Origin of the sequence: Alteromonas sp. C1M14 (genome assembly GCF_018860965.1) — a bacterium.
Taxonomy (GTDB): domain Bacteria; phylum Pseudomonadota; class Gammaproteobacteria; order Enterobacterales; family Alteromonadaceae; genus Alteromonas.
In genome coordinates, this window is sequence record NZ_JAHKQF010000005.1 from 1 (window position 1) to 57,671 (window position 57,671).

At 45.1% G+C, this 57,671-nt stretch carries 43 protein-coding genes (1 of these 43 running past the window's edge); 18 read left to right on the top strand and 25 right to left on the bottom strand.

Annotated features, from left to right (window positions below; all coding sequences use genetic code 11):
* Window positions 1–1,126: 1,126 nt before the first annotated feature.
* The 3 genes from KO501_RS03760 to KO501_RS03770 all read left to right on the top strand — a co-directional run bounded on the left by KO501_RS03760 (window position 1,127) and on the right by KO501_RS03770 (window position 5,538).
* A complete protein-coding gene (locus KO501_RS03760; protein WP_216028470.1) occupies window positions 1,127–2,428 on the top strand; it encodes an MATE family efflux transporter in 1,302 nt (433 codons plus the stop codon).
* A complete protein-coding gene (gene uvrB / locus KO501_RS03765; RefSeq protein ID WP_216028323.1) occupies window positions 2,421–4,436 on the top strand; it encodes an excinuclease ABC subunit UvrB in 2,016 nt (671 codons plus the stop codon). Before KO501_RS03760 ends, uvrB begins: the two co-directional genes overlap by 8 nt.
* Window positions 4,437–4,608: 172 nt before the next feature.
* Window positions 4,609–5,538, top strand: coding sequence for a LysR family transcriptional regulator (locus KO501_RS03770; RefSeq protein WP_216028324.1), 930 nt, complete (start codon window positions 4,609–4,611; stop codon window positions 5,536–5,538).
* Between the two features lie 72 nt (window positions 5,539–5,610).
* Here KO501_RS03770 and queC read toward each other — a convergent pair whose 3' ends face one another.
* On the bottom strand, window positions 5,611–6,282 hold the full coding sequence (queC, locus tag KO501_RS03775) for a 7-cyano-7-deazaguanine synthase QueC (RefSeq protein ID WP_216028325.1): 672 nt from the start codon (window positions 6,280–6,282) through the stop codon (window positions 5,611–5,613).
* Between the two features lie 116 nt (window positions 6,283–6,398).
* On the opposite strand from queC, the gene queE reads away from it, so the two are divergent.
* Both queE and KO501_RS03785 read left to right on the top strand, forming a co-directional pair.
* Window positions 6,399–7,049 (top strand): 7-carboxy-7-deazaguanine synthase QueE, encoded by a 651-nt coding sequence (gene queE, locus KO501_RS03780; protein ID WP_252728160.1) that lies wholly within the window; start codon window positions 6,399–6,401, stop codon window positions 7,047–7,049.
* Between the two features lie 23 nt (window positions 7,050–7,072).
* The gene (locus KO501_RS03785; RefSeq protein ID WP_216028327.1) at window positions 7,073–7,933 is read left to right on the top strand and encodes a transporter substrate-binding domain-containing protein; all 861 of its coding nucleotides are present in this window, start codon (window positions 7,073–7,075) and stop codon (window positions 7,931–7,933) included.
* 72 nt (window positions 7,934–8,005) lie between these two features.
* Here the strand turns inward: KO501_RS03785 and asnB are convergent, their stop codons facing one another.
* Window positions 8,006–9,679 carry an asparagine synthase B gene (gene asnB, locus KO501_RS03790; protein WP_216028328.1) on the bottom strand — a complete coding sequence of 558 codons (1,674 nt, stop codon included), beginning with the start codon at window positions 9,677–9,679 and terminating at the stop codon, window positions 8,006–8,008.
* Window positions 9,680–9,984: 305 nt separating this feature from the next.
* Window positions 9,985–11,652, bottom strand: a complete 1,668-nt coding sequence (locus KO501_RS03795) for a M28 family metallopeptidase (RefSeq protein WP_216028329.1) — start codon at window positions 11,650–11,652, stop codon at window positions 9,985–9,987.
* 72 nt (window positions 11,653–11,724) lie between these two features.
* Between KO501_RS03795 and KO501_RS03800 the strand changes: the two genes are divergently transcribed.
* Window positions 11,725–12,585 (top strand): DUF3025 domain-containing protein, encoded by an 861-nt coding sequence (locus tag KO501_RS03800; protein ID WP_216028330.1) that lies wholly within the window; start codon window positions 11,725–11,727, stop codon window positions 12,583–12,585.
* On the opposite strand, the gene KO501_RS03805 is transcribed toward KO501_RS03800, so the two are convergent.
* Complete coding sequence (locus KO501_RS03805; protein ID WP_216028331.1) at window positions 12,582–13,286, bottom strand: YIP1 family protein; 705 nt, start codon at window positions 13,284–13,286, stop codon at window positions 12,582–12,584. The genes KO501_RS03800 and KO501_RS03805 overlap by 4 nt on opposite strands.
* Before the next feature lie 317 nt (window positions 13,287–13,603).
* Between KO501_RS03805 and KO501_RS03810 the strand changes: the two genes are divergently transcribed.
* Together KO501_RS03810 and KO501_RS03815 are read left to right on the top strand one after the other, a co-directional pair.
* Entirely contained in the window at window positions 13,604–14,386 is a 783-nt protein-coding gene (locus KO501_RS03810; RefSeq protein ID WP_216028332.1) for an ATP-binding cassette domain-containing protein, read from the top strand.
* Window positions 14,386–15,579, top strand: a complete 1,194-nt coding sequence (locus KO501_RS03815; RefSeq protein WP_216028333.1) for an ABC transporter permease — start codon at window positions 14,386–14,388, stop codon at window positions 15,577–15,579. Before KO501_RS03810 ends, KO501_RS03815 begins: the two co-directional genes overlap by 1 nt.
* A 35-nt stretch (window positions 15,580–15,614) precedes the next feature.
* Here KO501_RS03815 and KO501_RS03820 read toward each other — a convergent pair whose 3' ends face one another.
* From KO501_RS03820 to KO501_RS03890, 15 genes are all read right to left on the bottom strand, one after another.
* On the bottom strand, window positions 15,615–17,339 hold the full coding sequence (locus KO501_RS03820) for an SLC13 family permease (RefSeq protein ID WP_216028334.1): 1,725 nt from the start codon (window positions 17,337–17,339) through the stop codon (window positions 15,615–15,617).
* Window positions 17,340–17,355: 16 nt separating this feature from the next.
* Window positions 17,356–18,771, bottom strand: a complete 1,416-nt coding sequence (gene cysN / locus KO501_RS03825; protein WP_216028335.1) for a sulfate adenylyltransferase subunit CysN — start codon at window positions 18,769–18,771, stop codon at window positions 17,356–17,358.
* Between the two features lie 3 nt (window positions 18,772–18,774).
* Window positions 18,775–19,563 (bottom strand): 3'(2'),5'-bisphosphate nucleotidase CysQ, encoded by a 789-nt coding sequence (gene cysQ / locus KO501_RS03830; RefSeq protein ID WP_216028336.1) that lies wholly within the window; start codon window positions 19,561–19,563, stop codon window positions 18,775–18,777.
* On the bottom strand, window positions 19,563–20,156 hold the full coding sequence (gene cysC, locus KO501_RS03835) for an adenylyl-sulfate kinase (protein WP_216028337.1): 594 nt from the start codon (window positions 20,154–20,156) through the stop codon (window positions 19,563–19,565). Before cysC ends, cysQ begins: the two co-directional genes overlap by 1 nt.
* Window positions 20,156–21,070 carry a sulfate adenylyltransferase subunit CysD gene (cysD, locus tag KO501_RS03840; RefSeq protein WP_216028338.1) on the bottom strand — a complete coding sequence of 305 codons (915 nt, stop codon included), beginning with the start codon at window positions 21,068–21,070 and terminating at the stop codon, window positions 20,156–20,158. Before cysD ends, cysC begins: the two co-directional genes overlap by 1 nt.
* A gap of 236 nt (window positions 21,071–21,306) precedes the next feature.
* Window positions 21,307–22,824: a sodium/proline symporter PutP gene (putP, locus tag KO501_RS03845; protein ID WP_216028339.1), complete on the bottom strand. Its 1,518-nt coding sequence runs from the start codon at window positions 22,822–22,824 to the stop codon at window positions 21,307–21,309.
* 149 nt (window positions 22,825–22,973) lie between these two features.
* On the bottom strand, window positions 22,974–23,681 hold the full coding sequence (locus KO501_RS03850; RefSeq protein WP_216028340.1) for a DUF3379 family protein: 708 nt from the start codon (window positions 23,679–23,681) through the stop codon (window positions 22,974–22,976).
* A complete protein-coding gene (locus KO501_RS03855) occupies window positions 23,674–24,213 on the bottom strand; it encodes a sigma-70 family RNA polymerase sigma factor (protein ID WP_354667807.1) in 540 nt (179 codons plus the stop codon). Before KO501_RS03855 ends, KO501_RS03850 begins: the two co-directional genes overlap by 8 nt.
* Window positions 24,214–24,336: 123 nt before the next feature.
* Window positions 24,337–26,196 carry a DUF885 domain-containing protein gene (locus tag KO501_RS03860; RefSeq protein ID WP_216028342.1) on the bottom strand — a complete coding sequence of 620 codons (1,860 nt, stop codon included), beginning with the start codon at window positions 26,194–26,196 and terminating at the stop codon, window positions 24,337–24,339.
* 47 nt (window positions 26,197–26,243) lie between these two features.
* Entirely contained in the window at window positions 26,244–27,959 is a 1,716-nt protein-coding gene (locus KO501_RS03865; protein ID WP_252728147.1) for a BatD family protein, read from the bottom strand.
* The gene (locus KO501_RS03870) at window positions 27,959–29,959 is read right to left on the bottom strand and encodes a VWA domain-containing protein (RefSeq protein WP_354667808.1); all 2,001 of its coding nucleotides are present in this window, start codon (window positions 29,957–29,959) and stop codon (window positions 27,959–27,961) included. The genes KO501_RS03865 and KO501_RS03870 overlap by 1 nt, the downstream gene beginning before the upstream one ends.
* The gene (locus KO501_RS03875) at window positions 29,956–30,972 is read right to left on the bottom strand and encodes a VWA domain-containing protein (RefSeq protein ID WP_216028344.1); all 1,017 of its coding nucleotides are present in this window, start codon (window positions 30,970–30,972) and stop codon (window positions 29,956–29,958) included. The genes KO501_RS03870 and KO501_RS03875 overlap by 4 nt, the downstream gene beginning before the upstream one ends.
* Window positions 30,965–31,492: a DUF4381 domain-containing protein gene (locus tag KO501_RS03880; protein ID WP_216028345.1), complete on the bottom strand. Its 528-nt coding sequence runs from the start codon at window positions 31,490–31,492 to the stop codon at window positions 30,965–30,967. The genes KO501_RS03875 and KO501_RS03880 overlap by 8 nt, the downstream gene beginning before the upstream one ends.
* Complete coding sequence (locus KO501_RS03885) at window positions 31,492–32,436, bottom strand: DUF58 domain-containing protein (RefSeq protein ID WP_216028346.1); 945 nt, start codon at window positions 32,434–32,436, stop codon at window positions 31,492–31,494. The genes KO501_RS03880 and KO501_RS03885 overlap by 1 nt, the downstream gene beginning before the upstream one ends.
* 4 nt (window positions 32,437–32,440) lie before the next feature.
* On the bottom strand, window positions 32,441–33,397 hold the full coding sequence (locus KO501_RS03890) for a MoxR family ATPase (protein WP_216028347.1): 957 nt from the start codon (window positions 33,395–33,397) through the stop codon (window positions 32,441–32,443).
* Between the two features lie 444 nt (window positions 33,398–33,841).
* Between KO501_RS03890 and fadI the strand changes: the two genes are divergently transcribed.
* The 3 genes from fadI (at window position 33,842) to KO501_RS03905 (ending at window position 37,667) form a co-directional block, all read left to right on the top strand.
* A complete protein-coding gene (gene fadI, locus KO501_RS03895) occupies window positions 33,842–35,152 on the top strand; it encodes an acetyl-CoA C-acyltransferase FadI (protein WP_216028348.1) in 1,311 nt (436 codons plus the stop codon).
* The gene (gene fadJ, locus KO501_RS03900; protein ID WP_252728149.1) at window positions 35,152–37,311 is read left to right on the top strand and encodes a fatty acid oxidation complex subunit alpha FadJ; all 2,160 of its coding nucleotides are present in this window, start codon (window positions 35,152–35,154) and stop codon (window positions 37,309–37,311) included. The genes fadI and fadJ overlap by 1 nt, the downstream gene beginning before the upstream one ends.
* Window positions 37,312–37,391: 80 nt before the next feature.
* Window positions 37,392–37,667 (top strand): hypothetical protein, encoded by a 276-nt coding sequence (locus tag KO501_RS03905; RefSeq protein ID WP_252728151.1) that lies wholly within the window; start codon window positions 37,392–37,394, stop codon window positions 37,665–37,667.
* Window positions 37,668–37,743: 76 nt separating this feature from the next.
* Here the strand turns inward: KO501_RS03905 and KO501_RS03910 are convergent, their stop codons facing one another.
* The 3 genes from KO501_RS03910 to KO501_RS03920 all read right to left on the bottom strand — a co-directional run bounded on the left by KO501_RS03910 (window position 37,744) and on the right by KO501_RS03920 (window position 45,580).
* Complete coding sequence (locus tag KO501_RS03910) at window positions 37,744–37,911, bottom strand: hypothetical protein (protein WP_216028349.1); 168 nt, start codon at window positions 37,909–37,911, stop codon at window positions 37,744–37,746.
* Between the two features lie 224 nt (window positions 37,912–38,135).
* The gene (locus KO501_RS03915) at window positions 38,136–42,650 is read right to left on the bottom strand and encodes an EAL domain-containing protein (RefSeq protein WP_216028350.1); all 4,515 of its coding nucleotides are present in this window, start codon (window positions 42,648–42,650) and stop codon (window positions 38,136–38,138) included.
* Window positions 42,651–42,823: 173 nt separating this feature from the next.
* The gene (locus tag KO501_RS03920; RefSeq protein WP_216028351.1) at window positions 42,824–45,580 is read right to left on the bottom strand and encodes an insulinase family protein; all 2,757 of its coding nucleotides are present in this window, start codon (window positions 45,578–45,580) and stop codon (window positions 42,824–42,826) included.
* A gap of 206 nt (window positions 45,581–45,786) precedes the next feature.
* Here KO501_RS03920 and KO501_RS03925 point away from each other — a divergent pair, with 206 nt between their 5' ends.
* Both KO501_RS03925 and KO501_RS03930 read left to right on the top strand, forming a co-directional pair.
* Window positions 45,787–46,272 carry a histidine phosphatase family protein gene (locus KO501_RS03925; RefSeq protein ID WP_252728153.1) on the top strand — a complete coding sequence of 162 codons (486 nt, stop codon included), beginning with the start codon at window positions 45,787–45,789 and terminating at the stop codon, window positions 46,270–46,272.
* A 111-nt stretch (window positions 46,273–46,383) separates the two neighbouring features.
* Window positions 46,384–46,566: a hypothetical protein gene (locus tag KO501_RS03930; protein WP_216028353.1), complete on the top strand. Its 183-nt coding sequence runs from the start codon at window positions 46,384–46,386 to the stop codon at window positions 46,564–46,566.
* Here KO501_RS03930 and KO501_RS03935 read toward each other — a convergent pair.
* Together KO501_RS03935 and ccsA are read right to left on the bottom strand one after the other, a co-directional pair.
* A complete protein-coding gene (locus KO501_RS03935; protein ID WP_216028354.1) occupies window positions 46,563–47,858 on the bottom strand; it encodes an HlyC/CorC family transporter in 1,296 nt (431 codons plus the stop codon). The genes KO501_RS03930 and KO501_RS03935 overlap by 4 nt on opposite strands.
* A 124-nt stretch (window positions 47,859–47,982) precedes the next feature.
* Window positions 47,983–48,774 carry a cytochrome c biogenesis protein CcsA gene (ccsA, locus tag KO501_RS03940; RefSeq protein ID WP_216028355.1) on the bottom strand — a complete coding sequence of 264 codons (792 nt, stop codon included), beginning with the start codon at window positions 48,772–48,774 and terminating at the stop codon, window positions 47,983–47,985.
* Between the two features lie 309 nt (window positions 48,775–49,083).
* On the opposite strand from ccsA, the gene ffh reads away from it, so the two are divergent.
* The 5 genes from ffh to KO501_RS03965 all read left to right on the top strand — a co-directional run bounded on the left by ffh (window position 49,084) and on the right by KO501_RS03965 (window position 56,918).
* Entirely contained in the window at window positions 49,084–50,472 is a 1,389-nt protein-coding gene (ffh, locus tag KO501_RS03945) for a signal recognition particle protein (RefSeq protein ID WP_216028356.1), read from the top strand.
* A 284-nt stretch (window positions 50,473–50,756) separates the two neighbouring features.
* A complete protein-coding gene (locus tag KO501_RS03950; protein WP_216028357.1) occupies window positions 50,757–54,437 on the top strand; it encodes an ATP-binding protein in 3,681 nt (1,226 codons plus the stop codon).
* Complete coding sequence (locus tag KO501_RS03955) at window positions 54,434–55,069, top strand: hypothetical protein (RefSeq protein ID WP_216028358.1); 636 nt, start codon at window positions 54,434–54,436, stop codon at window positions 55,067–55,069. Before KO501_RS03950 ends, KO501_RS03955 begins: the two co-directional genes overlap by 4 nt.
* Entirely contained in the window at window positions 55,066–56,286 is a 1,221-nt protein-coding gene (locus KO501_RS03960; protein WP_216028359.1) for a phosphoenolpyruvate carboxylase, read from the top strand. The genes KO501_RS03955 and KO501_RS03960 overlap by 4 nt, the downstream gene beginning before the upstream one ends.
* A 224-nt stretch (window positions 56,287–56,510) precedes the next feature.
* Window positions 56,511–56,918: a TerB family tellurite resistance protein gene (locus KO501_RS03965; protein ID WP_216028360.1), complete on the top strand. Its 408-nt coding sequence runs from the start codon at window positions 56,511–56,513 to the stop codon at window positions 56,916–56,918.
* Window positions 56,919–56,980: 62 nt separating this feature from the next.
* On the opposite strand, the gene KO501_RS03970 is transcribed toward KO501_RS03965, so the two are convergent.
* A protein-coding gene (locus tag KO501_RS03970) for an efflux RND transporter permease subunit (protein WP_216028361.1) crosses the window boundary here: on the bottom strand, window positions 56,981–57,671 show its 3' portion. 2,423 nt of this gene lie beyond the right edge of the window; only the last 691 of its 3,114 coding nucleotides appear in the window; its start codon lies off the right edge, out of view; it ends in the stop codon at window positions 56,981–56,983.

The window sequence follows — 57,671 nt, forward strand, 5'->3', positions numbered from 1 at the left end:
CCAACTGAGCTAAGGGGGACCTGCCTTTCAACGGTGGCGAATATTAATGAGGTAAGTTGCCACTGTCAACAAGCGTTTTCAGTTTTTTCATTTAATCGCTCAAAAAATAGCTCTTTTTTGGAATAGCTATCAAAAAACAAGCGAAAAGCGCAAAAAATGAACTTCATTTTACTTTTTATAGATAAGCTTTTGAATTCAAAGTACGAATAGGAAGTAAACAGAGGCTTCATTTTTCAGTTATTATTCTTATAACTAAAAATAAATTTATAAGCCGAATTAGGTATTAAAAACACGTTGACTACTGTACCTTAATACAGGTATTCATAAAGCTGTCACGTTTACCGTGGAACTAGACGGTTAGTCATTACTTACCAAAAATGTAGCCAGATCCCTAAAATTACACGCCAATACTGGCCTTTGGACAGTTATCCACTAAATCTGTGGATAACTATGTTGATAGATAAGCTTAAGGGGGTTAGGTTGCACACATTTGCTAAGTGATCCGCAGGCACTTAACGACTGTATTTCTACATAAATACCTAATAATCATTAGGTTAAGATTTATTGATCTGTTTTATGTGAGAAAATGATCCGGATTGGTTAGACATTAACAACCTTGTGTGTTATTTCGCAGGTTTTGTTGAATTAGCCCGCAAAAATTATCCAAAGCAATATGGTGTTAACATTTTATTAATAATTCACCTCCATTGCCGTTTAGGGGCTAGCTGGGCGCTGAATGGATATAAGATGACAGCGCTTGTCAAATAGTTGTCATAGAGCTGTAACCTTGGTATCGGCTAAATCAGCGTTGTTCGTATAAAAACTAAACTCGGTTTTTTGTTGGTCAGTGGGGACATTTAGTACATTGCTTATTGCATGACAAAATACCTCGTTATATGAATGATGGTTTCGCGACGTTACTGTGTCTACTTACAACTTGGATAGATAATCGTGCAACCCTGATGCCACTCACGTAAACTACAAAGATAGTTCGCCACTACCTCCAATACCTAAATTTAGGTCACCAACTAACGGAACGCCAGTGAGTAATAACAAACAAAATGCCCGTGCTAACAACCTCATCGAAGGCGATATCTCTTCCACATTGCGAAGAATGACGGTGCCCATGGTGGTGGGCATGATCATGATGATGAGTTTTGGGCTTATCGACACGTTTTTTGTCAGTTTACTTGGCACCCAACCCCTTGCCGCTATCAGCTTTACCTTCCCAGTCACCTTTACGGTGATCAGTCTTAATATAGGACTTGGTATTGGTACATCCGCCATCATCGGGAAACTACAAGGCAGCGGAAAGCTTGATGAGTCGAGACAATATGCTTCTAGTGCCATGGTGTTATCGTTTGTGCTTGTGGGTACCTTGGCCTTTGTAGGGTATTTGAGCATTGATGCGATATTCCATGTATTAAACGCCAGTGATGTATTAATGCCCTATATTCACGATTATATGAATATTTGGTATTTATCCAGTGTGTTTCTTGCCTTGCCCATGGTGGGAAACAGCGTATTGCGTGCATGTGGGGATACCCGTACTCCGAGTATCATTATGGCAACCGGAGGGGCCATCAATGCAGCTTTGGATCCGGTGTTTATATTCGGCTTCGGGCCCATTCCCGCGATGGGAATACAAGGTGCTGCGCTGGCAACGCTTATCGCCTGGATTGCCGGCGCAAGTTGGGTGGTGTGGTTACTAGCGGTTAAGCGTAAGATGATGCTGCCACGGCTACTGACATTGTCTGAATTAAAAAAGACCAGTTTTCCTATTTTGAAAATAGCCATGCCAGCAGCAGGAGCCAATATGCTGACTCCCATCGCCGGTGGCGTAATGACAGCAGTAGTGGCTAATTACGGTACAACCGCTGTGGCTGCTTGGGGGGTGGGAAATCGTCTTGAATCCATCGCCAGTATCGTGGTTTTGGCGTTATCGATGAGTCTACCGCCTATTATCAGTCAGAACGTGGGTGCCAATCGTTACATTCGTGTTGAGCAGGCCTACCGGCTAACGCTAAAGTTTGTCATGCTTTGGCAGTTGATGATCTTTGTCTTGCTGTGGTTGTTGTCTGACTGGATTGGGCAACTGTTTGCCGAAGAGGCAGAGGTGGGAACACTTATCACGTTATTTTTGATGATTGTACCACTTGGTTATGGGTTGCAAGGGGTGGTAATTTTGACTAACTCGTCCCTTAATGCCATGCATCGCCCTGTCTCTGCCTTGGCACTGAGTATCATCCGTCTGTTCGTTTTTTACGTACCAGTTTCTTATGTGGCCAGTCTTTTTTACGGCCTGCCCGGCTTATTTGCCGGTGTGGTCGGTGCAAATTTGTGTATGGCACTGGTGTCCTATATCTATTTTAATCGGGTGTTGTCGTCACACATCACAAGCTTGGAGAGCAACAACAGTAATGAGTAAAGGTTTTGAGCTTGAATCCAAATACCAGCCGGCAGGCGATCAGCCAAAGGCCATCGATGCATTAGTGGATGGCCTTGAAAACGGCTTGGCCAGTCAAACCCTACTTGGGGTTACGGGCTCTGGTAAAACATTTACCATGGCAAACATTATCAGTGAGGTACAGCGCCCTACGTTGATCTTGGCGCACAATAAAACCTTAGCAGCCCAATTGTACGGAGAAATGAAAGAGTTTTTCCCCCACAATGCGGTAGAGTATTTTGTGTCTTATTACGACTATTATCAGCCTGAGGCCTATGTGCCCAGTACCGATACCTTTATCGAAAAAGATGCATCGATTAACGACCATATTGAACAAATGCGTTTGTCGGCCACAAAGGCACTTATGGAGCGCAGAGACGTAGTCATTGTTGCCAGTGTATCGGCGATCTATGGTCTGGGTGATCCTGAATCTTATATGAAAATGCTATTGCATTTGCGTCAGGGCGACATCATGGATCAGCGTGATATTTTACGTCGCTTAGCCGAATTGCAATATAAAAGAAATGATCTGGCGTTCGAGCGGGGCACCTTTCGGGTGCGTGGCGATGTTATTGATATCTTTCCAGCTGACTCCGAAAAACAAGCGGTAAGAGTAGAGCTATTTGATAGTGAAATTGAAAAAATTAGCTTGTTTGATCCCCTCACCGGGGCGGTGGATAAATCGGTAGTGAGAACCACCGTGTTCCCGAAAACCCATTACGTGACACCTCGAGAAAAAATTCTCGACGCCATCGAGTTTATTAAAACAGAGCTTAAAGACCGTAAAGCCCAACTGCAATCGACGGGCAAACTGCTTGAAGATCAGCGTATTACTCAGCGTACCCAATTTGATATCGAAATGATGCTGGAGCTAGGTTATTGTTCGGGCATAGAAAACTATTCCCGCTACCTATCTGGCCGCGCCCCCGGCGAGCCACCGCCTACATTGCTAGATTACTTTCCCGCCGATGGTCTTCTTTTTATTGATGAGTCTCATGTTACCGTGTCTCAAATTGGAGCTATGTATAAGGGCGACCGTTCACGTAAAGAAACTCTGGTGGAATATGGTTTTCGCTTGCCTTCTGCATTGGATAACCGACCACTTAAATTTGAAGAGTTTGAGCACATTTCACCACAAACTATTTATGTCTCGGCTACACCGGGCGAATATGAGTTGAAAAAATCTGACGGCGAAGTGGTGGAGCAAGTGGTGCGGCCCACAGGATTGCTTGATCCCATCATTGAAGTTAGGCCGGTGGCAACACAGGTTGATGATGTGTTGTCGGAAATACAGCTGCGGGTGGCGGTGGATGAACGGGTGTTGATCACTACACTCACCAAACGAATGGCTGAGGATCTAAGCGAATACTTGAACGAGCATGGGGTTAAGGTACGTTATTTACACTCTGACATCGACACGGTGGAGCGTATCGAAATCATTCGTGATTTGCGGCTGGGTAAATTTGATGTGTTGGTGGGGATTAATTTGCTTCGGGAAGGTTTGGATATGCCGGAAGTTTCATTGGTTGCCATCCTTGATGCTGACAAAGAAGGATTTTTACGTGCTGAGCGTTCGCTTATACAAACCATAGGTCGAGCGGCTAGACACATAAATGGTAGAGCCATTTTATACGGCGATGTGATCACCAAATCGATGAAAAAAGCCATCGACGAAACTGCCAGACGACGTGAGAAGCAAGAGGAACACAATCGCAAAAACGGCCTTACACCGCAAAGGCTAAATAAACCCATTACCGACATTATGGATTTAGGCGACAGTGCCCATCCTGCGTCTGGAAAAGTGCGCTTACGTAAAGTTGCAGATAAGAAGAAAGACCTTCAAGCGGCCAGTGCTACAGATCTGATGGCGCAAATTGCACAGTTAGAAAAGCAAATGTTTGAAAGTGCCCGTGAGTTGGAATTTGAAAAAGCCGCGTCTCTAAGGGACGATATTGAAACTCTGCGCAAGCAGGTGGTTGCGCTATCTTAATTGGGTTAGGGCGTGGGCTTGGCAGAACAGGTAATTGTCTGAAAAAATTGAAATGTAATTAGAAAGTGTAAACTTGCAAAATACCGTTGTAATTCAGCGAGGTCTTACCTATTATGGGTGTAAAGTATTCGTAACTATACCTAATTATACCTATAAATACACGGATTGCGTTATGTTAAATCGATTGCAAGAGTCAGATATAAAACTGTTAAGGGTGTTTTACGCGGTAGCAAGTTGTAACGGATTTACCGCAGCTGAACCTGTCCTTAGAATGCAGCGTCCGAATATCAGCGCTGCCATTAAAAAGTTAGAAGAGCGACTTGATCTGGTGCTGTGTCATCGAGGACGAGGTGGCTTTCAAATGACGAAAGAAGGGGAAGTGGTTTTCCAGGAAACCAAACGTATTTTCAACGCTTTCGACAATTTTGTATTTAACCTTAAATCCTTACATGATGATTACTCTGGCCACATTACTTTAGTAATGATGGCAGGTTTGCCACTGTCGATGCATTTAGCTGTAAGCAAAGCGGTGAAAAGTACTATGAAGAAATTTGACGATATTCATGTCAATATTCAAACCCGCTTGTATAACGAAGTAGAACACGTGGCATTGTCCGGAGAATGCCACCTTGTTATCTCCACCTACGATATGGTTAAACCCGAATCGGTAACCTTTCATCCGGTAGGAGTCACGTGCCATGGTCGCCTGTATTGTTCTCCTACCCATCCGTTAGCAAAATATCGTGATGTAGAAGCATTGCCGCAAGATGTGGATTTGAGTGAATATCCTGCCATTGGTATTTCAGGGTTGTCCTCGGCCAATTACATTGAAGATGACCAGCGGTTATCAGTGCAAACCTTCTCTGATTCCTTCGAAGCCGCTTTATCAGCCATTATGACCGGTGAATATATCGGCTTGCTGCCTGATTATATTGCCAAAGAGCAGGGCGCAAGCTTAGGTTTGGTGCCTATCGCAAATGGTAGCCTGTTTAAATTCGACCATGATTTATTCGTGATGAATGGCAAAAACACACGGTTAAACCCAGTGCTTCGTCATTGTATAAAAGAGCTCACGTATTTTATCTCAGAAAGTCAGAAGTAAAACCGGTAATAAAGACATGACCTCGCCCAACGCTATGTTGGGCAAGGGATGAACCTGAATTAATGAAATACCTTAATTGAATGCACCGTCTTCATAAGCGAGGGGGTCGGTTTTATGGTTTTCGCTAAAGGCTTCTAGTCTTTCTTGGCATGCACCGCATTTGCCGCAGGCCTTTTCTCTGCCGTTGTAACACGTCCAGGTTTTACCGTAGTCCAACCCCATGCGCAGGCCATCAGTAAGGATGGCAGTTTTACTGACCGTGAGGTAAGGGGTCACAATTTCCACGGCTTCATAGTTAGCAATGGCACATACATCATTCATTTTTTTTACGAATTCTGGGCGGCAATCGGGGTAAATGGCATGGTCACCAGAATGGGCGCCGTAATATACCTTGGTGGCGTTTTCACTTACCGCGTAGCCCACAGCCATAGACAATAAGATCATATTGCGATTAGGCACTACGGTTTGTTTCATAGAGGGTTCTTCGTAATGACCTTCAGGCACTGCAATATCATCAGTGAGGGCAGAGCCTCCCACTAAGCTATTGATGGCGGAAATGTCTACAATTTTGTGTGGTACGCCTAGTTCAGCACACACCCGCGCAGCATATTCCACCTCTTTTTTGTGTCGTTGACCGTAGTCAAATGATAGCGCCATAGGCGACTTGCCGTCTTCAATGGCTTTATGCAATACGGTGAAAGAATCCATACCGCCAGAATAGATAACAATTACTTTCTCAGACATAAGTTCGTTTTTTTCTCGAAAAGATGCAAGAATTCTATGTGATTATTGATAAAATCCCAACCCGATTTAACGACAGGAATAACACTTTGCCGGATACGACGCTAAAAATTAACGAAATGTTTGAAACCATTCAGGGTGAGGGAGTGCAAACCGGCGTGCCCTCCGTATTTATCAGACTGCAAGGTTGCCCTGTGGGATGTGCGTGGTGTGACACTAAGCATACGTGGGCATTGGATGATGCCTTTTTAACCACGGCAGATAAGGTACTCAATAAAACCGCTGAGAGCGAGCATCACTTTGCTGCGGATCCCGAGGCCTTGATAGCTCTTATTAGAAAACGGGGTTACACCGCTACTCATATCGTCATTACCGGTGGCGAGCCGTGTATGTATGATTTGTTTAAGTTAACCAATACCCTCCACGAAAATGGTTTTACAACGCAAATAGAAACCAGTGGTACGTTTCCTGTTCTTTGCGATGAACGAACGTGGGTAACCGTTTCGCCCAAGGTTGATATGAAAGGGGGCTATGAGGTTCTCAGCGAGGCGTTGGTTAGAGCAAATGAAATTAAGCACCCTGTTGCTATGGAAAAGCATATCGATGACCTAGATGGGCTGCTAGAGCGTATAGAGGGTAAAGCGCCGCCTTATATCTGTTTACAACCTATTAGTCAGCAGGCAAGGGCCACCGAACTTGCCATTAAAACGTGTATTGAGCGAAACTGGCGGTTGTCGTTACAAACCCATAAATACATCGGTATAGAGTAATGTTGGTCACAGGGGGGAAGGGAATGCGTAAATTTTTGATTTTGTGCTGTGGGTTATTAAGTGTAAGTGCACATGCTGCGTTATGGTCAATTACCTACCCACGGGGTTTGGACGATAAAGATTTGCGCACTGAGTACCCGTTAGCGATCCTCACCTTAGCATTGGAAAAAACAGGGGTAAAATACAAATTAAAACCTTCTGATCGCATTATGCTTAAAGGCAAAGCCTTACGACAGCTAAAAGAAAATCGAGAAGTGAATGTGGTGTGGAGTGTTACCGACGCCCAGCGTGAGAAAGATTTATTGCCGATCCGTATTCCATTAACCAAAGGCTTAATGGGGTGGCGCGTGTTTTTAATAAAAGAGTCGCAAAGGGCGCGTTTTGATCGCGCATTCAATAAAACCGAGATGCGAAACTTGATCCCTGTGTCAGGGGAAGAATGGCCGGATACAAAAATTCTACAAGCCAATGGTTTCAATGTATTTACTGTGCCGAGTTTTACCGATGCGTACAACATTCTAGAAACAAACCGGGCCGATTTCTTTCCTCGTTCAGTTGTTGAAGTGGAAAATGAAATTGAGGCTGGGTATTTTTCTTCGGATATCGTTCTTGACGAACACCATGCAATTTATTACCCCACCGCTATGTACTTCTTCGTTAATAAGGGCAATACCACCTTAGCCCGGTTAATCGAAACTGGCTTGCAAATGGCATTAGAAGATGGCTCCTTTGATGCGCTTTTCTTTTCAACCTATGAATCCACCCTAAAAGACCTCAAGATTAATGAACGGGATACCATTTTTATCGACAATCCGTTGTTACCTCCACAAACGCCGGTTGATGATCCAACTCTTTGGTACCGTCCGGTGAGCATTGCAAAGTAAAAGCTGCAGATAAAAAAAGGCGCTAACGTAATTAACGTTAGCGCCTTTTTTTGTTGTGCTTGTTAGCGCAAATTAATGGCTTTCACCTGCGTGAACATCTTTCATCGCACGACCAGAAGGATCGGCGTTATTCTTAAAGCTCTCATCCCATTCAAGGGCTTCTACGGTGCTGCAAGCAATAGATTTACCGCCAGGCACACATCGTGCTGCACTCTCTTGAGGGAAGTAGCCTTCAAAGATGGTGCGGTAATAATAGCCTTCTTTAGTATCAGGGGTGTTCACCGGGAAGCGGAACTCGGCAGTAGCCAGTTGCTTATCGGTAACTTCACCATCAACGAAATCACGAATGGAATCTATCCAAGAGTAACCGACACCGTCACCAAATTGTTCTTTTTGACGCCAAAGTACTTCTGGCGGTAAGGTTTTACCGTCATCAAAGGCTTTACGTAAGATCCATTTTTCCATACGTCCATCAATACACATTTTATCTTGTGGGTTGAGGCGCATTGCAACATCCATAAAGTTCTTATCTAAGAACGGCACGCGGGCTTCCACACCCCATGCGCTGGTGGCTTTGTTGGCACGGGCACAGTCAAACATGTGTAAACGGTCGAGCTTACGTACCGTTTCTTCATGAAGTTCTTTGGCGTTAGGGGCTTTATGGAAATAAAGGTACCCACCAAAAATTTCGTCTGAGCCTTCACCGGACAGTACCATTTTAATGCCCATCGCTTTAATTTTACGGGTCATTAAGTACATGGGCGTGGCGGCACGAATGGTCGTGGTGTCGTAGGTTTCAAGATGATAAATCACATCACGAATGGCATCGAGGCCTTCTTGAATGGTGAAATGAATTTCATGGTGCACAGTACCAATCATATCCGCAACCTGTTTGGCTGCTAGCAGATCTGGTGCGCCTTCAAGACCCACCGCAAAACTGTGTAGACGAGGCCACCAAGCATCAGATTTATCTTCATCTTCAACCCGCTTGGCTACGTATTGAGCAGCCACCGCAGACACCAATGAAGAATCCAAACCGCCAGATAGCAATACCGCATAAGGCACATCAGACATCATGTGCGATTTAACGGCTTTTTCAAAAGCCACTTTTAAATCGTCAAGATTGGTCTCGTTGTCTTTTACCGCGTCGTAACTCATCCAATCACGGGTGTAATATTTGGTGAGTTCACCGGTTTTGCTCCACAGATAATGCCCTGGAGGGAATTCGCTGATGGTTTTACAAATAGGTGCTAGGGCTTTCATTTCTGACGCAACATAGAAGTTGCCGTGCTCATCGTAGCCGGTATAAAGAGGGATAATACCGATATGATCCCGGGCAATCAGATAAGCATCTTCTGTTTCATCATAAAGAACAAACGCAAACATGCCTTCCAGATCATCAATGAAATTAACGCCTTTTTGTTCATACAAAGGCAAAATAACTTCACAATCTGAACGGGTTTTAAAATCGTACGGGGCAGCCAAATTTTGCGCCAGTTGCTTATGGTTGTAGATCTCACCGTTAACGGCCAGGACCTTATTATTATCCCGGCTGATGAGCGGTTGCGCACCAGTGTCTACATCGACGATGGCCAACCGTTCATGGCACAGGATGGTATTGTCATTATTCCAGATACCCGACCAGTCAGGGCCGCGGTGACGCAGCAATTTGGTATAATCTAGCGCTTGGGTTCTGAGTTCAGACACGTCGGTTTTGATATCAAGGATACCGAAAATACCACACATAAAACGGATTCTCTCTTATGACTTGTTGAAAAAAAGGATTGTTAATCTGTCGGTTGGCCTAACGCGGCCGCGGGTGAGACGTTATTGTTATTGATGTGCTGACTCCGCGTCTGTTGAATGTGCCAGCCTGAGAAAAAAATGCAAGGAATAACTGGTCTAAACGCAAAATATATTGCTAAATTCACCGAATTTTAACGTATGGAGGATGATCGCTCATAAAGCATACGGTTATATGGCTGCCAGTAAACCCCGCTCGCGAAAATTTACTGGCAGTATATGAAGGATGTTATTTCAATCCCGTGGAATTAGCGCTGAAACTCACTACTTTCGTTCCATTCCGGCCAATCGTTGCCCGTGGCTAAATCGTAGCCCACTTCAAATAGCAATTGGGCGTCTTGGGCAATACCGGATAAATCCCATTCTTTACGGTATTCATCGCATACCTGATGATAACACCCGGTAACAATAACCTTCATACGCTTTCTGTATTTTGCTGTTTGCTCATCCCAGGGCTCAGAGCCGCCTTCTGCATAAAGGGCTGGTACCCCTTTTTTGGCAAAGCTGAAATGATCCGAGCGATAGTAAGAACCGGCTTCTGGCCGATCTTCTTCGGTCAAATAGCGGCCTTGATGTTTTGCTGCTTTTTCTAAATAGGTTTCTAATTGTGATTTACCCATGCCTACCACTTTAACGTCTTTGGTTTTCCCGAGTACGTTCATGGCATCCATATTGATATTGGCCACGGTGTCACTAAGTGGGATAACGGGGTGTTCTGCGTAGTATTGTGACCCTAGCAAACCTTGCTCTTCAGCAGTAACAATAAGAAACGTCACTGAACGAGATGGGCGGGGCGTTAAGGCGGCAAAGGCGTCGGCCATTACTAAACTGGCAGCGGTACCGGTGGCGTTATCGTGGGCCCCGTTGTATATCTGATCGCCTTTTAGTGAAGGGTCTTTGCCTAGGTGATCCCAATGGGCGGTATAGATAACATGTTCATCAGGATGCTCAGCCCCTGGCAAGGTAGCAATAACATTATGACTGACCGATTTTTTGATGGTGTTTTGCAACGAAATCGAGGCGGTTAAATCCAGGTTTTTGTGGTAAGGGCCTTCTAATGCCGCTCGTTTTTCCTCGTCAAAATCCATTCCCGCATCGGTAAACATTTTTTTCGCTGCATCAAGGGTTAACCAGCCTTCTACGGCCACGCGGCTAGCGCCGCCATCGTCGCTGACTAGACTGTATTGAGGCCCGCTCCAGCTGTTAGCCACCACTGACCATCCATAAGACGCCGGAGCGGTTTCATGGACAATAAGTGCCGCGGCGGCACCTTGACGACTGGCTTCTTCATATTTGTAGGTCCAGCGCCCATAATAGGTCATGGTGGAGCCTTGGAATTTACCACTTTCGGGGTTTTCAAAACCGGGATCATTTACCAGGATCACCACCGTTTTGCCTTTTACATCAATCCCTGCATAATCGTTCCACTGGTATTCTGGTGCATTCACGCCGTAACCCACAAAGACCACGTCAGAGGCGGTTAAATCGATTGCAGTTTGTTCCCGTTTGGTACCAACTATCATGTCCTGTTTGTAGGCAAACGTGTTGTCACCAATGGTCATAGACGCGTTAGGTTCAGCGGTGATTTCCATTAGCTCAACGTCTTGTAAAAAGCTACCATTATTACCGGGTTGATAACCCGCCGCCTTCAATTTATTGGTGAGATAATCGAGGGTTTTTGTTTCCCCCGCAGAGGTGGGTGAACGGCCTTCAAATTCGTCCGATGAAAGGGTTTCTAGGGGGGCGCGAAGATCCTCGTCTTTGATATTCCCATACACTGCGTCAAAATTTGACGGTGCGGAGGGAGTCTCTTGGGCTTGTTCGCCCAAAGGTTCTTCACTGGTACAGGCTGTTAGGCCTAAAGATGCCAGCATTACAAAAGATGGCACCATCAATGGCAAAAGATTTTTTCTCATTGTTTGTCTCTGTTTGCTCTACAATAGGCCAACAGTATAAAGATTACAGGGCCTTGAACCAAGTTATCACTTATGAATTCTTCTAGTTTAAATTGGATTTCTGCCAAAAATAGCGCAGATATTGCACTTCCTGTTTCCACGCTATTGTCGTTAAGCGGGCTTTTAAAAAATACAGGATTTCCAACGGTTGAAGAGATTAATCGTACGGTAGCGACTTGGCATCAAGGTCATTACCATGGCCCAATCTTTAAAGGCCAAAGTACCTATGATGACAGTGAAACCCGTTATTACGAACAAATCGTTGCCGAAGATGGAGATGTTCCCACCCGTGAGGGCAGCTGGCATGATTTATTTAATGCGCTGATTTGGATGCAATTTCCAAAGACAAAAGCTTACCTAAATGCGTTACACGTTGAAGATATTCAAACATTTGGCCTAAACCCTAGAACCCGACGACGAAATCATATTACCCATTTTGATGAATGTGGCGTGGTGCTAGCCATTCCAAGAGATCGTCTCAAGCAAGGTAATGCGCTATTAACTTTGTTAGCCCAGCACCAGTGGGTGGAAGGATTGCATGATGAAAAAACACAATGGGGTGACAGTATTTACCCCTTTGTATTTGGTCATGCGATACTCGAAATGATGCTAAACCCGTTTATTGGCTTAACCGGTAAATGGTTAGCGGTAGTGGTAGAGCCCGATTTTCATACCCTGTCATTTGCCCAGCAGGTACAAACCCTTGATGAAAGTCTGGTACAAAGAATACAACAACTGCAAGATTTAACCCCCAAATATTTGCTTAAACCTTTACCTGTTTTGGGCGTGCCCGGGTGGGGACAAGGGCAGACGCTCGCCTTTTATCAGAATCAAGATTATTTCAGACCAAAGCGAGCAAATGGGGGCTCTACAATTCAACTGCCTCTTACTTAAAAAAGTGTAAAAAACAGCCACACAGTATAGATGATCACAAAAGGAGCGCTGGCGGCTATCCACGCTTTATTACTATTAAATTGTGTCCATTGACCTAACCCTACTGCGGTAAGGTAAATTGACCACAACATGTCTAAACGTAAGGATTCGCAAATTTGTGAATATGGCGAGGAGATATCAACACCTAGCAGTGTGCCTACGGAAAGTGGATTGAGTATTGACGGCGAAATCTGGGGATCTCCATTCAGCAACAGTAGTACCAAAGAGAGCACACTGGAAACCAATACAGGTAATGTGACCCACCAGGTAAAACCGTACCAGTCGGTATAGCCGTGAACGCTCTTTTCGTCTTGTCGTGTTACCAGCATTAGATATACGGCTAAAATTGCATTGGCCACCATATAGCCTATCACCGTACCAATGGTTGATGACCACTTCACCAACGGTTGGCTGAGTTGATCGGTAAAGGCTTGTTGTTCGGCGGGGCTAACGTCTGACAAGCTGGCATTAACAAGAAAGTCTTTGTACCAAGTAAAGTCCACATTGTTGAAGTAAATAAACACCGGTAAGGAACCTACCACCGCGATAATAAAGAACGGTATCCATGACCAATTACTGGTGTTATCGAGTGTATAAAACACCCCGTTTGGTCGCACGAATATTTCCGACACGGCCTTAAAAGGATTGGAGATCCCTTGCATTATGGCTCCTTTATAGTTTGATAGTGAGAAACAAATAAAGCGATACGCAGTATTAATCCAGCATCCGATTCATGATTGCATCCTATTATGTAACGAAAATGGCGAAAGTTACATTCCCCTTTACAGTCTTATTAGCAATGCGGCGACACACTCTGTACCAATTTAATTGTTGTGCTTAGATTGAAAAAGTGTTTATTTTACAGTGTGTAGCATACAAGCGTATGGCGATGCGAGCACTCATTCTACGGGTGCATTATTCCCAATAAAAGGCGCTCAGGCCGGGTTATACCTTCATGAGGTAGCGAAAAGGAAAGCGAATGATAGAAATTAGCCAACTAAAGAAAAAGTTCGTGGTAGCAAACCCCAAAAAGCTGAGTGAACAAGAGCGCTTAGATCCCCGTTTGCAAGGGAAATTTTTTCATTCGGTACGTCACGTGTCGTTTAGTTGCCAAGGTGGAGAAGTATTAGGATTATTAGGGCCTAACGGGGCAGGAAAAACCACCACGTTACGTATGCTATCTACCGCCCTCAAGCCCGATGATGGCAGGGTTATGATCAACGGGGTAGACGTATTGGCCCAGCCTGTATTGGTACGAAAAAAAATTGGTTTCTTGTCGGGTAATACGGGGTTGTATGGGCGTCTTTCGGGGCGGGAAAATATGGCCTATTTTGGCCAGTTGCACGGTATGCAAAAACAAGCCATTGTTAAGCGTATTGATGAATTGTGCGAATTACTCGACTTACACAGTTTTTTAGACCGGCGCTGTGAAACGTATTCCACGGGTATGAAGCAGAAAACCGCCATTGCGCGCTCGGTGATCCATTCTCCTGAGGTGGTGATACTTGATGAGCCCACCACGGGGTTGGATATCATGGCGTCGCAAACGGTGATGGAATTTATTCGGCAAATGAAGTCACAAGGCGTGGGAGTGATATTTTCTACTCACCACCTTGATGAGGTGGCCCAGTTGTGTGACCGAGTAGCGGTAATTAATGAAGGGCGAACAGTCTTTGATGACACCTTAGCGGTATTCTGTGCGTTGGCACCGGGCTCCTTAAGTCAGGCATTTTTATCCACACTCGCGCAAGGAGGCCAATAATGTGGTTGGTATTTTTAAAAGAACTTAAAGAACTGATACGTGATAGAAAAACCCTATTTTTCATGATTGCGTTACCCATATTGGTGTTTCCGCTCATTATTGGTGTGGTGACCTATTTTTCTACCAAGGCCGTGAAAGAGGCAGAAACCAAAGTATTGAATTTTGCAGTAGTTGGCGAGCAATACGCGCCTTCTTTAGTTAACCAAATGGACGCTACTGAGAACTTTAATCGGGTCATGTTAACTGACGATGACGATTTGGAAACGAGCATTCGCAGTGGGGTCGCTGACTTTGTATTGGTGATCCCGGATAATTACAACGACGATGTGCTTCAGGCTGGTCAAATCGTACTGAAGTTGTATTTAAACGATGCGGGACTTAACCTCGTGCAGCGCCGTTTGCAAAATATGGTCGATGAAATAGCTACGCATAATCAACGTGTCGCTTTTCAAGCGTTAGGGCTAGGTGCCGATCAGCAAAAAGCCCTTTTGACGCCTATTGTTATCGACAAGGTGGATGTGGCTGACAAACGAGAGAATTGGGGAGAGAAGATAGGCGGGTTTGTTCCTTATCTTATCTTTATGCTGTGCCTGCAAGGTGCCATGATCCCGGCCACGGATTTAGGGGCAGGGGAGAAAGAGCGAGGTACCTTGGAAACCTTGTTAATTTCTCCCATAGCGCGCTATAAACTGGTCATGGGCAAGTTTTTTACCATAGCGCTAGCGGGCGTGACTTCAGCCCTTGTTACCGTTTCTAGTATGGCCATTTGGGGGGTTGTACTGAGTCAGGGGATGGCTATTCAATTGGTGGCTGAGTTTATGGGGGCCATCAGCGGTCTAGATTTTGCGCTGATATTTCTTATGCTTATTCCGGTGGTGGCGATCTTCGCATCATTACTATTGTGTCTGTCTATTTATGCCCGCAGTTTTAAAGAAGCGCAAGGGTATATGACCCCCTTAGTCATGTTCGTGGTGGTGCCTGTTATCATGGCCATGTTGCCCGGCGTTGAGCTAAAAGGTGGTTGGGCATGGGTGCCGTTAACCAACGTGGCATTAGCCATAAAAGAACTCATCAAAGGCACCATGGATTACGGTGAGCTAGTTGCCATATTTGGCTCCACTGCCATTATCGCTGGCGCATTGATTAGTTTTTGTGTGTATTGGTTTAACAAGGAAAAAGTGTTATTCCGCTAACTAGAAAAACGCCCTGTAAATACAGGGCGTTTTTTTTAAAAGTAGGTCATGTTTAACAGTAATAACACAATAGAACTGTAGGTAAGTGAAATAGGAAGACCAATTTTAATAAAGTGCTTAAAGCGATAATTTGCAGCATTGAACACCAACAAATTGGTTTGATAACCATAGGGTGATATAAAACTTGCACTGGCTGCAAAGGCTACCGCTAAGGCAAAAGGCATAAGTGGCGCACCGATAATGCCCGCCACACCGTAGGCAAAGGGAAACATCAACGCCGCGGCGGCATTGTTGGTGACAAACTCGGTGAGTATTAGGGTAAGCAAGTAAATGCTGGCAAGGGCGATAAACCAGTTGGAATCAGACAAATAGGGCATTAAGAGTTCTGTACTTAAGGCAATAACACCGGCATTTTCCAATGCCGTGGCCAAGGTCAGTGCTCCCACAATCACCACAATAAGATTCAGTGGCATATTACGTTTGATTTCACCGCTGTTGGTAACTTTGGCGGCTACCAGCACCGCGGCAAAAAACAAGAGCCCTAAGCCAAGGTTAATAATGTGCATGGCTGACAAGCCCACAGTAATTAAAAACCCGCCCATGGTGATCCATTCTTGCCGGTTCGAAAGCGGCCGGGCAATTTTTTGCTCAGATAGAATAAAAAAGTTCTTCGAAATACTTTGTCGCGTTTGAAAGTCTGGGCCTGCGGCTAACAAAAGAAAGTCACCGGCTTGCAGTTTAATTTCGCCAAGTTTACCGGAGAGCTGTTCTCCATCCCGCCTTATCGCCACCACCGCAGCATCAAATAAGGCTCTAAACCCTAACGCTTTAATGGTTTGACCGATAATTTGTGCGCGGTTAGAAATGATCACTTCTGTGAGGTTTTCCCTGAGGATCCCATCCGCTTCGGCAAACATGGTTAGCCCTTTTATATGGCTTAGGCTGTCTAGGTTTTGCACGTTACCGGAGAAAATAAGCTTATCGCCTTCAAGGATGACAAAATCTGGGGTAACTGGAGTAACCAGCTGCTTATCTCTTACGATTTCGACTAAGAACAGTTCGGGTAAATTTCTAAGATGATTTTCTTCCACCGTTTTGCCGATAAGCTCAGAGTCCGCTTCTACTTCAGCTTCGACAATATATTCCCGATAGTTATTTTGTTTGTTAGCAATGTCAGGTAACCAGGTAGACAGTACGAACATTAATACACCGCAACTTAAACCGGCAATAAGGCCATAGAGGGTGAAATCCCAAAAGGCGAAACCAGGATGGCCATGTTCTTGTAAAAAAGAATCGACAATCAAATTCGTCGATGTCCCTATGAGGGTAACGGTGCCACCTAAAATAGCGGAGTAAGACAGTGGGATCAGCAACCGAGAGGCGGGGTGATACTGATTCTGTTTTATTGGACCTATGAGGCTAGCCACAATGGCCGTATTGTTGAGCAACGCAGAGGAAAAAAAGGTTAAGCCAAATAATCGCCAATACGAGAGACTAAAACTGGGGGCCACTAATTTTCGCCCAATTTGTTTTATTAATGCGGTTTTATCGATGGCGCTACTTACCAGTAGCAATAATATGAGAGTGATCAACCCTTTGTTAGTGAGGTTTTCAAGAACTTCGTCGAAGGTGATTTGCTGGCTGATGAGTAAAAATAACACCGCCAATGCAAAAATGGTCGACGGACGCATGTTCGACGCGATAAGCGCAAAAATGGTGCTGAAGAAAATCCCCAGCACCATGATTTGGTTGACATCCATATAACCTGAAGGCCTCTTACAGCTTACTGATATCGGTAGCGTTCCAATGAGGGAAATGTTTACGAACCAGTTCGTTAAATTCCATCTCAAAAGCCGAGAATTCAGGTGTATCGTGTTGCTTGTCATCAGCCAACTTATCGATAATCATACCTGCACCTACGGTGCCGTTTGTCAGTCTATCAATCACAATAAAGGCACCGGTTGCACGGTTACTATCGTAATTGTCACAGGCAATTTGTTGGGTAAATTTAAGATCTACCACACCAATTTCATTTAAGTTCAAATGGGCAGCTTGGGTTTGTTCCAAGGTATTGACGTCAATTTGATACTGTACTTCCGCCACAGATCCTGGGGTGGTTTTGGTGGCAAATTTAAAGCTATATTGCTTGTTCGGCATCATTGGCTCTTCTGACATCCACACCAAGTGGGCTTGAAACTGGCTACCCATTAATGGCAGATTGTCAGATTTAACAATCATGTCACCACGAGAAATATCAATCTCGTCTTCCAATGTCAGTGTCACTGCTTGTGGCACATAGGCACGATCTTGATCGCCGTCGAAGGTAACAATGGATTTTACCTTCGAGGTTTTCATGGAAGGCAGCGCGGTAATTTCATCTCCGGGTGCCACTTGACCCGATACCACAGTTCCTGCAAATCCACGGAAGTCGAGGTTGGGACGATTTACATATTGAACTGGGAAGCGGAAATCATCGGCATTGATATCGTTACCAATCTCGATAGTTTCTAGCATTTCCATTAACGGCAGGCCGTCAAACCAAGGGGATTTATCGCTTTTGTTTACAACGTTATCACCTTCTAACGCCGAAATTGGTACGAACTGAATGTCAGGAATCTTCAGGTTCTCTGCAAACTTTAAGAAGTCAGCTTTAATTTCGTTATAAACGGTTTCGCTGAAATCCATCAAGTCCATTTTATTGACGGCAACAATAACGTGTTTAATGCCTAACAGACTGGCTAAAAATGAGTGGCGGCGAGTTTGGGTTTTTACTCCCGCACGGGCATCAACCATTAAAATCGCCAAGTCACAGGTAGACGCGCCGGTTACCATGTTACGGGTATATTGCTCGTGTCCTGGGGTATCAGCAATGATGAACTTACGTCTGTCAGTGGAGAAATAGCGGTAGGCCACATCAATAGTAATACCTTGTTCACGCTCTGACTGTAAGCCATCGACTAATAAGGCAAGGTCAACTTTATCGCCGGTGGTACCGACTTTTTTGCTGTCTTTGGTAATGGCGGCTAATTGATCTTCATAGATCATTTTCGAGTCGTGCAACAATCGACCAATGAGTGTACTTTTGCCGTCATCCACGCTACCGCAGGTTAGAAAGCGCAGCAGGTCTTTCTTTTCGTGCTGCTCTAGATAGGCCAGTACGTCTTCTTTCAATAATTCGTTATCAACATTCATGCTTTATGCGCTCACTAAGAAAAATGGGTTCAACACAGATTCTTTTTGATTGTAGGTTAGGTCGGGGGCGTTTTCGGCCAATGGATCGGCAGGATCCAAAACCGTTACTTTTGCGCCGGCTGCGGTAGCTACCGCATGGGCTGCACCTGTATCCCATTCTGACGTTGGGCCAAGACGGGGATAAAGATGGGCATCTCCAGATGCCACCAAACATAATTTCAAGGAACTTCCCATGGCGACCAATTCAGCTTCGCCACCAAGTTGTTCTAGCAGGTTTTTGATTTCTGGACTTTGGTGAGAGCGACTGCCTACCACTTTCCAGGTTTCTCCTGCACTGTGTTTTTTCGCCGTCATGGGCTTCATTTCGCCGTCTGACTCAAGCCAAGCTCCGGCACCGTCGATGCCGATATAAGTGCGTTCTAACACTGGCGCGAAAACCACACCCATTACCGGTTTACCATTATCGATAAGGGCAATATTGACAGTAAATTCACCGTTCTTTTTGATGAACTCTTTGGTGCCATCTAAGGGATCAACGAGCCAGTATTTGTCCCAGGTTTTACGTTCTTCCCAAGCAATATCAGCCGACTCTTCAGACAAGATCGGTAACTCAGATATGGCTTCCAGTCCTTTCACAATGACGTTATGAGCGGCTAAATCGGCTTCTGTCAGCGGACTGGTATCTTCTTTCTCATAAATCGCGAAATCTCGTTCATAGATTTCCATGATTTTCGCACCAGCATCTTTACTGATACGCACAATTTGTTCTGCTAATGGATCAGGTAATGCCATTACACAAGTCCTTTTTCTTCAAGCATGGTATACAGGCGCTCTGCGGTTTGCTCCGCCGCTTCATCTTGATAGGTAAGATGAATTTCCGGATTTTCAGGCGCTTCGTAAGTAGAAGAGATACCAGTGAAATCTTTAATTTCCCCAGCACGGGCTTTCTTATACAAACCCTTAGGATCACGTTGTTCGCAAACATCCAAGGGAGTATCAACGAAAACTTCAACGAACTCACCGTCTTCTAGCAGGTTACGACAATAATCCCGGTCTACCTGAAAAGGCGAAATAAATGCGGTTAACACAATAACGCCAGAGTCGACAAACAACTTTGCAACTTCACTTACCCGGCGAATATTTTCCACTCGATCTTTATCGCTGAAACCTAAATCGCCACATAAGCCATGGCGAACATTGTCGCCATCAAGAAGGTATGTATGCTTGCCTTGTTCCTGGAATTTTTTCTCCAGCAGGTTCGACAACGTAGATTTTCCTGAACCACTAAAGCCGGTTAACCATAATACCCGGGGCGTTTGTCCCAGGCTTTCTGCACGAGATGCTTTGTTCACCTCATGCTTATGCCAGACAATATTCGTGGTCATTAGAAATAACCTTCCATTTTTTTCTTCTCCATTGAACCGGCACTATCATGGTCGATGACCCGGCCTTGGCGTTCGGAGGTTTTAGTTAATAACATTTCCTGAATAACTTCTGGCAACGTAGCGGCGGTGGATTCAACAGCACCGGTAAGCGGATAGCAACCTAGTGTACGGAAACGAACTGAACGCATTTCAGGTGTTTCGCCTTCTTCGATAGGCATACGATCGTCGTCGACCATAATAAGTACGCCATCACGTTCTACAACCGGACGAGGCTTGGCCAGATACAGTTGAGGAATATCGATATTTTCTAAGTAAATGTATTGCCAGATATCCAGTTCAGTCCAGTTAGACATAGGGAATACACGGATACTTTCGCCTTTATTAACTTGTGAGTTATAGATGTTCCACAACTCAGGGCGTTGATTTTTAGGATCCCAGCGATGGTTACTATCACGGAACGAGTAAACCCGTTCTTTGGCACGGGATTTTTCTTCATCACGGCGGGCACCACCAAAGGCAGCGTCAAATTTATACTTGTTTAGAGCCTGCTTAAGAGACGCTGTTTTCATCACATCGGTGTGCTTAGCACTGCCGTGACTAAATGGGCCGATACCGGCATCTACGCCTTCTTGGTTTATATGAACAAGCAGGTCGAAACCGTATTTTTTGGCCTGTTGATCACGAAACTCTATCATCTCGCGGAATTTCCACGTGGTATCTACGTGGAGAAGAGGAAAAGGAATTTTACCAGGCGCAAATGCTTTGCGGGCCAGGTGTAAAAGCACGGAGGAATCCTTTCCGACAGAATACAACATTACCGGATTTTCAAATTCGGCGGCAACTTCGCGGAAAATGTGGATGCTCTCGGCTTCGAGTTGTTTCAGATGGGTAATAGACGGAATTTCTAAAGTCATTTTCGAGTCCGATAGTTAAGGTTATATGCTAAACAATTATATGCTTAGAACCCTAACATATTTAAAGACAAAAGTGCTATGCTAATTTGCTATACGAAATAGCTGTTTTATACCTTAGCGACAAATTTGCTAGCACATCAAGACCCTTTGCATTTTGTTGGCAAATCTGGTCATACCATAGAGTGGCAGTATGACCAGAATATTTCATCTTGCTTGTTGTGGGAGTTGTTCGCTAACTAGCGCCCGCCAGTTTGTTTTGTTTGCTGTAATTTGTGGTTAAATGCGTCGAACACCTCTACGACACCATCTCGGGGAGTACCGGTTTTACTTAAGATTAAAATGGTAAGACTAGATAAAATAAATCCGGGCACAATTTCATACATCCAGTCACTTAAGCTTTGTCCGTCGATCTCGATGGAAATCCATAGCAGTACCGTCACCGCGCCGACTATCATGCCACCTAACGCCGCACGGCGCGTCATGTCTCTTTTAAACAAGCTGAATAAAACCAAGGGTCCAAATGCGGCACCAAAGCCAGCCCATGCATTACTAACCAAAGATAAAATGGTGCTGTTTCTGTCATAGGCAAGGTAAATAGCAATTAAGGCGACCAATACCACTGACAGGCGACCGGCTATTACCAGTTCTTTGTCAGACGCATCACGGCGTACAAATGCTTGGTAAAAATCACTGGTTAACGAACTGGAAGTGACTAACAGTTGAGATGAAATCGTGCTCATAATCGCGGCCAAGATAGCCGCCAGCAAAAAACCGCCAATGAGGGGATGAAACAGCAATTGAGAAAGATAAATAAAAATGGTTTCAGGATCGATATCGGCGCTTTGCTGGGTCACATAGGCCAGCCCAAAAAGCCCAGTCATCAGGGCGCCGATAATAGATACAAACATCCACGACATACCAATACGTCGCGCGGTTGGTACATCGTCAACAGAACGAATAGCCATAAAGCGAACGATAATATGGGGTTGACCGAAGTAACCGAGTCCCCACGCCATCAACGAAATTAGGGTAATAGCAGATAAGGATGCACCGGTTTTAGCGTCGGTAAACAATGCCAGTAACGTCGGGTCGATGGCACGAACGGCATCGAGGGCATCACTGAAACCGCCTAATTCGCTAATGACCACCGCTGGCACCATGATCAGTGACACAAACATGATACAACCTTGCACGAAATCGGTGATACTCACCGCCATAAAACCGCCGAACAGGGTATAGGCTACTACCACGCCTGTGGTGACATACAAACCGGTTTCGTAACTAAGACCGAAAGACGATTCAAATAACTTCCCGCCAGCAACGACCCCAGATGAGGTATATAAGGTAAAGAAGACAACGATTACCACCGACGCAATCACTCGTAAGATACGGGTGTTGTCGGCAAAACGGTTTTCAAAATAATCGGGAAGGGTAACCGCATTATTGGCGATTTCTGTATAAATACGAAGCCGAGGAGCAACGAGGAGATAATTCGCTAACGCCCCTAAGGTAAGGCCTACGGCGATCCAGCCGGAAGAAATACCGGATACAAACATGGCGCCGGGTAATCCCATCAGCATCCAACCACTCATATCCGACGCTCCCGCAGATAACGCGGTAACCGCCGGGCCTAATTGACGGCCGCCGAGCATGTAGCCTTCGACGCTAGTGTCGGTTTGGCGATAAGCAAACAACCCTATTCCTAGCATTGCCACAAAATATATACCGAGAGAAATCAGGGTGCCTGTTGCCATAATCGTTGGGTTTCCTGTTTGTTTTTTCTTTATGCTAACAGGAACAGTGGGCAGTCTCTATGTCAGTGGCACAGATTCTGTTAGTTCGTTCATAAGGTGGCGCGGGAAAGGTATGTGAAAATGGCAGCCAGTAAAGGCTGCCAGCTAATTTATGTAGAAAATACGATGGTACTTTTTACTTTTTCCATCATTGGCTCTAGGTTCGCTTTTTTGTCTCCGACCACCATAATGTTGGCTTTATCGGTAGACCAGCTTTCGCCATGGTATTTATCATCGGCAAAGGAAGTCGGTAAATCCATGTCGTCATTATGGGGAACGACAAATACAGACATCTTACCTTGTTCGGTATTCAAAATAAGGTGCAAGCTACGCACCGTATTTAAGTGACAGTAGTTAGCCACAGTCACATCACCGATGGGCGCAGAAAATGCACCGCCAAAGCCTGCTAGTTTAGCGTTAACTTGATGGATATCGAGATCTTCCACTGAGGGCGGGATCTCCATTTCAGCATACCGCATGTGTACCAACGCATCGGTACCTAAATTTTCAGGCTCATATTGATAGACCAATGTGCCGGTGATGCCTACGACCAATGCGATAGAGGCCGCCATGGCTACAAACCAACGGCTTCTGCGCTTATGCTGGTTGAATTCTTCCGTGGCTTGTTGCCAGATAAGTTTATGGGCCAGATCATCAGGCACGGGGATCTTCATTGCTTGGCATAATTGGTTATCTAGCGCTTGCAATGAAGCTTTAAGCCTAGCTTTGTCGCTATCTTGGCTTACCGCATCTTTAACGTCTTTGTCGGTAGTGCTTGGATTAGCAAAAACACGACGACGAAATTCTAAATCATCCATTAGTACGACCTCTTTCACTGGACGCATCCCGTTCCAGCATATCCTTAAGCTGGTTTCTAGCACGAAACAGGCGCGTCATAACAGTATTTTTGTTCAGTTCCAATTGTTGGGCAATCTCTTCCCCGGAATAGCCGAAAATAAGCTGGAGTAACAAGGGTTCTCTATAATCTACAGGCAATCGTGCTATCAATACCCGCAGCTCCTCGTGGTCGCTTTCAGGTGTCGCATGAAAAGCTTCATCAGTAACCTGTACATCATCGATGTCCACTAAGTCGAGTTGTTTTCGTTCAAATCGACGGGCATTCTCGCGGCGTACAATGGTGATAAGCCAAGACTTTGCCGACTTTTCATCTTTTAAAGCATCAAGAGACCGCCATGCACGAAGAAAGGTTTCTTGCACTATGTCTTCGGCAATGGAGCCATCACGAGTTAGCCAGTATGCATACCGATAAATATCGCCATGAAAAGCATGAACCAGTGCTTCGTATCGTTTTTGTTTTTCTTTCATGACAGAGTAGACCTGACTAGTCACAAATAACTTTCACTCTTTAGTTTTTTTTTAAGACTAGATTGAAACAGTCGAGAAATAAATAAAAATGTAAACACAAAAAAATAGCAGCATCCGTAGATGCTGCTATTTTGAACATATTTTGTGCTAGTGATTTTTCGTCTCTTCAATCCACTTTCGGGTTTTTTCTTCCAATAGAGTTAATGGCATCGGGCCATCTTTTAATATTTCGTCATGGAAGTCTGCATAGGAAAATTTATCGCCTAATGCTTGTTGCGCTTCATCGCGCAGAGACATTATTTTAAGCTTACCTATCATATACGCGGTGGCTTGCCCCGGCATAGCAATGTAACGCTCAATGGCTTTCACCGCATCGGATTCAGGATTCGGCGTATTCTCTATCAAGTATTGAATCGCTTCTTCCCGAGACCACTTCTTGGTATGTATACCCGTATCTACAACCAATCTGCAGGCGCGCCATAATTCCATAGCCAAGCGCCCAAAATCCGAGTATGGATCTTCATAAAAGCCCATGTCCTTGCCCAATTCCTCTGAATACAGGCCCCAACCTTCGGTATAGGCGGTGGCAGGTAAGTATTTTTGGAATTGAGGAATGCTAGTTAACTCTTGCGCAATGGCGCGCTGCATATGATGACCAGGGATCCCTTCATGGAAAGCCAAGGCTTCTAATTGATAAGTGGGCATTGCACTCATCACATAAAGGTTAGCATAGTAAATTCCCGGACGGCTGCCATCTGCGGCCGGGCTTTGATAAAAGGCTTTACCTGCTGATTGCTCTCTAAAGGGCTCGACGCGTTTAACCACAATATCTGCTTCAGGCAGTAATCCAAAGTAATCTGGTAAGGCTTCGCGCATCTTATCTATGGCCGCTTTGGCATCGGCAAGGTATTCGTCGCGTCCAGCGTCGGTATTTGGATAATAGAATTGAGGATCGTTACGCATAAATTCAAAAAATGCTTGTAAGGAGCCTTCAAAGCCAACGTCTTGTTTGATTTTTTCCATAGCGGTATGGATACGATCAACATTTTCTAAGCCAATTTGGTGGATTTGTTCGGCGTTTAAATCTGTGGTGGTAAACCAGGCTAATCGGTTAGCATACCACTTATCCCCATCGGGTAAGCGCCACACGCCATCACCTTCGGGTGACAATGTACGTTGGTGGGCAAAGGCTGCTATCAGATCGTCATAGGCGGGTTTAACCGACGTTAGCAACGCGGCTTTGGCTTCACCTAACAAGTTTTTCTTTTCAACTTCGTCAATATCTAGTTGTGCGACCTTTTCGTTGAAATCCTGCCAAATGGTTGATGGCGCGTCAGATGGATCGAAAGGGGCGCCGGAAATTACATTTTCAGCGGCGGTGATCATTTGATCATAGGCCCATTTGGGCGGGAACACCCCAGCTTCTTCTCGATGCTTCATTTGCTCTATCACCTGAGCAAAATAGGTATCGACCTTGTCTAGACGAGAAATATACGCTTGGGCGTCTTCTACACTGGAAACCCGGTGTATATTAATTAAAAAACTTGGAACTTGAGTGTGGGCAGCACGAAATTGATGCACAATATAGCGGTGATAGCGGAATTCATCATTGGCCAGATCCCGTTCAATTCCTTGCCTATATAAACGAATACTCAATTGTTCTTGAGCACTTAATTGCTCAGTGTCAAAAGTGTCTAGTACTTCCAGTCTATTTTTCTTCAACGCCATGGTCTGATCGATAAATTCATCAGAAATGTCAGTCCATTTATCGTAATCCCACTTTTTCCCCATGTAGCTTTGACGCATGGGGTCACGGCGAAGATCTTCTTCAAAAGTGCGTTCAAAAAAAGCACTTAATCGCTCTGATTCAGATTGCGTCGTGGTACTTTCTTGTAATTGGGGCGCAACGGAAGTGGTTTCAGGTTTCTCGGGAGCAGGGGAGCAAGCGGATAGTCCTGCCACGAGTAGGGCGAGTGAGGAGAGTTTCGTCGTGTTGTGTTTAACCATTAGTGTTTCCCTTACTTTTCTCGTTATGGTCAGGTAAAGCACATCACCTAGGGCGATGTGCTTTGCGGGTACAGAGATTGCAACGACAAGTCCTGAGGTTGCTGACGCTGTACTAGCGTTCTTAATTGCACAATATTTTTAATAACCTTGGTTTTATCAATATTATCGTTACCTTGGCCAAATTGATTGGCAAGCATAGCATTTATTTGCTGTTGGATCTGTGACTCACATGCCTGTGCGTCAACATTCTCGGTGGAAATCTGCAGACATTGTCGCCATTGCTTCCATGCTTGCTGTATTTGTCCGGGCGTTCCTGTTTGAGCAATATGTTTAAGCTGATGAAAGCGGTTTTTTTCGTCTGTATTGACAGTGCCTTTTGTCACTAAGGGATTTTGACTGGTGTTGATCAGTTTACGTCTAAAGTAAATAACGGTAGCGCTCCATCCCGCTAAGGTCATTAACCACAAGATGATAAATATCCATAAGAATACGTTGTTCGATGGATTTTCCTGAGCCATAGGCGGAGGTGCAATTGGTGCTTTGGGTTGGACGGAAGGGGACGCTGGCGTTGTCGTTACGGGGGGGGAAACAGCCCCTTGCGCATTGCTGCCGGCAGCGGCCGGTGCCACCGTGATTGACTTGGCCGGTAATGTGGCGTACTCCGTTTCTCCCGTCAACACATTAAACCAAGGAACCGTGATCTTAGGCAGGACAAATTGTCCCGCTTGATTGGGGATCATAGCAAGGGATTCCACACGTTGAGCAATCAGGGTGTTATTTTTATTCACCGTGGCCGTGTTTGCTTGGTCCGGATATAATTTAAAGGCAGGTGGGTACACCTGTGGAAGTTCAGGTAACTGCTCCTCAACCACCCCCATAGCCGTCAATGTTATCGTTCTGGTGATAGGTTCGCCTACCATAAATTGTTGATTTTGCGGCCACTCTTCATTAATTGATACGTATTCGCTCGGTAACCAATGGTAATCGATATCGGCGGGAACAGGCTTCACTTCTACGCTTACATCCGGACCTCTACGATTGATTTGTTTGGTACGGTTGAAAAAGCCAAAACTGGTATTGGGATCCTGGACTACGATGTCACCGCTAAATACGGGGCCTTTAATGGTAAATTGTCCCGACGCCTGGGGCACGATGGCGTAATTGCGCTCAATCACCTGGTAGCGTTTACCATTAACGATATCCGAGTATTGCTTATCTTCACCGAGCTGTTGGATTTGTGCGTTTGTTAGATCAGGAGCTTGCAGGCTTCCCCGTTCGATACCGGAGGATAAATATAACTTTGTGGTATAAAGCAACTGCTGGTGTAAATAGACATTTTCAGTATCTACATTTGTAGTGACGTAATAGTCTCGTGTGGATTGACCGGTTCCGTTTTTTACCGGGATCACTCGAACCGTAATGGGTTGGGTCTGTTTTCCCTCTACCGTTAAGGCGGGTATGGTGAAATTACCTTCTCCACGGGGAAACAGTGTTGTGGTCCATGTGGTGGTTTCTTCTTTATCAAAGTTGATAATACGGGTTTGTGAACTGACCGCGGTTCGGCCTACCACAAAATCTTTTAACAACGGCGAGCTATCGAATGCATCTCTATTTGCATCACCATGGGCAATAACGGTAAGTTGAATCGCTTCATCCACCATCACAGGGTTTTTGTCGATGGTTGCTTCAACCTCGGATACGTCAGCCATTACTGCGGGTATACGAAGCAGCAAGAGCAGCCAGACTATTCGTATATTTTTCATTACCATTCACTCCGGTTAGAAGGCGGTCCTTGACGTTTTCTTTGTTGGGCTTCCAATTGCATTTTTCGCTTCAACAAGAAAGCTGGATCGTCAGGGATTTTTTTCATCAGATTTTCTAAGCGTTGCATTTTTTCTTTTTCTTCATCCGTTAGTTCTGCCGGTTGGGCTTGCATAGCCTTGGTATTGGCGGATTGGTTTTCTTCATCTGTGGGCTCTGCCGAGGAAGAAGACGCTTCATCTTGACCGCCATTATCTTGTTCTGGTTCATCGGCTGGTTCTGGCCCAGCATCTGCGGCCTTGTCGTCATTGGGTTGAGACGACTCATTTTGATTACCTTGTGACTGCTGATTGTTCTGGTCGCCATCGTTTGCGTCGCTTTGATCATTGCTTTGTTGATCATTGGGTTGACCATCTTGGTCATTGGACTGACCGTCATTGTCTTTGTTCTGATTCCCAGCATTGTCTTTTGATGAGTCCTGTTGCTCATCGTTTTGTTGCTGATCATCATTTTGTTGCTGGTCTTGGTCAGATTGTTGCTGTTGTTGCTGTTGTTGCTGCTGTTGCTCTTGCTGCTGCTTTAATTTTTCCACTACGTCTTTATTGGCTTTTGCATCAGCAAAATCTGGTTCTAATGCGAGGGCCTGGTCATATTGTTCGATGGCCTCGTCTAACTTACCTAGTTGTGCCAATGCATTGCCCTGATTGTAGCGAGCTTGGGCACCTTCCACTTCAGAAAAATCTTGTAACGCGGCTTCATAGTTACCTTCGTTATAGGCGGCAGCACCGCGCCAAGCGTGATCTTTAAATTGCTGGCTGGCGGTGGTGTAGTCCTCAGCCTGATAGGCTTCTAAGCCTTGCTGGTCACTATTGAGGAAAGGTTTTTTATACCAGCTTACAACGTGAGGCGGCGTTTCCTCGCTGGTATTTTGTGCTGGGGTTTGAGCCATAACCGGGGTTGGCGTAGCCCAAATCCAAGGCAAAATAATAAAAACGGCAACTAGCCCACGGCGAAAGCTGTAGGCAGCAAAGGGGAGCAGTAATAAAAGTAGCCAAGGGCCGAGTTCGTCCCACTGATCACCGTCGGTATTGCTTTTATCATCACTTTCCTTGGCCTCGGGATTTAGCCATTGATTATCAATCAATTCATTGATGTCAGCATCATCGGCACTGATGGAGGCATAGTTTCCACCACTTCGCTGGGCGATATCTTTAAGTTGATCACTGCGCATTTTCGGAATAACAATTTGTCCGAACCGATCTTTGAGCAATTCACCGTTGATTTGTCGGATAGGCGCACCTTGATCTGTGCCAACACCCAGAATATTTACATGATAGGGAAGGTCCCTTAGCAGGGTCGTGATATCGTTATTTTGATCCATGGAAATACCGTCCGTGATCCAGTAGATATCACCTTGCTGATAACCTGCGTTTTTCAGCAAGTCTGCAGCTTCAGATAAACCACGATAAGGATCGCTACCACTAACGGGCATGATTTCAGGGCTTAATCCCGGTAACAAAGCCACAAGGTTGGCGGCATCGGTGGTCAGCGGACTAATGGTAAAGGCATCACCGGCATACGCCACTAATCCCATCTCTCCTTCGTCGATGGCATGGATTAAATCGATGGCTTTGTATTTTGCTCGGGTTAAGCGGTCGGGAGTGATGTCAGTTGCACGCATGGACAACGACATATCAATCACCACCACATGGCCTTGTTGAACCTGAAACACCGGTTGTGGAAGGCGCTCCCACGTGGGGCCGGCTAACGCTATAACGGCCAAAGTCCAGCACCAGAATAGTAAGCCTAAAGGCGCTTGTTTCTTGGGTTTGTCTTCACCGGTAACCAGGTGCTGATATAAATGGGGGGCAATAACTTGCTGCCAGCCCGACTGTTTAGCGCGAAATTTCATCACCCCAAAAAATAGAATCAGTAACGGCACAATAGCCAGTAACCAAAGTGGGCGTAGAAAGTGAAAATCGTGAATAGGCAGGGACATCATTTGTGTGTCTCCCTACGGCGGGATGAAAACAAAAACCATAAACCGCGGGCGCTGTATGAGAGCGGTGGAATAATGCTTAGTAGCAGAGCGAGGGCCAAGGGGTAGTAAAATAACGCGGTACGTGGCCGCATTTTACGGGCTTCGCCTTCAATGGGTTCAAGTTCATCAAGGGTATGATAAATGGTGTTTAATTCTTCTGTATTTCGAGCTCGGAAGTATTGCCCACCTGTGGACTCGGCAAGATCCGTAAGCATATTTTCATCTAACTCCTGAGAAGGGTTGACCTGACGGCTGCCAAAAAAGCTCCTAACTAGCATTTTATCTGCACCTACACCAATGGTGTAAAGGGTAGCCCCACTCTCAACGGCTAATTCTTTGGCTTGTTGTGGCGTAATATTACCGGCGGTGTTTTGGCCGTCGGTCAGTAGAATCACCACATTATTGGTTTCATCTCTTTGTTTGAATCGTTTCACTGCTAAACCAATTGCATCACCAATGGCTGTTTGTTCACCCACTAAGCCAATAACCGTTTCGTCAAGTAAACGAGCCACGGTTTCTCTATCGTAGGTTAGTGGTGCTTGCAGGTATGCGGTATCGGCAAACAAAATAAGCCCTAGTCGGTCTCCTACACGACGTGCGATGAAATCATCGAGTACAGATTTAATCATGGTAAGACGGTTTACTTGTCGGCCATTAACGTCCATATCTTCAATTTTCATGCTGCCGGACAGATCCACCGCTAACATCATTTCACGGCCTTCATTAGGGATGCTAATGGGCTCTCCTAGCCATTGGGGACGAGCCGCAGCAGTGATAAGACACAACCAAGTGAGCAAGCCAGTATAAAACAAAAGGCGCGAGCGGCCGGCTTTGCCTGTTGGCAAGGCTTCGCCAGGCAAAAGTAAGGGCATGCGCAATGGCGCCGACTGGCTTCGTTCCCGTGGCGGTAGAATAAAAAACAGCAGTGGAAGAGGAAGGGCAAACCATACCCACCACCAAGCAAATTCAAACATGACTTGATGTCTCCCTAACAGTGGAAGAAGGTCTAAACTGAGTGATACGGGCTTGTTTTACCCAAGTTAATGCCGCCTGTTGGTACTCTTCAAAGTTGTGATTATCCTCAGATGTTGGCTGATAAAGGGTGCTTTGTAATTGAGCCAGGGGGGCACCGATTTGGTTAGCGTATTTGTCTGCAACTTGGGCAATTAAATAAGCGTGCCATTTATCGCCAAAAAGGCCGGCGGTGTTGCTTTGGGGATCATAGTGCATACTCACCCGTTTAAGAATGCTGTTAAGGGTTCTTAGGGCATCAGGGCGTGCAGACGAAAGAGTACGAATTGCGTTTATTGCCTGTTTACGGGCAGCAGTAAAACGTCGATGACGATGCCATAAATAGAATCCCGCCAAGACAGTTAATAGCACCGCGACAATGATAACCCACCAACCCCAAGCTAGGGGGAAACTGCTTACAGTTTCAGGTGTATGAATACCTTTTAATTGGGCTAAGGGGTTATTTTGCATGGGGTCGTTCATTATAGGCGCCCCCGGAAATTATCAAATTGTTGTTCAAGGGGAAGACCCGCGGAAATGTCCGTCAAGTGAATACGTTTACTTTCAAATTGCTGATGTATCTGCTGGGTAATGTGGCTGCGCCATTCACTGTAGCGGGTAGTTAGGGATTTATCGCCTAAAGGCCAGTTTTGCGTATTGACGCCATCGGTAACACTGACTTGCTGGGTCACTGGCAAGTTAGGCAAGGCGCTTTCCATGGGATCCCATACACGAATGGCTTTCATCTCGCAGTGGCGAGCCAAGTGTGACAAATGCTGATCTGCACCGACTCCCATATTAACAAAATCGGAAATTAAATAGACCAAGCTACCGGGACGAGCAATCCGGCGTAAACGCAAACAGGCTTCATCAAATGCACGGGTATCGACATCAGTTATCTGTTGGATCTGTACTTTTCGTAATTCATGGCATAAAGAAAGCACGGCACGTTTTCGCGATAAGGGCTTACATTCTCGATGCATATTATCGTTAAAGATAACGGCACCAACTTTATCGCCACGTTGTGCTGCGCTCCAACTTAGTAGCGCGGCAATGTGGCTGGCTTGTACCGACTTGAGTAATAGTTGGGAGCCAAAATGCATGGATTTGCCCAGATCGCACAAAATAAAAACGGGCCGTTCTCGTTCTTCCCGATAAATTTTTGTGTGAGTCTTGCCGGTGCGCGCCGTTACCCGCCAATCAATGGCCCGAATGTCGTCACCAGGTTGATAATGGCGGGCTTCATCAAATTCCATGCCTCGGCCTTTCTGACGGCTAAGGTATGCACCAGACATTAATGCTCGAGGTGGCGTCTGCGGTGTTAAATTTAATCCTTTGGTTAAGGATTGATACCGCAGCAGCTCTGGCAGTGATAGCTCCACGCCATCACTTTTGAGTAAACTCAACGTAGAATGTTCAGGGTGCATAATATTAAGGAACTGCTACTAGACTTACGATTTTATCTAGTACTTGATCGACTGTTACGCCTTCAGCTTCGGCTTCATAGGATAGAATAATGCGGTGTCTCAATACATTATGGACAACGGCTTGAATATCGTCGGGTCCTACAAAATCACGTCCGGCTAACCAAGCATGCGCCCGTGCACAACGGTCTAGGGCAATGGTTGCCCGAGGGCTGACGCCAAAATCTATCCACCCGGCCATCGACGGATCATAAGCTGCCGGATCACGGGTGGCCATAATCAATTGCACCAGATAGGTTTCCAGCTCTGGTGCCATGTGTAACGACAACGCTCCTTTACGGGCAAGGAATATATCTTCTTGTGTAAGGGTCGGGGGCGTTTCAACTTGTTGTTTGAGATCTTCATTTCGAGTAAGTCGAAGAATGGATAATTCGGTTTCCGCTGTTGGATAATCAATGCTTACATGCATTAAAAAACGGTCAAGTTGTGCTTCAGGCAACGGATATGTCCCTTCTTGCTCCAACGGATTTTGCGTTGCCATCACTAAAAATAGTGGTGACAGGGCGTAGGTTTTGTTACCCACGGTAATTTGCCGCTCTGCCATTGCTTCAAGCAAGGCGGATTGCACCTTTGCTGGTGCACGGTTAATTTCGTCGGCCAGTACGAGATTATGAAAAAGCGGACCTTTTTGAAATACAAATTCACCGGTTTCAGGACGATAAATATCTGTACCGGTTAAATCTGCGGGTAATAAATCAGGGGTAAATTGCACTCGATGAAAATCACCGTCAATCCCGTTGGCAAGGGCATTAATAGCTCGGGTTTTTGCCAACCCTGGAGGACCTTCCACTAACATGTGCCCGTCAGCGAGTAAGGCAATTAGCATACTTTGAGTAAGTGCTGTTTGGCCGATAATCTGTGAATCTAAATACGTTTGAAGTTGTCTAAACTGCGCTGCTGACATAGTGTTTTAATCCACTTTTTTGTTCTAAAAATGATAATTGTACTAACGGCAAATTCACTATTATGCCGATAAAACGATCTTAACCTTACGGAAACAGGTAACTAAGGTATATAAGACATTGTCAGATATAATAGGGGTTGGATTTTCAGCTTCAAGATGCTGCAGCTGTTTTATTATCCTCAAAATTAGACCATTCGCCGATGTTTCTGCGTTTCGGGACTGGCCGCTTGCCCTCTCTATCCATAATCTGACAGTGTCACAATCGAGTGCTATCTTGAGTGTTTGGTATCAGAAAGACAAGATATGTTCCAACGCATTGGTCGAGCTCGCTATTTTTCACGGTAAACGGTTAGTCCCGTTTATTTGCTATTTTGTTCATAGTTTGTAAAAATCAGTATCTTTACAGGTCAGACCACTTTAGGTCTTCTATAATTCAGGTGCAATATGACAGCTATCCAATCAGTCACAACCCGTCAAGGTGACAGAATCGCCATCGTCGCGGGTTTACGTACACCTTTCGCTAAAATGGCGACCTACTTTCATGGCGTTCCCGCTGTGGATTTGGGAAAAATGGTGGTTAACGAACTTCTTATACGTCACGGCGTGCCCGCTAAAATGGTGGATCAGGTGGTGTATGGCCAAGTTGTACAGATGCCAGAAGCGCCCAATATTGCTAGAGAAATCGTACTTGGTACGGGCATGAATGTGCATACTGATGCGTACAGTGTTTCTCGGGCCTGTGCCACCAGTTTCCAAAGTACGGTGAATATTGCTGAAAGCATGATGGCCGGCACAATCGAGGTGGGTATTGCCGGTGGTGCGGATTCTGCGTCTGTGTCACCGATTGGTGTGTCGAAAAAGATGGCTCGTGCGCTAGTCGATTTGCAAAAGGCAAAAACGGTGGGGCAGAAATGGGCCATCATCAAAAAACTCGGTGTTAAAGATTTAATGCCTGTACCGCCAGCCGTTGCTGAATATTCTACCGGAATTTCCATGGGCCAGACCGCCGAACAAATGGCGAAAAGTCACGGTATCTCACGCCAAGCCCAAGACGAATTAGCGCATCGTTCTCATTCCTTAGCGGCAGCCAGTTGGAATGAAGGTAAGTTAGACGACGAAGTCATGACAACCTATGCGCCACCTTACAAAAGCGCCCTCGGCAAAGACAATAATGTGCGCTTTGATTCTACCTTAGCGGGATACAGCAAATTACGCCCTGTGTTTGATAAGAAACACGGCTCGGTAACGGCGGCCAATGCGACTCCTCTTACCGATGGTGCCTCTGCTGTTTTGATGATGACAGAAAGTAAAGCCAAAGCACTAGGCTACAAGCCGTTAGGTTACTTACGTAGTTACGCTTTTTCTGCCATCGATGTTTGGGAAGATATGCTTATGGGGCCATCTTATGCTACCCCTATTGCCCTCGATAGAGCGGGCATGACATTAAATGATCTGACACTTATCGAGATGCATGAGGCCTTTGCCGCGCAAACCTTAGCTAACATCAAAATGTTTGCCAGTGATAAATTTGCGCAGGAAAAACTTGGCCGCCAAAAAGCCACCGGTGAAATCGATATGGATAAGTTTAACGTAATGGGAAGTTCAATTGCTTATGGGCATCCCTTTGCTGCTACCGGCACCCGCATGATCACGCAAATGTTAAACGAATTAAACCGCCGAGGCGGAGGAACTGGACTGGTGACAGCATGTGCCGCGGGTGGATTAGGTGCTGCAATGATTGTGGAGACTGAATAATGAGCCAGCAAGAAAACCAACAAACAACAATGGGCGAACAAAAAGCCAGTGCTTTTACGTTGACCAAGCACGATGATGGCGTGGCCATTTTAACAATGGACGTACCTGGCGAAAGTATGAACACCCTTAAGGCTGAATTCGGCGACGAAATTTCTGCCATGCTCGACGATATTGAAAACGATAGCAGCATTAAAGGGGTTGTCCTTTGTAGTGGCAAATCATCTTCTTTTGTGGCCGGCGCCGACATTGGTATGTTAGCTGCCTGCGAAACTCAGGAAGATGCGCAAGCGTTAGCCAAAGGGGGCCAAGACATTTTCAATCGCATTGAGAATATGCGGGCCACCTTTGTGGCCGCGATCCACGGCCCAGCCTTAGGCGGCGGGTTAGAGCTGGCGCTCGCTTGTCATTATCGTGTGTGTTCGGATTCACCGAAAACCCAACTGGGCTTGCCTGAAGTGCAATTGGGAATTTTACCGGGCAGTGGCGGCACCCAACGTTTACCGCGTTTAGTTGGCGTGCAACAGGGCATGAAGATGATGTTGACCGGTGCCCCTGCAAGAGCGAAACAAGCTAAAAAATATGGCCTAGTCGATGATATGGTGCCCCAGAGTGTGCTGCTAAAAGTGGCCCAAGAGTTGGCGTTAAAGCGTAAACCCCAACGCCAAGCCCCGCAAAAGGGTGTCCTCAATAAAATGCTGGAGCAAAACAAGTACGGTCGTAATCTGATGTTTAAAAAAGCCAGAGAACAAACGTTGGCTAAAACAAAGGGAAACTACCCTGCACCGGCAATGATTATCGATGTGATAGAAACCGGCATGAATGAAGGTATGACCGCGGGTTTGGAGGCAGAAGCCGCCGCTTTTGGTCGCTTGGTGATGACGCCAGAATCGTATCAACTACGTCAGATTTTCTTTGCTACCACGCAAATGAAGAAAGAAAACGGGGTTGCTGATGTTGCGCCCAGTCGCGTTGCCAAAGTGGGCGTACTTGGTGGCGGGTTAATGGGGGGGGGTATTGCCTATGTGACAGCATCAAAAGCCGCCGTGCCTGTTCGTATTAAAGATGTGCGGGATGAGGGTATCGTTAATGCGATGAAATACAGTTACGATATTCTAAACAAGAAAGTTCGCAAAGGCTTCATGGCGAAAAGTGAGATGCAAAAACAAATGGCTATGCTCACAGGTAGCTTAGACTATCGGGGCTTCGCCGACACCGATATGGTTATCGAAGCGGTATTTGAAGACCTAGACTTAAAGCAACAAATGGTCAGTGATGTGGAAACCAACACCCAACAAAGCACCATTTTTGCTTCTAATACCTCGTCGATTCCCATCGCACAAATCGCGGCTAAAGCGGCCCGTCCAGAAAATGTGATTGGTCTGCATTATTTCTCGCCGGTAGATAAAATGCCTCTGGCAGAAGTCATCGCCCATGACAAAACATCTGATCACACCATTTCAACCACAGTAGAATTTGCCCGTAAACAGGGGAAAACGCCGGTGGTGGTAAAAGATGGCGCAGGGTTTTATGTCAATCGTATTTTAGCGCCGTACATGAATGAAGCGGCGTATCTACTGTTAGCCGGTGAGCCGGTGGATCATATCGATAAATCCCTCGTGAAGTTTGGTTTTCCGGTAGGTCCGGTGAAATTACTCGATGAAGTGGGTATTGATGTCGGCACTAAAATTATGCCTTTCCTTATCGAACAGTTCGGCGCTCGTTTTGAGGCGCCTGAAGCCTTTGATAAGGTGCTAGCCGATGGCCGTAAAGGTAAGAAAAACGGTAAGGGCTTTTATCTTTATGAAGGTAAAAAGCCCGGTAAAGCGGTGGATGAAAGCATTTACCCCTTGCTGAATGTTACGCCTAATTCCACCTTAAACGAAAAAAGCGTGGCAGAACGTTGTGTGTTAATGATGCTCAATGAAGCTGCTCGGTGTCTCGATGAAGGTGTAATAAGAAGTGCGAGAGATGGTGATATCGGTGCTATATTTGGGATCGGCTTCCCGCCTTTCTTAGGTGGCCCTTTCCGCTATATGGATTCATTGGGAATAGAGGCCCTTGTCAGCAAACTGACCCACTACGCAGAAACCATCGATGGGCGCTTTACGCCAGCTGATTGCTTAGTTGAGCGGGCAAAGGAAAATAAAACGTTTTACTAGTGTAAACAAAAAGTTAAAGCCGGGCTGTGCCCGGTTTTTTTTGTCACTTTTATGGCAAATTACTGGTTTTTAGATTTCTAATGAGTAAAATTCGCCCTTATTGTTCAACTATTAGTCAATCTATTGACGAATTGGAAGTAGGTAAATTTATGGCATTCACGTTTTTCTTTTTACTGGTGTTCTTAAGCTGCGGATTGCTTTTTTATGTTGAAGCATTCAAAGCAGGCATGAACCCGAGAAAGTGGGCGCTAGGTGGGCTGGTGTTTGGTCCGATGCTATTTCCTTTATTTAATATGAAGCGCTACTTACTGTGGCGTCAAATCGCTGGATATGGCAGACCGGTATTCGGGGCTTGATGTGCGAAAAAATTAACGGCGAGAGACAAAAAAGGCTGGTCACCCAGCCTTTTTTCTTTGGAACAATTAACTGACATTAATTAATCTTTTCTCCAGGGCAAGCATTTAACCATTTACATGGCAATACTTTTTGATATTGAGTGGCCGCTTCCTGTGTATTGTCTAAAGGCTTGGCGCCTTGTTCCGCTGTTACTACTGGAGCTGTTGTCGAAAGTACCAGTGCTACTGCATATGCTTTTAACATTTTTATATCCTCTGATTTTTTTATTTGAACAAACAACACCAATCTTTGTCAGTGTTATCAGAGATATAGCCATATGCGTGCCAACATACGCCAAAAGTATAATATCAATTAGAGATATTTTTTTATTTCTTATAAATCAGTGGCTTACAGTGTTCATTTTTTGTTCGGTGCAAGCGGGGATTAGACGAAAGTTGCAAGATAAGAAAAGGCGTCAGAAACTTGACTTATAAGGAATGGTGGCCTATGAGGTTGTAAAGTTTTTGATTTTCCTGCAATAATTTTTCAAATCGAGTGGCATTGAGCGGCTTACTGTAAAGGTAGCCTTGCAACATTTCACATTCATAGCGTCGAAGTATTGTCAGTTGTTTTTCTTCCTCTACGCCTTCAGCGACCACTTTTAGCCCCAAATTATGGGCAATATTAATAATAGCGGCAGTCATATGCCGGTCTGTGCTGCTTTCGGCGATATCGTCAATAAATGCTTTGTCGATTTTTAACGTATTTAACGGAAAGCGTTTTAAATAGGCGAGGGAAGAGTAGCCGGTGCCAAAATCATCGAGGGCTAGGTGGATCCCTCGGTCGCGCAAGCGCTTCATTAACGCCAGGCCTTGCTCTGGGTTTTCCATCAAGGTGCCTTCGGTAATTTCACACTCTAGGTGTAAGGGCGATAAACCTACTTCTTGTAGGATCCGTTCAATGCGATCATCAAGATTTGGCAATTCAAACTGTTTGGCCGATATATTTACCGCAACTCGGCCTGAGAATAAACCGGCATTTACCCAGCGCTTCGTATCTGCGCATGCTTTGCGTAACACTTGCTCGCCAATTTCTACAATTTGACCGGTTTGTTCTGCTAAGGGAATAAACTGGCCAGGGCTGACGATGCCTTTTTGCGGGTGTTCGAAGCGCACTAGCGCCTCCATACTGACTAATTTACCCGACGCAATATCGACTTTGGGCTGGTAGTAAACCGTAAACAAGTCGTCTTTTATTCCTTGACGGATTAGGTTTTCTATTTGTAATTGACGTACGGCATTTTGATTCATTTCACCGCTAAAGAATTTATAGGCGTTGCCACCATTATTTTTAGCAAAATACATGGCCGTATCGGCATTTTTCAACATTTCCTGTGGCGATTTACCATCATCAGGGTAAAAGGCGATCCCCACACTGGCTCCAAGGACAAACTCTTGTTTGTTGATAATAAAAGGCCGTGAGAGGTTATCAAGAATATCTTGGGCAAAGTGGGTAATGGTATGGATGTCGGCATGATCTTCCATCAACACACTAAACTCATCGCCCCCCAGTCGATAGCAGGTAGCAGAAGTGCCGGTAATGCGCTGCAACCGTTTGGCTATCTGTTTTATCAACACGTCGCCGGTTTGGTGGCCTAATGAGTCATTAATTTTTTTGAAGTTGTCCATATCCAAACATAGCAGGGCATGGGATGCGGCCTTTCGTACCAGGTTTTGATGACTGGCTTGGAAAAACGAGCGGTTAGGTAGCTCGGTAAGGGGGTCGGTATTGGCCAGTTTAAGTAGCTCTTTTTCTGTGCTTTTACGAGATGTAATATCAGAAAATACGCCAACAAAATGACTAATGCGGCCATCGTCATCATGAACCGCATCAATGTTGAGTTCGAGTTCGTACCGTTCGCCATTCATTCGCACAGATTCAACCTCGCCAAACCAATTCCCTTTGGTGCGTAGGGTTTTCTTTATTTCATCGGTAAAGGCATCGGGGTATTGATTAAAGTACATATAGGAAGCGAGTGCTTGATCCCGGCTTTCCCCAGTGTAGCCACAATAGGCGTTGTTCACTGAAATAAAACGGAAATTGGTATCAGTAATAAACACCCCTTCGGAAATATTTTCAATAGAGCGTTTAAACAGGTTAAGTTGTTCTTCTGCTTCTTTTAGGTGATGTATATTTTTCAGCGTGCCAGTCATGCGCACCGGTTGTTGGTTGTGATCCCGTTGTACCACCTTGCCCCGATCTAATACCCATATCCATGCATTGGAAAAGGTTTTGGCACGATAAGCGAGTTCGTAGAATTCCGATTTGCCTTCCAAATGTGCTTTTAGAGCATCTTGAACCCGTAGCATATCATTGGGATGAATATTGGCATCATAGGCACTGGTTGTACGAATATTATCTTGGGGGAAGTCAAGGGTCCCCCAGGTATTAGACCGGTATACTTGACCGCGATAGACATCCCAATCCCATAGTTCGTCGCCGGAACTCCATAGGGTAAGTTTTAATCGCTCTTCAGACTCTTTTATAACGCGCTGATTTTGTTTTCTTATTTGATAGTGGCGTAGTAAATAAAAAAGCACAAGAATAACAATAAGACTATAAAAGACTAACGCTGCTCCATGAAGCCAGAATGGACGGCCAATGGTAATGGTTAAGGTGCTGGAATCTGACCAATTACTGTCACCTTCTTTAGCCTGTACTTCAAACTCATAATTACCGAAGGGAATATTATTAAACTGCGCGATACGAGTGTTATCGGCAGGGAACCATTCATCTAAATTGCCCTTCATTCGATAACGGTAAATCACGTTTTCCGGTGTAATTGGGTTAATCAAGGCAAAGGTGATACTAAAGCGGGATTCATCATAGGTCAGCGACAGGGCATCTTTGTGCAGTAAGCTAGTGTGATTTGGCGCGGCTAAGGTGTTTTGTTCAGTTTTGGTGGTGTTACCAAATACTTGTAACTCAAGCAGTTTGGGGGGGCGAGTTACCGATTTATTCATTGCTTTTTCATCTAGAAATGATTTTTTCAATATATTAAAGCCTTTTACCCCAGCAAACACCAAGGCTTCATCTGCCGTTACCAAAGACGCACTTTCGCTAAAATCATTGCCATTTATGGCTTCACGGGGAATGGTTTCTGCATCGGTAAGGGAAAATAAATCGACCCGGGTAATACCTAATCGGTTGGTATACCAAATAGAGTCATTTCGGCCCACTGAAGAAAAAGTTACGCCATCATTGGATGTTTTCCCTTGTATTTTTTCTACATCAAGTGTGTGGGCATTGACTTGTATAATGCCGTGGTAAAAGGTGGTTATCCAATAATAATTTCGCCAGTAATAAATATTGACAGCATTAAAACTTAACGAGTTATTACGGCCAATATTTTTAACAACTTTGTCGGTTAAAGGGTCGAATACCGCGATGCCGTTTTTGGTCGACAGCCAGATACGCTCTTCGTTATCGCTGTATATTGGAGCGAACGCCTCAGTAACGTCATTAATTGAATATTGATGAATCAGTGCTGTTTCATCCTTGAGGGATTCCGAGCGAGTATTAAATATATCTGTCGGTATGGACGCTAGGATATTCTGTTCTGTATTTAGCCAAATATTGCGGCCGTCGAAATATAAACGCTCAATGAATTTACCTTCAAACAATGTTTGTACATTTACTAGCCTATTATGTCTAACTTCGAAAACGCGAACACCGTTTGAACTAGCGATCCAGAGTCGGCCATAGTCATCAATAATCAGATCCCAAAAATAGTTTTGTTCTGTTGTTAAAAAATAATCTATGGTGCCTAGTTGTCTATTAAATCTGCCTATACCTTCATTTTGAGTAACAAACCACAAATTGCCTACTTGGTCTTCATCAATGGCCCAGATGGTGGAGGAGATGTCTGCTTTTTGAAAGGCTTTTTTATTGCTAAACGTGCGTACCGCACTTAATTCGGGTTGATAGCGGAATAAGCCAGCGTAGGTACCAGCCCAGATGGCCCCTTGGGAATCGACTTGAATACTAAAGATGATTTTTTCGGTGAGGCCGGTTAGGCCAATCGTTTGTGGACCGGATGCCACAAAATTTTTATGACGAGTGTCGTAAATGGCGATGCCATCGTATGTGCCTATCCAGACCAAATCGCCTGATTGCTTGATGGCAGTTACATTGCCGATGGATATGTCTGAATGATTAGCGCTGCTTCCAATTTCATTTTCGTCACCACCATTGGTGATTGTAACAATACCATCAATAGTCGCTAACCAGTACTCACCGTTGATAATCTCTATATCATTGATTCTACTTTTATCTACTGCATAGCCATAGGGATTGGCTTGCTTTAAAGCGTAAATCTTATCGCTATTTTTATTAAGAATGTACGCGCCATGGCTTTTCGTTCCAATCCAAAGGCGGTGTTGCTCGTTGAAAATAACCGTCATATCATCAGGCAAGGTTGTGCCACGAAACGCGGGGATCAGTACGTTACCATCTGGGGTTAAGCGATAAATTTGATTATAGGTACTGACCAATAATCGTCCATTTTCATCGGTGGTAATGGTGGTAACGTAGTGTGATTCGGGGTCTTCGCCTTCAAATGGGATGGTATCAAAGTTGTCTAGTTCTGGATTATACCGGGCCAACCCTTTGTCTGTGCCTACCCATAATGTGCCTTGCCCATCTACAAATAAGTCGCTAATCCAGGCCGAGGGAAGGGATTTAGGATCACTGGGAATAGGGTGGTATTGCTTAGCATCTGATTCGTAACCGGTATAGCGGTGAAGACCTGTAACTGTGGCAAACCATAAAATGCCGTCTTTGTCTTCTTCAATGTCCAAGATGGTGTGGTCAGTAATACCATCTTTTTGCTCAATATTTTGAAAATAGATGTCTGAAATAGACACAGCTTGGCTACCTGCCGAGAAAAGACATCCGAGCAGTATGGTCAAACAGAAAAAAGACCAGTTAATGGTTGAGCGCACCAATACACCTTTGGCGATGTTATTTTATCATTATTGTTTATTATTATCGGCAGCGTTCGAACAAACCGAAGTCCCAATATGCCGAAATATGCGATCTGCTACAAGTTTTTTTGCCGCAGGCCTATTTATGCGTCTATTAAATAGGCACCGAAAAGTTTACACATTGATAATTGTTAGGGGATAGGAAAATAAGGTGTATTTTTTTTAAACATAGCTAGGTTGGTTAAGCTACGTTCCGCAGGCACCGACATGGATGAAAACCCGCCGGAAGCGTAAAGCACAAGTTCCCCAAATAGCGTTCGCTTCGCCAGAGCATTGGCATAATGTTGGATGTCTGTAAATGATGTCTGATTGATTTCACTGGCCAGTTTTTGATTGCGGTCGAATTGGGTTTCTTGAGAACCTAATCCTCCCCATAAACGTTGGGACTTCATCGATAAGGAAAGATCCCGCTCTTCTAATTGTTTAAGCAAGTTTTTTTGTATGGTGGACCAATAAAACTGGTAAAAATCAATTTCATTGAGTTGTTCAAACAAAAAGGTGGTCATTTCTTTTAATAACACATCAGGGGCATGGGTTGGGCTTTGAATGTAAAACGCCATTCCCGGATGCTGGTTGTGGGGGACATACCCTGTGCCCACCACATAGCCTAGCTGTTTTTCGGTTCTCAGCACATTGAAAAAGGGAGCCGCTAACATTTGTTCTAACACCATACACATGGCTGTATCTTTAATACTATTGCTGGGCGCTTGTAAATACAGTACTACCGCAGCATCGGGGTGATCACAGGGTACTTCGTGATACAAGGCTTCCCCTACTGGTAATTGAGATACCGAGCGAGTAAGGGCTTTTCCCGTTGCGCCAATTGAATTTTCCGCTAATTGATTGGCAAATTGACAGGCTTCGTCTTTTGACCAATTACCATGCATGAAACTTTCGACATAGTAATGTTTGAGGGCGGCTAAGCAGGTGGAAGTCATGGACTTATAGGTACAAGCCTCCACTGCTTTTAGCAGCTCGATGGGGGCTTGGGTATTGCGTTGCACGATAACACTTAGCCGAGAAAATAAGCGGTTTGTTGGTTTGTTCATTAATGCATTTTGCAGGCTTTGTATCTGCATAGCTTTAACTCGCTCAAACTGCTGCTGATCTGGCATGAATTCATGGATGGTTTCGAGCAGCTGTAATGCCAGTTTCGATTGATTATTCGAAAAGCCACGGGTATGTAAGGTAAAACCCGCTTGATGGCCGTAGATACGGTAATGCAACCCAGCAATTTCTGCTCGATAATATTTAGCCTGAAGGAAATCGTTTAATGCGGATAACCATATTCGCTTGGCGGCCACGGCATGAAGATCATCGGTTAGGGCTTGGGTATCGAATGACACATAAATATCGCCCTTTGGGTTATGGAATACATCGTCTTGTGCAAACCAGAACTTCATATGGGGGCTATCAATGAGGGTCTTAGGCGATAAGTAATCGGTTTCCGGCAACGCTAAATGGTAATCCATGCCTAAATAGGGGTTGGGCGGAGGTAGCGTCAGTGCATTGATGGTTGGCGGATGACATAGGGCTTCAAGTACCGACGGTGACAGCGGCCGCAGTTGATATCGAGCGTCATAATGCTGACAAGTGGTATCTGTGGGTAGCCCTTGAGCGATAAGTTTTATACGGATATTATTGGGAGTAAAGTAACTGAGTGCCTCGGCTATTTTTGTTTTATCAAAATTGTCGATGATAATTTTAAACTGTCTGATATCTTCTTCTTTATAATAAAATAAATGCTGAGCATACTCACAAGCCATCGCTTGCAGTTTTGGGTTGTCTTCAAATTCGTGAGCGAGCGCCCCTAAGTGTGCCTTTTCTTGGTAGCGCCACTTTTCGTCCACGGAATTTTGAATTAAACGGATATATGAAAAAAGCGCTTCTAATAAATGCTGTTTGTTCTCAAGACCTGATCGGGTTAGCTGAAAGCTGACATTAAAGTCTTTAAAATCCTTCCCTTCAATACCACTGCCTGCAATAAGGTTGGTGACCCAGTTTTTACTTTTTAGGTAAGCCAGAAGACTGCCTTCACCTTCATCACCAAGTAAATGACTTAAGTAATTTAAAGGCTTCGTACGAAAATCGTGATGCAAACCGGGTAAAGCAAAGGTAACAATCATGCGCCTTGCCGATTGTAACGGTTCGATATTAATTTCCACCGCCAACTGGTCATCGGTGTATAACGCTGGCCATGATTCAGCTGCGCTGTCTCCTGCTTTGATAGCCGAGAAACTGTGGGTAATGATATTTTTGACTCTATCGGCTTTTTCGCTGGTAAATACGGTTAATGCCATATTCTTAGCGACATAGTATTGACTGTGAAAGGCATGCAGTTGCTGATGTAGTTCGTTTTCAGGTAGCGCTCGAAATATACTGGCATTACCCACGGAAAACTTACTGAAAGGGTGAGCGGGATTCGCCGTTTCTTTGTGGATTTGGTATAGCCGTCGTAAGTCATCTTTCCGCTTAAACTGAAATTCAGCATCAATGGCATTAATTTCTTTGTTTAGTGTGGCTTTATCAAGTAGCGGTAAGCGCAACATATCACTGAATGCGGGTAGCAGTTTGTCCAGTTGCTCACTGTGGCAACTGAAATGATAATTGGCGAACTCGGTGCCAGTCCAGGCGTTAATATTACCGCCTGCTTTTTCTACCATGTCATTGATGCTATTTGGTTTGGGTAAGTGTCGACTGCCCAAAAACATCATGTGTTCAAGTAAATGAGATAAGCCATGGCAGCAATCGGGATCGTAAAAATGCCCCGCTTTTACCGACATTGAAACAAACGTAGAAGGGGTAAGGTTCTGTTCGCATATCAAGATGCGAAGACCATTCTCGAGGGTCACGAATTGTGCCTGTTCTAGGTTTATTGATGTTGTCAAAATGCTCTCTTTTTTATCTGTTTTACTGCATTTTTCGGGAATCTCCACTACAACATGTTCCCCTGATGGCCTACTTACGGCGTCTTGGCCTAAAGTCTTGTATATTTATACTAGGCTACGCTGACTGGGTCTGCTAAGGTTAGACCGAAGTCTTTCATCATATTCATTAAGTTATGCCACGTCAAAAAACCAACGATGACACTTTAATGTTAATAATGCGGCACGGTGAAGCGGAATCACTGCGTATCGATGATAAAAGCCGCCAGCTTACCGAACATGGTCGACACCAGGTGTCACAGTCGGCAGGATGGCTTATCGAAAATTACTGTCGCCATCGTAAGATAGATTTGGCTTTAGTGAGCCCATATCGGCGCACCCGTCAAACCTATGACATGTTAAGTTTAGATTTTTCCATCGCTAAGTCCATGCAAACCGACGATATTGTTCCGGAAGCGAACCCACAACTGGCTCATGATTACGTTAATACCCTTATTGCCTCATCGCAAAGCCGAACTACGCCGGTTTCCACTATTTTGTTGGTGAGTCACATGCCGTTTGTGAGTTACTTTGTGGACGAGGTCTGTGCCACGCCAGTCAATAGCCTCTTTGCTACTGGCTCGGTGGCGGTAGTGAGCTATAATGCTGCCGCCCGAAGGGGTAGATTACTGAGTCATTACCAAGGAACGGTATAGCTAATTCGTAAATTATTTGAAAAGATCTGCCAATTCACCTTAAGAATATTGTTTTTCTTCCGATAACCACTTTAGTGAGAGGTGTATTGGACTGCGTGAGGCAGTATTCTGATGGCAACAAAATCTATCCCTGACATGCTTCGACGGTCACTTGAAAGTCATATGGCCGAAGCGGATCTCAGAAACGATGAAGAATTAAAAGAGATTATGGGCAAGCTTGCTTCGCTGTCATCAAAAGTGGCGGCAGCCAAGGCTCAGGCCCTTGCCCGTCGCGCAAAAGGGAACAAAGACTAGTATTCAGATTGGTTTTCGCCAGAAGCCATAAAGTAGTCAGGCAGGATCCGCACGGTTTTAATCATATTATCTTTAATATCCACAATTTCCATCGGATAACCCGACAATCGAACACTCACCTGATGTTCCGGTATTTCTTCCAAATATTCTAAGATCAAGCCGTTCAGTGTTTTTGGACCATCGAGAGGTAAATGCCAGTCCATTTCTTTATTGAGATCACGAACATTGGCACTGCCATCAACCAGCACACTGCCATCCTGTTGTACATTGGCTTCTTTACTATGATCTGGCACCATAGATGTGGTGAAATCGCCCACGATCTCCTCGAGAATATCTTCCAATGTGACCAAGCCCATGATGTCGCCGTATTCATCTACAACCAGAGCAATACGCTCTTTTTCAGCTTGAAATTTATACATCAAGGTATGCAGTGGCGTGGATTCAGGGGTGAAGTAAATTTCTCTTACTGCTCGTAGTAGACTGGATTTGGTGAACTGATCTTTCGATAACAACCGTAAGGCATCACGAGCGTGAACAAAGCCCACTGCATCGTCAATGCTATCCCGAAAAAGCAGCACACGGGTGTGCTGTGCATGTGTCAGTTGTTTTTGAATGGTTTTCCAATCGTCATTGATATCTATGGCGACAATTTCTGCCCGCGGCACCATAATATCTTCAGCCGTGACTTTTTCTAAATCGAGTATACCCACCAGCATGTCTTGGTGTTTTTTCGGGATCAAGGTTCCCGCTTCGTACACCACCGTTCGTAATTCATCTTGGCTAAGGGAGTCATCATTACCGTTGGCTGGATTAATCCTAAGTAGAAATAAAATGCTGTTGGTAATCCCGTTTATAAGCCAAACAAACGGATACAGAATAAACAAAAGAGGCAGCAAAATTAATGAACTAGGGAACGCAATTTTCTCTGGATATAAGGCGGCGAGGGTTTTCGGTGTCACCTCTGCAAAAATAAGCAGAATAAGGGTTAAACCAAAGGTAGTGGCAAAAAAGCCCCAATAATCACCAAACAAGCGGGTGCATATAATAGTGGCAATGGATGATGCGGCAATATTAACCAGGTTGTTTCCGATGAGAATCAAGCCAATGAGGCGGTCAGGTCGTTCGAGTAATTTTTGTACCCGTTTTGCTCCGCGATTACCTTCATTATGAAGGTGCTTTAGCCGATATCGGTTAATTGACATCATGCCTGTTTCAGAACTAGAGAAATAGGCGGATAGAAAAATGAGTACACCTAATGCAATAAAGAGCGTACTGGTTGATATGTCGTCCAAAAAATGGGTTCCTTTACCTTGCCGGACTATCCAATTTAGTTACTCTGCAAGTGGGTTTCAAGTATTAGGGTTAATCTTTATCGTAAAGAGGCAAAAAATGCCCCTTTAAATGATGTTGGCTGCATTATAACAGAATTTCACGAACAAAACGGCTACCGAAATAGGCGAGAGTAAGTAATGCCAGACCAATAACCGTAAGAATAATAACTTGGCGACCGCGCCAGCCTCGAAGTCGTTGGCCTATCAATAAGATGGCATACACCACTAACGCAATGAGCGACAACACAGTTTTGTGCGCATAGGTCGTGCCGAACATATCGTCTAGGAAAACAAAGCCACTGACCAACGCAAGGGTGAGCAAACCGGTGCCCACTAGCAATAACTTAAATAGCATGCCCTCTACTAACATGAGCGGGGGCAGGGGAGAATGTAGCAGTGCAGCGCCTTTTTGTTTTAATTTACGGGTAATAAACGACATTTGTAGCGCATACAGGAAGGCAATGACCAGGGTACCGTAAGCAAATAAGGACAGGGTGATATGGATCACCAAGCCAGGTTGCATTTCAATGTGCATGATATGGCGTACGGGTAACAGTAGCGCAGCAATAATGGTCATAGCACAAAAACTAAATACCACAGGAAGCAATATAATATTGGGCATCACCGACGCGCTAATCAGCATGGACACCGCAATGAGCCATGCCACCAAAGATAGAACATTAGTAATACTCATATCTTGCCCTGGGGCCACAACGATGGCTTGGGACAAATAACTGATATGACAAAGCGCGCCTAAAATGGCGAGGATAAGGGCTAAGCGTTTATTCGCACTCTGTTGATTGACAATTTTGCCCATAAACAAGGCGGCGGCGGCAAGATAAAATACAATACCGGTGATGGCAAATACGGTGGTCATCCCAATTCCTGTCTGAAACCTATTAACGCTGAATCTGTTATTTTTATGATTTTGAAACGTGCGTAAAAAGACACTCGTTAATTATGAATAATCGTAGATACGGTGATCTGGCCACGATTTTTCGTCTGCCTGAAAGATCAATGCCCGTATTGTTACTGCAACTGCTTATAAAATTCAACAACAACCATTGATTTTAAGCGGTTTAAGACAATATATGACCAGATACCGTAATCATAGTTCGTTGTCACCGCCTTTTTCGCTATAATGTGGGCAACATTTTTCATTTACAGTAAAAAGAAGCTGCCTTATATGTTTGAGAATTTATCTGAACGCCTTGGCCAGACGTTAAGAAACGTCAGCGGTCGTGGCAGACTCACAGAAGACAATATTAAAGACACACTAAGAGAAGTGCGTATGGCACTTCTTGAGGCAGACGTTGCGCTGCCAGTGGTAAAAGAATTTGTCGCCCAAGTTAAAAGCCGAGCCGTTGGCGCAGAAGTCAGCAAATCTCTTAAGCCAGGTCAGGTTTTCATTAAAATCGTACAGTCAGAACTTGAGTCTGTCATGGGCGAAGCCAATGAAAAACTGAATTTATCTACCCAGCCACCAGCGGTTGTGCTTATGGCCGGCTTACAAGGTGCCGGTAAAACAACCAGTGTGGGTAAACTGGCTAAATACCTCACCGAGCGGGAAAAGAAAAAAGTATTGGTAGTGAGTGCCGATATTTATCGTCCTGCCGCCATAAAACAACTTGAAACCTTGGCCACAGAAGTGGGCGTGGGTTTTCATGAATCATCTATCGATCAAAAGCCAATTGATATCGTTAATGGGGCCATCGACGCTGCTCGTAAACAGTTTTACGATGTCTTGTTAGTGGATACGGCCGGACGTTTGCACGTTGATGCAGACATGATGGATGAGATCAAAGGGCTACATGCTGCAGTTAAACCCGTCGAAACCTTATTTGTGGTAGATGCCATGACAGGTCAAGACGCGGCCAATACGGCAAAAGCTTTTAATGATGCGTTGCCGCTGACTGGGGTTATTCTGACTAAAGCGGATGGCGATGCCCGAGGTGGTGCGGCCCTTTCGGTACGTAAGATCACCGGCAAACCCATTAAATTTATCGGTATGGGGGAGAAGGTCGATGCCCTTGAACCTTTCCATCCTGAGCGTATTGCATCACGCATACTTGGTATGGGCGATGTGCTTAGCCTTATTGAAGAAGTCGAGCGTAAGGTTGATAAAGACAAAGCGCAAAAGTTAGCGAAAAAGGTCCAAAAGGGCAAAGGCTTTGATCTACAAGACTTCAAAGAGCAGCTAGAACAAATGCGCAATATGGGCGGCATGATGGGGCTGATGGATAAACTGCCGGGTATGGGAGGCATGGCCGATAAAATTAAAGATCAGGCCAATGACAAACAATTTACCCAGATGGAAGCCATTATTAATTCCATGACCCCCGGTGAACGTACTAAGCCCGAAATTATTAAAGGCTCTCGTAAACGTCGTATTGCCGCAGGTTCTGGTACCCAAATACAAGATGTCAATCGCTTGCTTAAGCAGTTTACACAGATGCAGAAAATGATGAAAAAAATGTCTGGAGGCGGAATGAAAAAAATGATGCGCCAGATGAAAGGCATGGTGCCACCGGGTGGCGGCATGGGCGGTGGTGGTGGTATGTTCCCACCACGCTAATACAAGATAAAAAACGCTGCTTTCGCAGCGTTTTTTATTTGCATGGTTAAAATGTGGGCAGTTGACCCTAGCAACCTTATTGTCAGAGTCGGTGAGACTGGGCATCCCCGTCATTTCATACTACACTGCTTACCCTTAAAAACGACGATACTATTGAGCGCAAGACGTACGGACGCCACTCGCTCGCAGGGCATATAGCTACCTGCCTTATCGTTCTAGCATGACCTATATTGGCATAAAATTCGAAAAAAAATGTTCAGCGCCAATACGACAACAGGAAAATTATGGCCGGTTTAAAACGCATCATACTTATCGATACGCACCTCCCCGGAGTGGTCGAATTAAAACTGGATGGGCACACCAATATTTGTGGTACCAATGCCTCGGGTAAAACAACGCTGCAACGGCTTATCCCGGTTTTTTACGGTGAATACCCCAGTCGCGTAGTGCCTTCCACTCGGGACAGCTTCGAGCGCTGGTACTTACCACGCACCTCCAGTTTTATTATCTATGAATTCACCCGTGCTGAGGGCGATTTGTGTCAGGCCGTTTTGAGCTCCAATGGTACCGGGGTAAATTACCGATTTATTGGTAAGCCCTTTGATATTGATGATTATTTATTGCCGGAGAAAAACGGTACGCGCACCAGTATCACCAGTGCGGAATTAGCCCGGGCAATGAAGCGTAATAATGTGTTAGTGACCAGTTTGCTCACTACCAAAGATTACCGTGCCATTTTACAAAATGACCATGGGGTATTGAATCAAAGCAGTACCGCTCGAGAGCTATTAGGTTACGCACGTATTTTCAGTTTATGTCCGCCAAATCTGCATGTACGCCATATAGAAAAACTGGCCAAAGCGGTACATTCAAAAGAAGGCAAGATGGAGACCATCAAGGCCATGATCGCCGCCATTTTAGAGGAAGATGGCGTGCAGCCACCGGCGTCAAATCTAAGCCGCAATCGAGTAGATGATTGGCTGCGGGAGTGTCAGTTAATTAAACAGTTTGATGGCATTCGTCCCGAATTTGCCAAGCTTGAACAAGCGGACATGGCCTTAGGTACCACAGAAACACAATTGGCTCAGCTTAAGTTGGCATTTGAGACAGATAAATCAGCGCTGTCCGCCGTGGTGGAAAAAGCCAAAGGCGAACTCGAAGAGAATCAATTTAATAGCAAACAAAATGAAAGTCAGTGGTCAAAATCTCGGGATGAACTAAACCAGACCGTGTCATCAGCCCGTGCGGATGTAGAAAAATACACCGCTGAACTGGATGCCGTAGAAGCGCAATTCCAAAGCTGGCAAGAACAAGACATAGAACAGCTCAAAGATGATGTGGCGAACCTAGGTCAGTGGCAAAACGAACTAGAGACGGTGTCTGGTCGCTATACCTTGCTAACAGAAAAACATCAGGACATGGAATCCGCATTTAACCGCCGTATAGCTGAGCTAGGGGAAAGGTTAAGTTTAACGCTAGAGCAGTTGTCAGCCAGTCGACAAGAAGCTGCGGATAAGCGCAGTGATCTTCAGGATAAAGAACGCAATGCGTTACAGCAAATTCGTGATGACTTTGCGCAACAACTGCAGCTGTTAACCCAGAATCATCAGACCGCTCTGAGTGATTTAAAAGTGGCGGAAGCTGAGTTTAAAGCGGGGCTGAATAATGCCGGTTATAACGAATTTGAGCAATCTCAGCTAGATATTCTTGATGCCGCCATTAAGGAAGCAGGCATTAACGAAGACGCTATGCGTACAGAGTATCGTCAAGCTCAACAATTGCACACTCAAGCGGTGCAGGAACGCCAGAGTGCATCAACGGCTTTGGATAAAGCGCGCTTACGGCATCAGCAAGCAGAAAAACAAGTAGAGCATATTCATCAATTGCTGTATCCAGGTGAAGGCTCGTTGCTGGAATTTTTACGGGCCAATATTGAAAACTGGGAACAAAATGTTGGTAAAGTTCTGCGCCCAGAATTACTGGAACGAAAAGACCTCGGCCCTCAATTGGCAGAAGGTGCCAGTTTGTTTGGCCTGTCGTTGTCGCTAGATACGCTAGAAACCCCCGATTACGCTAATACAGAACAAGAACTAAAAGTACGACTGAAAAACGCAGAAGAAGCATTAAGTGCCGCGTTAGAAGTACAAAATACCTGTGAAGCACAGTTGGCTAAGGCCAACGAAGATGTGCGCAATGCCGAACTGGCGATGAGTCAAAAAGACAACGCCGTTCGTAGTGCACAAGCCACTCGCAAACGGGCTCAGCAAGACAAAGATACGGTGTTGAGTGAATATCAGCAGGCGTTGTCAGAACGGAAACAAAAAGCCCGCAGTAAACTGGACGACAACATTAAAGCCCGCAAGAAATTGCTGGCGCAGTTTGAGTTAGATAGAGACGAAATTAAAGATCAGCAACGGGAAACAGAAACGGAACATCGCTTCCATTGGCAACAATTGATTTCTGATACAGACGCACGGATAAGTCAACTGGACGCTGATATGCGGAAGGCCAAAGATACCGCGGCAAAAGATCGTCGCGATGTGGAACAGTGGCTAGAAAACGAGTTGAATAATCGTGGTGTAGATGTGGATGAAATTGGTGCGTTGAAAAAACGCATCAAAGCGTTAAAAGAAGATATCTATCGTACAGAAAGCCATCGCCATAAAGTTGTGGATTACGAACGTTGGTACGAGACAGTATTTACGGGTCATAAAATAAGTTGGCAAAATAGTTTATCAAAAGCCCGCAAAGAGCTCGCAGACGCAGAGCGAAGCCTGGCCCAGCAGCAAACGGCCTATCGAGAAGTACGAGAGACCCTTAAAGAACAGCTTGAGCAGTTACAACGACAACTGAAAACCGCATCAGAGCAATATGATCAGGTTGTGAATTTCACAAAAACGCTGGCTCGATTGCCGCTGCCCAAAGGCCAGGTGGACGCATCGGTAAGTCATGATGAATTAGCCGTTAATCAGCGGTTATCCCAGGTTCAAAGTGCCTTACAGGAGCGGGATACCTTGTTGGCCAACGTCAAAGCCTATGTAGAACGTTTTGACCAGCTTATTGCCGCGCAAGCGGGCACCGGATTATCAGATACGTGGGAACGAGCCCGGGATGAATGCACCACCATGAATGCCCAAGGGGTAAAAGGGGTGGATCACCGACGTATGGTGTCCCATTTATCTCAACTGCTCAATGTCATCGTGCCGCAAAAACTACAAGGGCTTAAAGAGCAAGGGCGCATCTTTGGCGCTGATCTAAGCCAGTATTATTTTGTGTTAGCGGATATCGACAAACGTATCGTCAGCCAAAGTCGTCGTATTACCAAAGAAGTGGATGGCGAACTCTTTTTAGATGGTGTTTCGGATTCTGCAGTGAAAATTCGTTCACGAATTAGCGAACTGGAATTTTGGCCTGAGTTGGAACAATTCCGGTCGCTTTATGATGCGTGGATGGCGGAAGGCGCCAATGTCTTACCCGATGAAGAATACGGCCAAAGTATGCGCAGAGTGCTCGATATTTTGGGCCGGGCAGCATTAACCGGTGGCATCAGTAAACTGCTGGATATCGAATTGCATCTTAGAGAAGGCAATAGCGACTTGGTGATCCGCACTGACAGGCAACTCAACGAGTCGTCCAGTCATGGTATGGCGTACCTTATTTTATGTAAGTTTCTATTGGCCTTCACCCGCTTATTACGGGGAGAAGCCGATACCACCATTCATTGGCCCATTGATGAACTTGGCACCTTGCACCAAAGTAACGTGAAGAAAATTTTTGATGCGTGTCAGAACAATAATATTTCTGTGGTAGGGGCGTTTCCCAATCCGGAATCTGATGTGCTAACCCTGTTTGCAAATCGATATCTTATCGATAAGGTAAGCCGGCAGTTACAGGTGGTAGAACCCAAAGTGAGTGCCATTGCAGAAAGGATCAAAGCCCGTCGTGAACAGGAGGCGTCATTATGATGTCAGAACAAGGCCGTGTATTAAGTGCGTTGCTAAAAGGTCGCTTTGTCTGTCAGGTTAGCGATGAAGAAGGCTGGCGATTTTTAAAAAGCCGAGAAAATGCAGACAAGCTAGAGCCACATTTAAATGTGCTAAATCGTACCCTCGCCTCTACGGGGGAAGGAGAGGTGTTTTTTGCCGCTTACCTTACCATTGGTGACGAGGAACGAAAGGCCCTGACACAGCAGTTTCAAGAAACCGCCTCTGCCTTAGTTCCCTTAGTGGAGTGGCTGCTATTGGTACAGCAGGCCAGTGAATCAGACTTACCCGTTACCTTGGGTAACGCTCTTCGCTTAAATGAATTACAAGGCGTTATTGAAGACACCCCCGCCTATGCTGAACAACTAGAGAAAATCTCTCGATATCGGTTATTTAACTCCACCAGTATGAATCTGGATGGGCAGTTAAAACAGGTTTTTAAGCGCCTCACTGATATGGGATATTTAATTAAGCCAAATAACGAAAAACAAATTTACTTGGTAACAGGTAAAGTCGAACACCTTTACGAGATGATTAAATTTGTCGATGAAACCGAGTCACTGTCTTTATCTGAACAGGCAGAAGCTGCGGTGCAGCAGGGCAGTTTGATATGAGCCAGGTGTTGATACAAGCCGGAACAAAGCTCCTTAATGCATTAGGGCGTCATAGCGATCTGATCATGCATGCTTATATCAACGGGGCCATAAATGAAAGTGATTACAGCCGTAAGATCCTTGACCAGTTAGTGCAACTCGGTGTGTTGTGGCGACCCGATCCCCAAAGCCCATTGCGCCTCAAAAATGCAGTAAGAGCCTTGTTAGAAGGGAGCTTACAGGACGATCGTAACCGCACAATTAACACCAATATTACCGCCTCTCTTGCCAGTTTGCGTACGTTAGCTGAGCATTATAAAGAGGCGTTGCACTATAATCGTTTTAACGAAGCCCACGCTCATATGGGCGATCTTACCGAACATGTCTATCAGCTTACTGAATCTCTTTCTAACAGTGTTAGGGTGCTTTTTAGCCGCATAAATAACGAGTTTGGCTATGTCTCTTCTGTTGATGCCAAAATTCGCGAGAATGAACTGGCGCAAGGGCAAGTCAGTGATTTGCTTCAACAATTGGAAAGTTTTCACTTTGACCAATTAAGTGAACTGGCGGGCAGTAATCGGGAACTTCGTCATTTGCTTGTGGTCGCATTACAACAGAGTTTTGCCAGTGCAGCTCAGGAGTTGTCTGTGGTGCAGGCGAGGCTGTTAGATTTACTCGGCCGATTCAGAGAGTTTCAGGGGCGTACCCGCTTGTTGAAAGGTTTCATTTTACACATGGAGCAGCAACCAGACTTTACCCCCAGTAACTACGGAAACCTGAGTCAGGTTCCGGTTCTGTTTAATCAGGCCGAAAATATGCTTAGTGTCGCCAGTGTGGATGTTAATCAAGTTGAGCACGAGGCAGAATATCAGCAAATTGTGGCCTCACTGACCGATATCCATCGTCGTAAAGTGGATGATGGAGCAAGTAGCAGTGCCCAAGAAATCGAAGTGACCGCCCAAAGCAGTGTGACTTTGGCCAAAGATCCCATCCATGAAGCGGTGGATGCATTCTTTTGCGATGTTATTGATTCGGGGCAGCCACAGACGGCATTGGATTATTATGCTGAGCATGATTTGTCTTTTGATCCGGAAGTGTGGATTTATCAGGTTATTGGTGGCTACCAGGCACTCGATGACAGTGATAAAGCCTATTTTGCTTTAGATGCCAGTGGTCAAGCGGACAGAATATTCTCAGGTAATTTTTATATAAATGATGTCACACTGGGTTTGCGTTAACATAGTGTTAATTTTCAAGGAAGTGAAAAATACTCCAAAGTCCCGTAAAAGTAGGGTGCATTTTTCAAAAATATCCATATAATTAACAACCGTGTAACATAATGAACTTTTTGTAGCAGCAATGCGTAATAGGCGTGTCATGAAACGGAGTTATTCTGATACGCGTTTTTGATAAACAAGATTTGTCAGACTGTTAAGGCATATGGCACACAATGGAGATTATCATGCAGTTGTCCCATGAACAGGCGTTTAACCAAGCGCTAATTCGTCTATCTGTATTGTTATATCAGGTAGATGGAAAGGTTACCCTTTCAGAACAAGATTACCTTGAGGAAATGATTAACGAACTCGACTGGCAGAGTCCGATATGTCGAGAAGCCTTTTTTACTGAAACCATTTATCAGACCCGACAGGTGTTAGATGCGGGTGAAGAGAAACATTATTTGCACACGTTGCAAAGTGACTTGCAATATAATGCAGACAAAGCATTGGAAGTTGCGATGACCATCACAGGCGTAGATGGCGAGCGTAGTGAAGAAGAAACCGAACTGCTTTCGTTGTTAACGCACAAGGTGCTAGCCAAAGCACTGGTGAATCGCGCACAGCCTTTATCTGCTTCAGAACTTAACTAATTGATATTACTCCAGCTCCCTAGGGCCTACCTAGGGAGCTGGGTTATTCGTGCATAGCCGACTTAGGCTATTTGCTTGTTGTCCGCGTCGTTTAACTCTTCTTCTAATCGATTGCTTTCATCAGCACGAGGTTTGGTAAACCGCGCGAGCGCTAAATACAGCACAGGCGTAAGATATAGGGTAAACACCACCGCAATACCCAGCCCACCGAATACCACCCAACCTATGGCATTACGGGCCTCAGCACCCGCACCAGTGGACAAAATAAGTGGTAGTCCACCTAATATAGTGGAAACCAAGGTCATCATAATTGGCCGTAAACGAACTTTACCGGCTTCCACGATGGCGTCATAAACCGAATGGCCTTTGTCTCGCAGTTGGTCGGCAAATTCAATCAATAAAATGGCATTTTTCGCCAATAAGCCAATGAGCATCACAAGCCCGATTTGGGAATACACGTTGATGGTGGTGTTCGTTAAATAAAGTGCGTAGATAGCAGCAGCAATACCGAAAGGAACGGTCAGCATAACCACAATGGCGCTATTGAGACTTTCAAATTGGGCCGCCAGTACCAATAAAACAATGATAAAGGCTAGCACATAGGTCAGTGCTACTTGTTTTGACGTTTCTTCAAACGTCTGGGCTTCGCCTAAAAATACCAGACCAATGCCAGGAGGTAGGTTGTCGCTGGCCAGTGCCCGAATGTTATCCACCGCTTCGTTGATGGGGAAATCTTCAGGCAGTTCCATTTCT

Coding starts and splice junctions, on each gene's coding strand:
- KO501_RS03880 (WP_216028345.1), bottom strand. CDS start 31,492: ATGAACGACCCCATGCAAAATAACCCCTTAGCCCAATTAAAAGGTATT.
- KO501_RS03795 (WP_216028329.1), bottom strand. CDS start 11,652: ATGAGAAAAAATCTTTTGCCATTGATGGTGCCATCTTTTGTAATGCTG.
- KO501_RS03860 (WP_216028342.1), bottom strand. CDS start 26,196: ATGGTTAAACACAACACGACGAAACTCTCCTCACTCGCCCTACTCGTG.
- KO501_RS03770 (WP_216028324.1), top strand. CDS start 4,609: ATGTTAAATCGATTGCAAGAGTCAGATATAAAACTGTTAAGGGTGTTT.
- fadJ (WP_252728149.1), top strand. CDS start 35,152: ATGAGCCAGCAAGAAAACCAACAAACAACAATGGGCGAACAAAAAGCC.
- putP (WP_216028339.1), bottom strand. CDS start 22,824: ATGGCAACAGGCACCCTGATTTCTCTCGGTATATATTTTGTGGCAATG.
- KO501_RS03815 (WP_216028333.1), top strand. CDS start 14,386: ATGTGGTTGGTATTTTTAAAAGAACTTAAAGAACTGATACGTGATAGA.
- cysC (WP_216028337.1), bottom strand. CDS start 20,156: ATGACCACGAATATTGTCTGGCATAAGCATGAGGTGAACAAAGCATCT.
- KO501_RS03910 (WP_216028349.1), bottom strand. CDS start 37,911: ATGTTAAAAGCATATGCAGTAGCACTGGTACTTTCGACAACAGCTCCA.
- cysN (WP_216028335.1), bottom strand. CDS start 18,771: ATGAATGTTGATAACGAATTATTGAAAGAAGACGTACTGGCCTATCTA.
- ccsA (WP_216028355.1), bottom strand. CDS start 48,774: ATGACCACCGTATTTGCCATCACCGGTATTGTATTTTATCTTGCCGCC.
- ffh (WP_216028356.1), top strand. CDS start 49,084: ATGTTTGAGAATTTATCTGAACGCCTTGGCCAGACGTTAAGAAACGTC.
- KO501_RS03805 (WP_216028331.1), bottom strand. CDS start 13,286: ATGCAAGGGATCTCCAATCCTTTTAAGGCCGTGTCGGAAATATTCGTG.
- fadI (WP_216028348.1), top strand. CDS start 33,842: ATGACAGCTATCCAATCAGTCACAACCCGTCAAGGTGACAGAATCGCC.
- KO501_RS03885 (WP_216028346.1), bottom strand. CDS start 32,436: ATGCACCCTGAACATTCTACGTTGAGTTTACTCAAAAGTGATGGCGTG.
- KO501_RS03820 (WP_216028334.1), bottom strand. CDS start 17,339: ATGGATGTCAACCAAATCATGGTGCTGGGGATTTTCTTCAGCACCATT.
- KO501_RS03890 (WP_216028347.1), bottom strand. CDS start 33,397: ATGTCAGCAGCGCAGTTTAGACAACTTCAAACGTATTTAGATTCACAG.
- KO501_RS03950 (WP_216028357.1), top strand. CDS start 50,757: ATGGCCGGTTTAAAACGCATCATACTTATCGATACGCACCTCCCCGGA.
- KO501_RS03955 (WP_216028358.1), top strand. CDS start 54,434: ATGATGTCAGAACAAGGCCGTGTATTAAGTGCGTTGCTAAAAGGTCGC.
- KO501_RS03960 (WP_216028359.1), top strand. CDS start 55,066: ATGAGCCAGGTGTTGATACAAGCCGGAACAAAGCTCCTTAATGCATTA.
- queE (WP_252728160.1), top strand. CDS start 6,399: ATGTTTGAAACCATTCAGGGTGAGGGAGTGCAAACCGGCGTGCCCTCC.
- KO501_RS03800 (WP_216028330.1), top strand. CDS start 11,725: ATGAATTCTTCTAGTTTAAATTGGATTTCTGCCAAAAATAGCGCAGAT.
- queC (WP_216028325.1), bottom strand. CDS start 6,282: ATGTCTGAGAAAGTAATTGTTATCTATTCTGGCGGTATGGATTCTTTC.
- KO501_RS03785 (WP_216028327.1), top strand. CDS start 7,073: ATGCGTAAATTTTTGATTTTGTGCTGTGGGTTATTAAGTGTAAGTGCA.
- cysQ (WP_216028336.1), bottom strand. CDS start 19,563: ATGGCATTACCTGATCCATTAGCAGAACAAATTGTGCGTATCAGTAAA.
- KO501_RS03965 (WP_216028360.1), top strand. CDS start 56,511: ATGCAGTTGTCCCATGAACAGGCGTTTAACCAAGCGCTAATTCGTCTA.
- KO501_RS03925 (WP_252728153.1), top strand. CDS start 45,787: ATGTTAATAATGCGGCACGGTGAAGCGGAATCACTGCGTATCGATGAT.
- KO501_RS03870 (WP_354667808.1), bottom strand. CDS start 29,959: ATGATGTCCCTGCCTATTCACGATTTTCACTTTCTACGCCCACTTTGG.
- asnB (WP_216028328.1), bottom strand. CDS start 9,679: ATGTGTGGTATTTTCGGTATCCTTGATATCAAAACCGACGTGTCTGAA.
- KO501_RS03930 (WP_216028353.1), top strand. CDS start 46,384: ATGGCAACAAAATCTATCCCTGACATGCTTCGACGGTCACTTGAAAGT.
- KO501_RS03810 (WP_216028332.1), top strand. CDS start 13,604: ATGATAGAAATTAGCCAACTAAAGAAAAAGTTCGTGGTAGCAAACCCC.
- KO501_RS03850 (WP_216028340.1), bottom strand. CDS start 23,681: ATGGATGATTTAGAATTTCGTCGTCGTGTTTTTGCTAATCCAAGCACT.
- KO501_RS03875 (WP_216028344.1), bottom strand. CDS start 30,972: ATGTTTGAATTTGCTTGGTGGTGGGTATGGTTTGCCCTTCCTCTTCCA.
- uvrB (WP_216028323.1), top strand. CDS start 2,421: ATGAGTAAAGGTTTTGAGCTTGAATCCAAATACCAGCCGGCAGGCGAT.
- KO501_RS03865 (WP_252728147.1), bottom strand. CDS start 27,959: ATGAAAAATATACGAATAGTCTGGCTGCTCTTGCTGCTTCGTATACCC.
- KO501_RS03905 (WP_252728151.1), top strand. CDS start 37,392: ATGAGTAAAATTCGCCCTTATTGTTCAACTATTAGTCAATCTATTGAC.
- KO501_RS03760 (WP_216028470.1), top strand. CDS start 1,127: ATGGTGGTGGGCATGATCATGATGATGAGTTTTGGGCTTATCGACACG.
- cysD (WP_216028338.1), bottom strand. CDS start 21,070: ATGACTTTAGAAATTCCGTCTATTACCCATCTGAAACAACTCGAAGCC.